Consider the following 55,499-nt stretch of genomic DNA (forward strand, 5'->3'; position numbering starts at 1 on the left):
ATCCCCCCCCTGCTCCCATCCTTGCATACCTCCGCTTCTCTGCTGGCGAGAGGATAACCGCACAATATTAATGAGATTAATTATCATTTACACAGTCATCAGTGATCACTACAATGCCTGCCGACCGCCGGGATCACTATTCGATTGAACCTGCCTGGTCCGGGTTTCACGCGGGATGCGGCGAGACCCCCCATCGATTCACCCAAAGGATGAATGCATCTTCTTACTAAAAAAGAGTTCAGGCCAACATGATAACAATGCACCGCAACAAGCTGACCATGCTCATTCTCGCCGTCCTCGCCGCCAACGCCCATGCCGCCGAACAGGAGGTCATGGTGGTGACCGCCTCCGGCTTCCAGCAGAAGATCGAGAACACCGCCGCCTCCATCTCGGTGGTGACGCGCGAGCAACTGGAGAAACGCGCCTACCGTGACGTGACCGACGCCCTGAAGGACGTGCCGGGGGTAGTGATCACCGGCGGCGGCAGCAGCAGTGACATCAGCATTCGCGGCATGAGCTCCAAGTACACACTGATGCTGGTCGACGGCAAGCGGGTCGACAGCCGCGGCACCCGTCCCAACAGCGACGGCCCCGGCATCGAGCAGGGCTGGCTGCCGCCGCTGCAGGCCATCGAGCGGATCGAGGTGGTGCGCGGCCCCATGTCCTCCCGTTACGGCTCCGACGCCATGGGCGGCGTCATCAACATCATCACCCGCAAGACCGCCAGCATGACGGCCTGGCAGGGCTCGGTGCAAGCCGACTCCACCTTCCAGGAGAACAAGGACTCCGGCAACATCTTCCAGAGCAACGCCTACACCGCTGGCGCCCTGGTGGATGGCCTGCTGGGGGTGCGAGTGAACGGTCTGCTCTCCCACCGCGGCGAGGATCAGTTCCAGAACGGGTTCGCCGAGCAGGAGATGCGCAGCGGCACTGTGGTGTTCAGTCTGACGCCGGACGAGCACAACCGCTTTGACTTCGAGGCCAGTCGCGGCCTGCAGGATCGCAACCGGACCCCGGGCGACTCTCTAGCAGCCAAGGCCAAGCCCAGCCTGAACACCTACGGGCGCACCAACTACGCCATCACCCACGACGGTCGTTATGACTTTGGCTCTTCCACCAGCTACCTGCAGCGGGAAGAGAACACCAACCCCGGCCGTCAGATGAAGCTCATCAACACCATCGCCGACACCCATACCCAGTTCGAACTGGGGGCTCACTACCTGAGCGTGGGCGGTCAATACCGTCACGAGGATCTGCAGGATGAGGGCAACCAGCTCAACGTGGCCAACCGTGCCAATCAGCTGACCCGCTGGAGCTGGGCCCTGTTCGTGGAAGACGAGTGGTCGCTGACCGACAGCTTCGCCCTCACCGGCGGCGTGCGGATGGACCGTGACCAGAACTACGGCACCCACTGGAGCCCGCGTCTGTACGGGGTCTGGCACCCGGCCGAATTCTGGACCCTGAAGGGTGGCGTCTCCACCGGTTACCGCTCACCGGATCTGCGCATGTCGGCCGCCAACTGGGGCCAGGCCACCGGCGGCGGCACCCAGGACGGCATGCTGGTTGGCAACCCGCAGCTCAAACCGGAAACCAGCGTGAGCCAGGAGATCGCCCTGCTGTGGGATGGTCAGGAGGGGCTGAGCACAGGGCTGACCCTGTTCAATACCGACTTCGAGGACAAGATCTCCGAGATCCGCCGCTGCACCAGCAAGGATGACCCCTCCTGCACCCTGAACGGTCACACCTATGACTTCATCAGCGACCGCATCAACGTCGACAAGGCGAACATGCGCGGGGTGGAAGGCACGGCCAACTGGGCCATCAACGAAAAGTGGTCGCTGGCCTCCAGCTACACCTTCACCCAGTCCGAGCAGAAGAGCGGTCCGAACGAGGGCAAGGCGCTTAACCAGATGCCGCGCCACATGTTCAACACCACGGTCGACTGGAAGAGTACCGATGACGTCAGCCTCTGGTCACGGGTCAATTTCCGCAGCAAGACCTCGGACTACCTGAGCCGGGTCAGAATGGCCGACGGCACCCCTTCCTACACCTTCTTCGACACGGGTCTGGTCTACAAGGCCAACGAACATCTGAACGTCACCGCAGGCGTCTACAACCTGTTCGACAAGACGGTGGACTACAGCAGCTTCGGCACCGTGCTGGATGGTCGCCGCTACACCCTGGGCATGACCTACAACTTCTGATGACCCGCCGCCGCCCACCCTGGGCGGCGGTTTTCTATTGCCCCGCCTCGTCTGCCATCTCTTTCACATAGCTTGCCGCCTGCCAGGTGTTGCGCCCCAGCGACTTGGCGCCATACATCAGCTGATCCGCCTGCAGCAGCACTCGTCGGCCCTCCGCCCTCACCTCTGCCGGCACCCACACCGCCCCCGTGCTGATGGAGATGCCAAGCTCCCCGGCGCTGGTCGACAGCTTGCGGCCATTGACCTCCCGCCCGATCCGCTCGGCCCACTGCTGCAGCGTCGCCATGTCGGCCACCAGCAGACTGATGCAGAACTCCTCGCCGCCGATGCGGGCGAACAGGGCGCTGGCGGGCAACACCCGCTGCACGCGCTCCACCATGGCCGACAGCACCTCGTCGCCGACCCCGTGCCCGAAGTGATCGTTGATCCCCTTGAAGCGATCGAGATCGAACAGCAGCAGGGCACACGCCTCGCCGCTGGTCAGTCGTTGTTCCAGCAGCGGCAAGAAGGCGCGCCGGTTGAGGATGCCGGTCATGGAGTCGGTGCTGGCGAGACGCTCCAGCCTGGCGTTGGCCTGGATAAGCTCGGCGGTACGGCTCGCCACCGCCCGCCGCAGCTGGATGATGTAGGCCATCAGCACCAGGCCGCCGACGGCCAGCAGCCAGGGCCAGAGATGTGCCGGGTAGACGGTCTCGATATGCATCCACTTGCGGATGATCCGCTCCCGATCCGCCTCGCCGATGCGGGTGAAACCCTGCTCCAGCTCCTGCAGCAGCGCCTGATTGCCCTTGGCGACGGCAAAGCGGACGTCATCGCTGTAGAGGTGGCGCACCGGGATGAAGCGGGTGGGATCCGCCGCGGTGTAGATGTAGAAGTTGGCCACCTGCAGGTCGGCGATGAAGGCTTCCAGTTCGCCGTTCAAGGCAGCGCGCAGCATGGCGTCGTTGTCATCGAAGGTGCGCAGCCGGGTGCGCGGGAAGTTCTTGCGGGCGTAGTACTCCTCGAACCCTCCCGCCACCACCCCCACGCTCTCGTGCAGCAGGTAGTAGTTCACGTCCGAACCGCGCAGAGAGTTGGCGAAGAAGAGCTGGGCGTCGAGGTGGGAGAGGGCCTGGCCATAGTCGTAGACCATATTGCGCTCCGGCGACCAGAGCAGGCCGCCATGGACATCGGCCTGGCCGTTGCGAACCAGATCCAGCGAGCTCTGCCAGTCCACCAGCTTGAACTGGATGGGGCGACCGGTGACGCGACCATACTCGCGCCACAGATCGATCAACAGGCCATCGGGCTGACCCGCTTCATTGAGATAGGAGAAGGGCTGCCAGGCCTTGGAGTTGGCTACGATGAGCGGTTTGGGCGCTGTGTTCGCCCATGCCGGCAATACCAGCGCACAGAGCAGCAGCCACCACCCGTATCCGACTCGCCACCTGACTCCCGACTCACCTGCCATCCCTGTACCGACCCTGCTGTTTGGCCGTCTGCGCGGCCATCGATTATCACCATCTTCAGCATAGGAGAACAAGCATGAGCGAGTATGAAACGAGCGTGATGCCGGCCGGACCAGTGCAAGACCAAAAACGAAAAGGGCACCCGCAGGCGCCCTTTCCATCGACTCGTTCGCCCCTCACAGCGGCAGGCTGATGCGCGCTTCCAGCCCGCCCTGCTCCCGGTTGTGCAGGGTCAGCTCGCCGCCGTGCTGGTGCACCAGGGTGCGGGCGATGGAGAGCCCCAGCCCCACGCTGCCGGATTCGGTGTTGCGGGCCTCGTCGAGACGCACGAACGGCTTGAATACATCCTCCAGCCGGGCCGGATCGATGCCGGGCCCCTGATCGCAGACCCGGATCACCAGCTCGCTGTCGGTGCGTTCCAGCGACACCTCGGCACTGCCGGCGTACTTGATGGCGTTGCCGATGAGGTTTTGCAGCACCCGGCGCAGGGTGTTGGCGCGGCAGGCGTAGACCTGCTTGCCCTCTGCCAGACAGGTAACCGGCTGACCTGTGTCGGCATAGTCGTCGCACAGGCTCTCCAGCAGGCTGACCAGGTCCAGCTCCCGGGTCGCCTCCTGCTGCCCCTCCTCCCTGGCAAAGCTGAGGGTGGCCGCCAGCATCTGCTCCATCTGTTGCAGGGTCTGCTGGATCCGCTCCTTGTCCTCCCCCTCGTCCAGAAATTCGGTGCGCAGCCGCAGGCTGGTGATGGGGGTACGCAGATCGTGGGAGATGGCCGCCAGCATGCGGGTTCTGTCCTGCACGAAGCGATCGAGCCGGGTGTGCATGCGGTTGAAGGCCTGGATGGACTCGCGCACCTCGGTCGGCCCCTCCTCCCGCAGCGGCTCTATGTCCTCGCCGCGGCCGAGCCTGTCCGCGTTGGCGGCCAGCTGCTTGAGCGGCCGGGTGGCGCGGCGGAACAGCCAGATCATCATGCCGATCACCAGACTCGCCACCAGCATCAGGTTGAAGGTGGTCTGCCAGGACCAGCTGGCCGACTCCTTGTCCACCAGCGAGCTGAACTGCAGCCAGCCGCCGCGCGGCAGCTGGATGGAGCCGTACAGCCGCATGTCCTGCGGCGGCGGCCCCCCCTTGCGGTCCTTCATCATCCGGTTGTGGTGCTGCCAGGCCCGGCTGCGCTGGGCATCCTGCTTGAGCTCGGCGCTGATCTCCACCATCAGGGTCGAGGGGTAACCCAGCCGGGAGCGCACCAGCTGCTCGAAGCGGGGACTGCGGTTGTCCGGCTGCAGCGGCTCGTCGGCGATGCGCAGCAGCAGGGTCTCGCTGCGGCTCGCCTTGAGGATCTCGTCATAGAGGGAGGGGGGCGAGAGGGCCAGCAGCCGCACCACCGAGACGATGCGCTGCATGGCGTTGCGGCTGTTGACGTAGCCGAGCGCCTCCTCCCGATCGGTGCGATAGATCTGGATGCTGAGCAGCTGGATCAGCACCAGCCCGGCCAGCGCCACCAGGATGATCTGGCCCGTCAGCCCCTTGGGCCACAGCTTCGACCAGCCGCGTCTTAACATCCCCACCGCCTTATACCTGAGTCACATCGGCGGCGAACAGGTAACCGCCGCCCCAGATGGTCTTGATAAGCTCCGGATTCTTGGGATCCCGCTCCAGCTTGCGCCGCAGCCGGCTCACCAGGGTGTCGATGGCACGGTCGAACGCCACCGCCTCGCGGCCGCGGGCCAGATCCAGCAGCTGATCCCGGCTCAGCACCCGCTGCGGCCGCTCCAGAAAGACCCGCAGCAGGTCGAATTCGGCGGTAGAGAGGCTCAGCCCCACCCCTTCCTCATCAACCAGCTCGCGCCGGTTGATGTCGAGCAGCCAGCGATCGAAGCGCAGATCCCGGGTCAAGGCCTCGGCCACCGGCTGCGGCTCGACCTGGGTGCGGCGCATCACCGCCTTGATGCGGGCCAGCAGCTCGCGCGGATTGAACGGCTTGGCGAGGTAGTCGTCGGCCCCCATCTCCAGCCCTATGATGCGGTCGGTCTCCTCCCCCATGGCGGTAAGCATGATGATGGGCAGGCTGGACTTGGCCCGCAGCTCGCGGCAGAGGGTCAGGCCGTCTTCTCCCGGCATCATTAGATCCAGCACCAGCAGATCGAACTCCCGCTCCTCCAGCAGCCGCTTCATCTCCTTGCCATCGCGGGCACAGCTGACCCGCAGGCCGTGCTGTTCCAGAAAACGCTTCAGCAGATCGCGGATCTCGCTGTGATCGTCGACCACCAGAATGTGGGTGCTGTTTTGATTCATGGGGACCTCCTGTTAGAGCTGGCACGAGTATACGAAAATCCGCCGGGCGGTTTGTGTCAAAGTGTGCCAGATCAGCAAGATGCCACACTCTGCTACAAAAAAGCGGCCGCTCGGCAAAGTTGAGACACAGACCGGCTGTTTACTGTGACCACCCCATCGGTTGCAGGAGCAGACAGGCCATGCTGGCCCTCACCACCCCCTTGCTGCTGGCCTTTGCCGCCAGCGAAGCCCTTGCCAGACAGGCAAGGCGCACATCCGGCCAGACCGACCCGGTGCAAGCCGGCGCCGTCGACGCGGCAGCAGACGATACCGGCGTGCCCGCCGACCAGGCGACCGAGCCCCCTTCGTCATGATGCGCCCCCTCCGGTGCGCACCCTGACCTTCCCGCCGCCCCTGCGGCATCTCATCAAGGAGAATCGACTCATGATCAACAAGACCATGGCCCTGTTCATGCTGGCCGGACTGGCCCACACCGGGCTGGCCCAGGCAGCCCTGCCGGCCGACGTCAGCGTTGCCCCCGGCCTGCTGTTCGTCAACTGGCACGACACCGCCAGCAGCGGCGATGCCCATCCGACCCTGGAGGTCCACAATGCCGCCGGCGATCTGATCAAGCGGGTCCCTGCCCGGCTGAACGGCATGCAGCAGGTGCGCCTGCCAATGCGGGCCCAGGGTGACCTGATCCTCAGCCTGGATGGTGAGAGCAGCAGCTATCGGATGCCCTACAGCGTCGGTAGCGGTCGCCAGCGCTAAGCCCGCACATCCGGAAAAATACCCCGCCAGCGACCAACGCTGACGGGGTATTTTTATTTCCCGCCCAGCATGGGCCCGGTCAATGTCCGGTACAGGGTCATGGTGTCACACTCTGCTACAAAATAGGCTTCAACTGGCAAAGTTCAGACACCTGTCTGGTGTGTAATCAGGGTCAAGGCGAGCAAGCCGACCCCGAACTCAATCCGCAAGGAGATAGACCATGAAAAAACTGACCAAGACTCTGCTGACCGCCACCCTGATCCTTGGCCTGCCGCTTGGCGCCTATGCCGCCAGCGAAGCCGTCAGCACGGCCCAGCCCGGCATGATGACCGACTGCCCGATGGACGGCAGCGGCATGATGGGCGGCAAGCACCATGGCGGCCGCCACGACAAGATGGCCCGCATGCAGAACATGACCCCGGAGCAAATCCAGACTCACCTGCAGCAGCGTTACGACAAGATCGAAGATCCGGCCAAGAAGGCCGAGTTCGTGAAAAACCTGAATCTGCGTGCCGACGGCATGACCAAGCACGCCGAAGCGATGAAGCAGTTCGCCGAAGCGCACCAGTAATTCGAAAGCAGCAAAAAGGGGCCCGCAGGCCCCTTTTTTCATGCACGTCGTTCAGACTCAGGCCTTGGTCTTGTCGGCCAGGTTCAGGGTCTTGACGGTTTCGCCTTCGAACTTGATGAGCACGGTTTTCTGGGCCACTTCGGACTCCTTGAACAGGCTCTTGGAGGTCTCTGCCAGCATGGGGGAGACCTTGTTCAGAGCGCCCAGATCATAGCTCCACACTTCCAGACCGGCTTCGGTCTTGGTGCTGGCCGGTGCGCCCAGCTTCTCTTTGATGGCCTGCTTGTTGGAGCCGCCTTCCTTGATGTCCAGCGCCTTCTTGACTGCTTCGTTGGAGGCGCTGTCCATGGCGGTGCCGGCCATCTCTTTGGCAGTGCTGGTCACGCTGCTGGTCACTGTGTCGGTCAGGGAGTCCATCAGGCCGGCGTTGGCCATCAGGGGCAGTGCAGTCAGGGCAACCAGGATGCTCTTTTTCATCGTTTCATGTCTCACGGGGTTTAAAGAGCGCGCATCAGACCAGCGTACCCGTACGGAGTCAAGATGAGGCTGAGGTCAAGACGCATTCGGGGGGAAGGATTAGCACCATTCGGCAGCCAGCGGCCTGGCGGGGCGGCCGGCTACTGGCAGATCTGGTTCTTGCCCGTCTGCTTGGCCTGATAGAGGGCCCGATCCATTCTGACCATCAGCTGACCCATGCTCTCGTCCGGCCGGTACTCGGCCAGCCCGAAGCTCATGGTGATGGGAAAGTGCTCGCACACCGGCGTCTCCATCAGCAACTGCCGCAGCTTGTCGGCCACCCGCCAGCCATCGGCCAGGCCGGTATTGGGCAGCACCACCATGAACTCGTCCCCGCCCCAGCGGGCAATCAGGTCTATTTCGCGAATGTGGCTGCGCACCAGCGCCACTATGTTGATCAGGGTCTGATCCCCCGCTTGGTGACCGTGGCTGTCGTTGATCTGCTTGAAGTCGTCCACATCCATGGCGATGACGGAGAAGGGTTGCTGAAAACGCTTGGCCCGCTCGCACTCCTGCCGAATGGTGCGCTCCAGCCGGTAGCGACTGGCGGCACCGGTCAGGGCGTCGGTTTCCGCCAGCTGGCGATTCTCCTCCGCCTTCTGCTGCAGCGCCTCGTTGAGCCGCACCAGCTCGGCGGTGCGCAAGGCGATCTGCTGCTCCAGGGTGTGGTTGCGCCGCTCCAGCTGCTCCAGCAGCAGCTTCTGGGCGTGGATGTTGCGGTGAGCGCCGATCATCCGGGCCACAGAACCGTCCGGGTTGCGGGCTATGATGCGGCCGCAATCCTCGATCCAGATGTAGTCGCCGCCGCGGCTGCGGCAGCGATACTCGACCCGGTAGTCGGGGGCGGCGCCGCTCAGGTAGGCGTCGAAGCAGGCCATCACCTGCTCCATGTCGTCGGGATGGATCACGCTCTCCCAGGTGAAGACAGTGTTGCCGAGGGTGTGGGGCTCGTAGCCCAGCATCCGGTACCAGCCGGGATTGCGATAGACGAACCCGGTGTTGGCGTTCCAGTCCCAGATACCGTCGCTCACCACCGCCAGGATGCCGTGCACCACGGCTTCGCTGACGTCCGAGATCCTGATCGTGTCACTGTCTTGCAGCATAGAGACCATCCTTGCCCTCTCACCCCCAACTGCGGGAAATGCAATCTGATTGAAGAAAAACGATTATGGGGAGACGACTCCCATGAAGCCCAACTCTGTCGCGGCCAGCCGGCTCATGGCCCGTCTCCGGTTATCGGCCGCAATCAGGTTCGTCTGAACAACAGTAGCAACCAGTGTGACTCAATACACTAGCCTTTTCCGGTTTTAAAGGCGGGATGATGCCGGTGGCGATAGTGGCTGGGCGCCAGCCCGTGCAGCCGTTTGAAGGCGGTGGAGAAGTGGTACTCGTTGCGAAAGCCGCACTGCTCGGCCAGCAGCTTGACCGAATCGGCCCGACTGGCCAGCAACAGCGCAGCCCGCTGCAAGCGCAGCCGTTGCAGCAGCGCCATGGGCGCCAGCGCGAAGTGCTGCTGGCAGAGCCGGTAGAGCTGGCGCTCGGAGAGATGCAGGGCGCCGGCCATGCGCGCTATGTCCCAGGGCTCGGCCAGCGCCTCCTTGAGCAGCAGCTCGAGGCGCAGCGCCAGCCGCTCGCCGCGCCGCTGTCCCTCCCCCTTCTGCAACAGACGGCGCAGATAGAAGCCGAGCTGCTCTACCAGCAGGGCGCTGAGCAGCGGGTCCTGACGGCGCTCCTGCTCCGCATAGAGGTTCTCGATGGTGCGCAGCAGAGTGGCCTGCTGGGAGGTGCAACCGAGCCGGGATTGGCTGGCGAAGGCATCCCAGGGGGAGTCCTTGTGCAGCAGCAGCCACACCAGCTCCCACTCGCTCGACAGCTGGCTCAACGGCTCGCTCGGTGGCTCTCTCAACTGCTCACTAATCGGCTCACTCAGCTGCTCACTAAGCTGCTCTCTCAACTGATAACAGAGCGGCTCCCCGGCCGGGATCAGCGCCCACTCACCCACCTGCAGCCGCGCCATGCGATCGCCCACCTGCACCTCCCCCTCGCCCCCCAGGGTCAGCAAAAAGCAGTGCATATCGGCAAAGCGGCGCGCAATGCGGTAGCGGGTCTTGAGGCGGGAATAGCCCGCCAGCCACACCTGCTCCTGCGCGAGGGCCGGCAGCAGGCTGTCACAGCAGATCTGCTCGCGGCAGTCGGGGGAGACATCGATAAGCTCGGTGTTGGCAGTTTCAGACATCATCAGGACGGACTCAGCCATGTCGAAGGGGCAGGCCCCAGCATAGCATTAAGGGCATCAAGTCACAGGAGACCAGCCATGCATATCCATCACGTCGCCATCTGGGCGCAGGATCTCGAGGCGCTCACAACATTCTACTGCACCCTGTTTGGCGGGCAGGCCAATGAGCGCTACCACAATCCAAGCAAACAGTTCAGCTCCTACTTCGTGCGCTTCGAGGGGGGCGCCAGCCTGGAGCTGATGCACACCCCCATACTATTTCCGGCGGATCTGCGCCTACCGCACCCGCTGCAGGGGCTGGCCCATATAGCCTTCTCCCTCGGCAGTGTGGAGGCGGTGGACAAGATGACCGCCCGCCTCAAGCTGCTCAAGGGCGCCGAGGTCAAACACCTGGACGGCCCCCGCTGGACTGGCGACGGCTATTACGAGAGCACCTTTCTCGACCCGGAAGGCAACCGGCTGGAGCTGACCATCTAATACCTGAATGCTCCCCTCACCCTGCCCTCTCCCAACGGGAGAGGGGATAAAGCAGCATCGAAGATATGATCGCCAGCCATGTTGATTCGGTTGATGGCAAAAATAGCCAACCAAGTAGGTTCGATTAGCGAAGCGTAATCGGACAGCGTATTTGCTCCCTTCTCCCCTTGCGGGAGAAGGGTCGGGGATGAGGGGAAGGCAAAAGAGATTTAACAGCAAACGTTGGACTTCGTTCAACCACCACCTTCGCACCAGATTGATTGATGCGGGTCTCAAGCAGAAATATATACGGGACTACCAATCGCCAGATCATATCACCTGAGGCGCAATACCATATCTCAGACAGGGTGACACCAGCGCCACTCAATATCATATTCAGAAAAATAAATATTAACTTGGCAGGCGGTACCAAAAACAGCGTCTCAATATTTAATCCTGTCTCTGGCATGATGCTGCTTTTGATTGTCATCATCGTGCAACCCCATATCGTGTCGCAACCAGTCTGGCATATTCTCCTGCTTGAATGTGCGGGTCTTGTCGGCCCTTCTGGTCAATATTTTCATGATCGATTCGATCAGATTGCTTCCTGCCGTTTCCATGATAACCTCGCCTTGATTTCGCCGTTTGATTGGACGTCGAGTGTTATTAATCCGGGCCAGGAAGGCCAACGATGAAAGCTAACCAGACACATAAGCGCAAGTTATACATCGCCCAGATCGGCGCCCTGCACACCTTTGAGGCGGCGGCCCGCCACGGCAGCTATTCCCGCGCCGCCGAGGAGCTGTTCATCACCCAGGCGGCGGTCAGCCAGCAGATCCGGGGGCTGGAGCAGAGTCTGGGGGTCAAGCTGTTTGTTCGCGAGGGGCGCAACATGCGCCTGACCGAGCGGGGTGCACGCCTGCTCCCCTGGGTCAGCCAGGGCATGGCGGCGTTCGAGCAGGGCATGGCCGCCCTCGAGTGTGAACCGCTGGCAGGGGTGCTGAACGTCACCGTCATTCCCTCCTTCGCCAGCCGCTGGCTGATGCCGAGGCTCTGGCGCTTCGTCGAACGCCACCCCGAGGTCGAAGTGCGCCTCAACGCCAACCCCCAGGTGCAGCCCATAGGCCGGGGTGGCATGGATCTGGCAATCCGCTACTGCAACCGGGTCGACCCCGAGCTGAGCTCCTGCCTGCTGATCCGGGAGTGCGTCTTTCCGGTCTGCTCGCCGGCCCTGGCCGAGCGGCTGCAGCGTATCGAGGATCTCTACGACACCGTCATCGTCTCCGGGCCCGACTACGCCGGAGTCTCGTGGGAGAAGTGGCTGCAGGAGTCGGGCTATCGGCTCGACCTGAGCCGGATCAAGCGCTTCGAGGTCAACAACAACAGCCTGGCGATCGACATGGTGCTCTCCGGCAAGGGGGTGGCCCTGAGCCGCAACGTGCTGGCGGGGGATCTGATCGCCAGCGGCCTGCTGACCCGCCTCTTCACCAAGAGCTACAACCCCGACAACGACTACCACCTGGTCTGGGATCCCGACTCTCCCAGACTGGCCCGGATCCGCTGCTTTATCGACTGGCTCAAGGAGGAGGTCGCCCAGGGCCCCGGCTGCCAACCGGATATGCAGGCCGAACCATAAGCCAGAGGCGGTTGGGGGGGTGGATATTCGACACTCGAATCTCTGGTCTGTCGAAATCCCGGCCAAGGGAGCCTCCAATTAGGTGATCATCGGGTTACGTGACCGTCGGGTTACACGATTGTCCGATTACGCGACCGTCCGATTACGCTTCGCTAATCGAACCTACAAATGCCGGATAATCCCGTGGTGCGAAAGATATAAAAAGATGCCCAACCTCCCTTCTCCTGTTTATTAAAAAAGGAGGAGAAGGGTTGGGGATGAGGGGAAATGAAATACGTGGAAAACATTGTGCGCCCCACCCCAACCATAATTATTTCAACTAATAACTCAAATAACATGAAGGCATAATGAAAAAATCGTTTTTTTCACTCAGTAACCGATATCAAATGGTGTAGGCTTGTTCGATACTCTGATAAATTCACCATGCGCGTATACATTGTGACCAAATCCACACTCATTTTTATTCTGGTTTGTATCAACCCTCAGAAGACCATGATCTTCTTCTATAAATTTTATCGAAATTTCACAATTACCTTCTTCACCGGTAAGTTTTATCAGCCCCTCATTATCCTTCATAGTCACAACTTGAGAGATATCCCCAATGTTGGGACCATAAACCAGTCCCATTAACCCAAAATAGAGCAGATTCAAGGATATCAAGTAGTCATTGCCTTGCTTTTCTACAGAGGCTACATTCCAACTTCCGAAACCAGCATACTGCCAATAGGTTCCAACCATATCAGGCACAACGGAGGCAGGCATACTTTTAAGTAGACCGTAGTTGAATTTAGATTTCTTATCATTCGGGGCTAATGACAACCATGCCAGAGCCTTAAGCTTCTCCCCTTGCTTTATATAAGAAAGTGCAACATTGTTATATGCCGTAATAGTCGCCGCTTGATCTGGCTTACCATAAATATATCCACACCCCTCACTTAGTGAGGCCTGCTCCGTAAAATAATCACTTGCTTTGGCATATTCCCCTGCCTTGTATGATTCATTACCTTTTTTGATAACCACTGGCAGTTTTGCACACATCTCTTTGGCTATATCATCACCAGACTCTACTGTATTAGCAAAGAGATTGGCGCTAAGATATAGCGTCAACACCATCAAAACAAACTTCACTCTTATAAAATTCATATCATTGGAACCTTAAACTTTAACTATAATTTTTCTGTATAACAATCACACCTACCACAATAGATAAAACAAAATTCACAAATAGGTTACCATATACTTTTGTATATACCCAGTAGGTTAGTGGCAATGTTTCACTGACAACATATAATATCGCTGCGTATAGAATATAAGATGTCCCCATGACCTTTCGATAAGAACACCAGACTATATCACCTAGGTCTAAGCGATTACCCCAGAGAGAAAACAATAGACCTTTGCGATGATTAAAAGGCACGAATAACAAAGCACCTACAACCATATAAAAAATCGAAGGCTTCAATACTATCCATGATTCAGAAACAAAAAATACATCTCGAAAAACGATAAGGGTAACGCTGCAAAGAGAAATAATAAGCATGTCAGCCAATACAACCCCCATACATTTTTAATCACCTGATCATCCTATTATTTTCTGAAGTGAAATACGTTCAAACATCTATGCACTACAGACGGCGGTAAACTTCGTTTACCGCCGTCCAATTGCTGGTTTACCCCAAGTAGTCCATCGGTTTACCGAGCGGTACATAGCCGTAGACCCGAAATGCATTCCCGATCCGCTCTCCGGGCACCCGCACCTGTAACAACACGTCCTGCACGGCTGCAGTCTGCTCAGGCGACGTGGTATCTACTTCCAGCCACTCGATATGCTCGTAACCACCCGCTTTAAAGTGATAGAACCACTCCCCATCCCAATCAGATAGATACCGGCTGTACAGGTCCCGCACACGCCACCTAGGAGAGAGATCTCCCAACGCATACATACCGAGTCGGATTTCTTCCCACCTAGTGGCATTCATCAATCGCACCAGTTCCACCATGCCCTCACCCAATCCAGATTCACTGACGCAGTGGCCACAGACATCCCTCAATCCTATGGCTGACTGGCGTATGTATATGCCCTTCAATGAAAAGCGCGCAATCATTAGCAAGGTATTATCGTGCAGTAAATCCCTTCACCGCCGTCCAACCCATCACTCCCCCAATCTCTCCGCCAACCCTGAATACCGCTCGGTCTTTTTCCGCACCGCCTGGGCCAGCAGGGCGCGATCGCCGTAGAGATCGAGGCGCGCCTTGGCGCGGGTGATGCCGGTGTAGACCAGCTCGCGGGTCAACAGCGGGCTGGGGCTGTCGGGCAGCACCAACACGGTATGGGCAAACTCCGAGCCCTGGGATTTGTGAATGGTCATGGCGTAGACGGTCTCATGGGGCGGCAGCCGGCTTGGCAGGAGCGCCCGCAGGGTGCCGTCCGGCTGCTCAAACCATACCTTTAGCCGCCCGCTTTCATCGGGCAGGCAGAGCCCCATATCGCCGTTGTAGAGGCCGACCCCGTGGTCGTTGCGCACCACCATCACGGGGCGGCCCGCATACCAGTCGCCATCGCGGGCGATCAGAGCGGCCCGTGACAGGGCCAGTTCGAGGCGCTCGTTGAGCCCCTCGACGCCAAACGGGCCATCGCGCAGGGCGCAGAGGATCTGGAAGCCGTTGAACGCCTTGAACACGGCAGCGAGATCTTCCCCCGCGCGGGCGGCCTTCAGATAGCTGCCGTAACCAGCCACCCCCTGGGCAATCAACTCGTCGTAGGCCTCCCCGGCCCAGGGGTGCAGGCTGATATCGGCAAAGCCCATGCCCCAGACTGATTCCACCGCCGCCGCATCGCCGCTGTTGCAGGCGCGCGCCAGCTGGCCGATGCCGGAGTGCTGATCGAAGCGCCAGCTCTTGGAGAGCAAACAGAGGCTGTCACGCACCGGTGCCCCGGCAGGCGAGCCCTGCAGCCGGTAGCCAGTCTGGCGGGAGAGCCAATCCGCCTGCGCCGGGCTGATGCCCTGTTCGATAAAGCTGCAGATGTCGCCGAGCACGGCCCCCGCCTCCACCGAGGCGAGCTGATCCTTGTCGCCGAGCAGGATCAGGCGAGCGTGGCTTGGCAGCGCATCGAGCAGGCGCGCCATCATCGGCAGGTCGACCATGGAGGCCTCGTCCACCACCAGCAGGTCGAGGTGCAGCGGGTTGCCTTTGTGGTGGCGGAACTGGCTGCGCCCCGGAATGACCCCGAGCAGCCGGTGCAGAGTGCCCGCCTCGGTGGGGATGGCCTCCACCCACTCGGGGGGCAAGTCCAGCGCCTGCAGGGCAGCGCCGATACTCTCGGTCAGACGCGCCGCCGCCTTGCCGGTGGGGGCCACCAGCCGGATCGCCGGGGCCTTGCCTGCTTGCAGGCCGGTCTCCACCAGAATGGCCAAGAGCTTGGCGACCGTGGTGGTCTTGCCGGTGCCGGGACCGCCGGAGATCACCGCAAAGGGGCGTGCCGCCGCCGTGGCCGCCGCCAGCTTCTGGCCGTTGCAGCAGAGCGACTCGGGCACCAGCGCATCCAGCTTGTTCAGGTCGTTTGCGGCCTGAGCACTGGCCAGCAGCGCCTCGATGGCAGGCCACTCCACTTCGTTCGGGAACACCAGATCCAGATACTTCTCGATAAAGTGGCGGGCCGAGAAGTCGGGGGCGAGGCGGGCCTTGAGCAGGGCTGCGAACACCAGGCCGTAGTCGCGGGCAAAGAGGCGCGACAGGGCCGGGGCAATCTCGGGCCATTCGGCTCTCTCGCTTAACGCTCGCAGATGGCGGGCCACTCCCTGCTCGTGATCGTGGTAGCGGGTGAGGTAGAGGCGGCCGTGCCAGAGCCGCAGCGGCCAGCGGGGGGCTTGCCCCTCATCCTGTTCGCTGCCAACCAGCGGGCTTGCCGCAAACAGGGCGGGCCAGCTCGCAGGATCCGCCAGATCGGCCAGCAGATCCCGGCCCTGATCCGGATCCAGCCCGAACGGGCGCAAGGATCCGGCAGAGAGCATCTCCAGCGGCAGGCAAACATGGCCGCGCCCCAGTTCGAAGCAGGCGAGCGCCGCCCCCAGCACCAGCTCGGGAGTGCCGCCCAGATCGGCCACCAGCTTGGCAAATTGCAGATCCAGCTGGCGGATGCGGCCAGCCAGCGCCAAGGCCTTGAGCCGTTCGATCATGATTGCGCTCTTCATGCTTCTACCCCGTTATCCCATTCTTGTGCAGAGGCGGTCGTTGCCCCCTCGCTAAACAGCCGATCCAGCCCCAGCACCAGCTCACGGCTGGGGCGAGTATGGAAGATCCCCCCCTGCGGCATGCCACGCAGGAACAGATAGAAGACCCCGCCAAAGTGCTGGTCGAAGTCGTAGCCCGGCAGACGCAGGGCGAGCAGCCGGTGCAGCGCCAGCGAATAGAGCTGGTATTGCAGATCGTAGCGATGTTCCACCATGGCCTGCTCCAGCGCCGGCCGGCTGTAGTCGGCCGGGCTCATGCCGAGGTGGTTCGACTTGTAGTCGAGCAGATACCAGCGCCCCTGCCACTCGAACACCAGGTCGATAAAGCCCTTGAGCATCCCCTGCACGGTGGCGAAGCTGAGCGGCTTGTTGCCCCGCGACAGCGGGTCGTGCTGCTGGCAGAGCGCGGTCAGCGCCGGTGCCGTCACCCGCCCCATGGGCAGGAAAAACTCCAGCTCCACCTGCTTGCGCTCGGGGGCCAGATCCCGCAGCCGCACCGGCTCGCCACTCTCTGCAAGTAACGCGGTCTCAAGCGGCGTATCCAGCACCGCCTCCACCTGCTGTTGCAGCACTTGGGCCCAGCTTTCGTCGAAGCCATCCTGCGCCAGCAGGGTGGCGATATGCTGTGCCAGCGGCTCGCCTGCGGCACTTTGAAAGTCGATGGTCTCGAACAGGCTGTGCAGCAATGTGCCGGGGCGCGCCCCTTTCGGGAAGGTGAAGATGGAGGGCTGGGGCGCCTGCACTGGCTCTTCGGCAGCCAGCGCCGCCGCCTCGGTGACCACCTCGTCATCGAAGCCGGGGTTGGCCAGCACCCCCTTGCTGTGGCCGTGGCCCTGGGCCGCGAGACCGGAGTAGGAGCTGATCCACCAGTCCCGCTCAAGGGTGCCGCCAAAGCGGCGCACCTTGGGCTCGCCCAGTTGCTCCTCTTCGGCCGGCAGCGGGGCCGGGCGGGTGAGCGAGGGCTCACCGACGGCCACCCCGGGCAGATCCTCAGCAAGCGCACTGAGGGCGGTGGCCAGGGTCGCGGCGTCCCCCTCCTCCCCCTTTTGCAGCAGGTAGCCGATGGCGGTCTGGTGCAGGTCAGTCTTCTCCGACTTGCCGTTGCCGGAGCGCACCGGCGCCAGCCCCAGCCAGGTGGCGTAAACGCCCCGGGTCAGCGCCACGTAGAGCAGGCGCAAGTCTTCGGCGAGGCGCTCTTTGTCGGCCTCTGCCAAGGAATCCTCGGCGCCGGTGAGATCGAGGATGGTGCGATTGCCCGCCTCATCGGCCTCATGATAGAGGGGGGTGTCGGCGCTGCGGTGGCTGCAGATAAAGGGGAGGAACACCAGCGGGTACTCCAGCCCCTTGGATTTGTGGATGGTGACGATCTGCACCAGCTTGCGCTCGGACTCCAGGCGAAGTATCTGCTCAGCATCCTGGCCGCTCTGGCGGTTTACCGCCTCCCCCAGCCAGCGCAGCAGGGCGTATTCACCGTCCAGCTCGCTGCTCACCTGCTGGAGCAGCTCCCCCAGATGGAGGAAATTGGTCAGCCGCCGCTCGCCGTAGGGGCTCGCCAAGAGGGATGCGGCGAGATTGCGCCGGTGCAGCAGGGCCCGCAGCATGGCCAGTACACCACGCTTGTGCCAGACCTTGCGGTACTCCATAAACTCCTGCACCGCGCTCTCCCACGCCCGCTCATCCGAGGCAAGCTCGTCGAGGGCCTTGGCGTCGAGATCGAACAGGCCAGTGGCGAGCGCCGCCCGCAAACTTCTCTCCTCGCTCGGGTTCTGGCAGGCGTGCAGAATGAGCAGGATCTCCCGCGCCTCCACCTGTTCCAGCACGCTCTCGCGATTCGACAGATAAACCGAGGCGATGGCGAGCCGTGCCAGCTCCTGCTGCACCAGCTTGCCCTCGGCGCCGGTGCGCACCAGCACGGCGATATCCCCGGCTTTCACCGGCTCGCTGCCAATCAGCGCCTTGCCCTCCCGGGCCAGGGTCAGCAGGCGGTGGATCTCCGCCGCCGTGGCGCGGGCCATCTTGCTCTGGTAGTCCCCCCGGTTGAAGGTGGGCTGGCCGGTGAGCTGCCAGCAGTGCAGCACGGGGGCGGTTTCGCCCTCCAGCAGTAGCGCCTTGCTCTTGCCCTGCGCCTCCACCGGCAGGAAGGGGATATCCGCCTCGTAGATAAAGGGATCTTTCGCCCGCTCGAACAGGCCGTTGACCGCCGCCACCAGCGCGCTGCTGGAGCGCCAGTTGCGCCCGAGGGTGTAGTGGGCGCTCACATTTCGCCGCGCCTGAATATAGGTAAAGATGTCGGCGCCGCGAAAGCCGTAGATGGCCTGCTTGGGGTCACCGATCATCAGCAGTGCAGTATCCTGATGGCCGCCGTAGAGGCGGTGGAAGATGCGGTACTGCTGGGGGTCGGTATCCTGAAATTCATCGATCATCGCCACCCGGTAGGTGGCGCGAATGCGCTCGCAGAGCCGCTCGCCAAGGCCGGAGCCGAGCGCCCCATCGAGGTCTTTGAGCAAGTCATCGAACGAGAGCTGATGGGCTTGGCGCTTGCTGGCCTGCATCCGGCTGCGCACCACCTTGGCCGCCCGTTGCAGGATCAGATCCCGAATGCCAGGGCGGCTCGCCAGCAGCGCATCAATCTCGCTGAACAGCGGCAGGGTGGGCACGTCGCCCCCCTTCTTGAGGTTCGCCTCCAGCACCCTCTGGCCGAAGCGCTCCAGCTCCTTGGGAATGGCGTAGCCGCTGCTCTCGTCTTGCGCCCAGTCGGCTATTTTGGCGAGCCACCCCTCGTAGTTCTTGCCGGTGTAGCGGCTGATGTGGCCATCGGTCTGGCGGCGGATCTCGTCCGCCTGCGCCAGCCATTCGCTCTTCACCGCAGCGATGCGACTCATGGCCACCTGATGGCGGGCAGCCAGGGTCTCGTCCCCCGCCGGCGGGCGCATCTCCAGCTCACTGTTGTCGAGCCAGCCGTTCATCTCCCGCAGCAGGGCCGCCGGGCTTGGCCAGAGCGCGCGCACCGCGCTGGCTAGGGTTTTATCCACCGGATAGAACTCGGCGCGCCAGTAGTCGCTCACCGCCTGCAGCCTGAGCTGGCTGTCATCGGTGAGAAATTCGGTTTCGAAGAGGGCGCCCGATTCGAAGGCGTTCTGTTTCAGCATCCGCTGGCAGAAGCCGTGGATGGTGAAGACGGCCGCCTCGTCCATCTGCCGCTCGGCGGCCAGCAGACGGCGGGCCGCCAGCTCGTGATCCTCCACCTCGGCTAGCAGCTGGGCCAGCAGGGCATCGCCGCTTTGCCCGCGCATAAAGGCAAGGCGCGCCTCGTGGATGCGGCCGCGGATCCGCCCGCGCAGCTCGGCAGTGGCCGCCTCGGTAAAGGTCACCACCAGGATCTCGGTCACCGAGAGCGGCCGTTCGTGGGCGCTGGGCTGACCGGCGTCTTCCCCCTCTTCGATGAGCGGGCCATGGCCCAGCAGCAGACGCAGGTAGAGGCCGGCGATGGTGTAGGTCTTGCCGGTGCCGGCGGAGGCCTCGATCAGCCGCTCGCCATGGAGGGGAAAACGCAGGGTATTGAGCGGATTGGCCATTATTGCAACTCCTCCAGCGCCTTGATCAGCGGGGTCAGGTGTTCGCGGGCCAGCGCCTGCAGCTGGGCCAGCACCTCGTCATCGAGTTCCGGGAAGCAGCGGGCAACGTAGACGTCCTGCCCCTCCCCCGTCACCATGTAGCCGCCGTTGAAGCGGGCGAGGGCCGCTTTGTCGGCGGCCTCCGGTTTCTCCGGATCCTTCTCGATCCCCTTGATCCACTCCCAGGCGGTGCTGGGGAAAAACGGCAGCGGCCGCTTCATCCCCTGCATCCAGAGCGCCACCAGGGCCGCCAGTTTTGGCCGCGCCTCGTCAGCCGCAAGCCTGGGCAGGCGCAGGCTCTGCTTGGCGTCGAACAGCAGGGTGTCGCCGGGGGCATCACTCAGGGAGAGGCAAAGGTGCTGGATCCAGCCCAGCAGCAAATCCTTGCCGTTGAAGCTGCCGGGTTTGACCACCAGCAAGCGCCCCTTCTGGGTGTCGATCCACCCCTGCAGCTGGCCCTGGGTCAGGGAGATATCGATCTCCACCGCCTGTTTGTCCGCCTCATTGGCCGCCACCCAGGGACGTAGCCTCTCCGCCAGCTTGCCCATCTCGGCATCCAGATCGTCCAGCAGCAGGCTGCCGAACCAGCCCTGGGGCAGCAGGCCGGAGAGCTGCAGGCGCTGGCGACGCTCCTCACTCTCCCCCTCCTCGAGGTGGGCATCGAGCAGCAGCGCCTTGAGCTGGTAGTGCTGCAGGCCGTCCAGCTCGAACGGCTCACTGTCCTCTATCTCGGCCTCGTCCAGCTCGAACCACACCTTGAGACGGCGGTTGAGGAAATACTTGGCGGGCTGGCGATAGAAGCGCAGCAGCTCCGCCAGCTCCAACCCCTGCTCTTTCCCCCATTCGGGGGGCAGCGGCAGCTCGCCGCTCTGGAAGTTGGCGGCCCCGCGCTCTGGGCTCAGGGCCGGCAGCCAGTCGGCGGCATAGGTAAAGAGGCCGGAATGCGCCGCTGGATAGAAGTAGCTGCGGCTGTAGGGGGTGAGCGGGTGCTCGACGATCAGGTGCTCCAGCAGCCGCTTGCCGGACGTCTCGTCATCGAGGTTCTCATCCCCCGCCAGCACGAAGCCCTGCCGCACATAGTCGATGAGCTCCGCCAGCAGCACGGAGGGCACCTTCTCGCTGTTGTCCTGGGCACTGAAACCCTGATAGCTGATGTAGAGCCCCTGCTGGGCGCTCAGCAGCGCCTCGAGGAAGAGGTAGCGGTCGTCGTCGCGGCGGGAGCGATCCCCGCGCCGGCCCGCCACTGCCATCAGGTCAAACCCCATGGGGGGCAGGGTGCGCGGGTAGACGCCGTCGTTCATGCCGAGCAGGCAGACCTGCCGGAAGGGGATGGAGCGCATCGGCATCAGGGTGCAGAAGTTGACCTGACCGGCGAGGAAGCGCTGGCTGGAGCGGGACTCCCCCAGCACGCTGCCGAGGTAATCCTGCAGCAGATCCGCGCTCATGGGCTGCTCGAAGCGGGCCTCGCCAAGCTGGGCGAGCCAGTCAGCCAGCTGGCTGCGAATAAGCTGCAGCTGGCGCTCTTCATCCTCGTCGGCCAGATAGAAGCGCTCCAGCAGCTCGTTGAGGCAGGCGATCCACTCTGGCAGCGGCTGCGCCTGTTGCAGGCGGGGCAAAAATTCCGCCAGGGAGTCGACAAACCAGGCAAGCTTGCCGAGCGCCAGCCCCTGCTGCCCCTCGATATCGGCGTAGGGCAAAATGCCCGCCACCGGCTCGCCGTCCCCCATGGCAAAACCGAGCAGCATGCGGCGCAGGCCGAACAGCCAGCTGTTGCCAGAGAGGCGCGGCAGATCGAAGCGCTCCGGGTAGCCGTCATCCAGCCCCCAGCGGATGCCGGTCTCCTGCACCCAGCGCCGCAGCTGGTTGAACTCGTCGTCATCGAGCTCGAAGCGGCGCAGCACGGCGGGCACCTCGAGGATGGCGAGCAGCTCGCCGGCTCCCAGCCGGGCGTTGGGGAGTCTCAGTAGGGCGAGGAAGCTCTGCAGCAGCGGGCTCTCCTGACTCGCCGCCCGATCGGACACTGCGAAGGGGATCTGGCCTCTCGCCCCGAACACCGCCTGGATATAGGGGCCATAGCTGTTCACATCCGGCATCATCACCACCACGTCTTTCGGGGTGAGGGTGGGGTCTTGCTCGAACAGCGCCAGCAGGCGGTCGTGCAGCACCTCGAGCTCCCGCATCGGGCCGTGACAGGCGTGGATCTGCAGGGATCCATCGCTCGCGTCGATCGGGCTCTTGTGCTGGCTGCTATCCAGTTCGAACTCGCCAGCCCCCCGCTCGGCCAGCTCCAGCACATCCTGCTGGATGGCGCGCAGCAAGCTGGTGTCATCGATATCGACGAAGGCCTCGATTTGCGGCACCTCCAGCTCCATCAGCTGGTGCAGGTAGTCGCGCCCCAGCTTGCCCATGGAGGCGAGCAGCGGGTTGGCGGGGCCCTGCAGGGTCTCGATGTCGGTACCGGGTTTGAGCTTGTTTTCGAGGCGTGCCAGGGTCTTGCGATCGAGCAAGTCCCCCCAGTAGTAGCGGCAGGGGTTGGTGACGAAGAGGTGCACCTCCACCTCAGCCCGGCTGCCGAGGGCCAGCAGCGCCTCCACATAGCGCGGCGGCAGCGCCGAGATGCCGAACACGAACACCCGTTGGGGCAGTTTGCCCGGCAGCTCGGCGGTGCGTTCCAGCTCGTGGATAAACTCCTCGTAGAGGTTGGCGCGGTGGTAGCCGCTGGGGGCCAGCGCCAGGGTGCGAGCCACCAGCTCGCGCCACAGCTCCGGCTGCCAATCCTGGCCGCTCACCCCGGCCAGCTCCTGACTCAATCCCTCCCCCTGTTCCCAGCGGGCGATCCAGTCCGGCCGATAGACCAGATACTGGTCGAACAGATCCGCTACCTTCTGGCAGAGCTGCCACAGCCGTACCTGCTCGGGATCCTGCAATGACTCCGCGTCATCCCCGCCCAGATAGGCGGCCAGCGGCGCAAAGGCGGGGCGGTCGAGCAGGGCGGGCAAGATGGTCATCAGCTGCCAGCTCATGGAGCCCTTGTTGTAGGGGCTCTGGCGCGGCACGTCCGCCAGCACCCGGGTGAACATCTCCCAGATAAAGCTGGCGGGCAGCGGGAAGTCGATATTGGCGGCGATGCCGAAGGCCTTGGCCAGCTCCAGCTTGAGCCACTGGGCCATGCCGGGGCTCTGCACCAGGATCTGCTCGCGCTCGAAGGGGTGAGCGAGGGGGGTCTGCCGGATGCGGCTCACCAGCAACTCTTTGAGCAGATCCAGCTGATTGGAGTGGTAGAGGGTAAACATGAGCAATTCCCGCCAGTGCAAAAGAGGTGTGATCGCGGGAAAACTTCAAAGATCCCCGCCACTTCAACAAGAATTGGGATTGTCGGGGATCGGGGGGGAAGATGCAAAAGGCGCTTGTTGTCGCCGATCACATCGCCCATCTGCCGCAGGCAAATGTGACGGGCATAAAAAAGCCGGTGCAACTGCACCGGCCAAAAGGCATTGGAAAACTCGAACCTGCGGGGTTTACCAGTTCTTGCCGAGGCGGGCATCCAGGCTGAAGGCCCCTGCACCGGCCGCCGCCAGGGCCAGGAAACCACCGGCCACGGAGACGTTCTTCATGAACATCAGCATCTGCATCTGATCGGCAGGCTGATAGTGGAAAATAAAGGCTGCCATCAGGGTGAAACCGGCCATCAGCACGGAGAGGCTGCGGGTAAACAGGCCCAGCATGATGGCGAGGCCACCGCCCAGCTCCAGCAGGATCACCAGCGGCAGGATGAAACCGGGCACGCCCATGGCTTCCATATACCCCTGGGTACCGGCGTAACCGCCGATCTTGCCCCAGCCCGCCATCACAAACATCAGAGCCAGCAGTACGCGACCCACCAGCAGTGCCAAATCTTTCATCTTGTCCATTTCAATATCCTCGTTTTGCGTCACATCACCGCTGACTGCTTCAGGGTAGGTCAAATAACAGGGCTTGGCTGGCACTCATGGCCACCAGATCCCATTTGGGCTCATCACGACTGAGAACCCCGTCGCCGGGTCGGGCAGCCAGACCGTTGGCGGCAAGCTCCCCTGAAATCATCTGCAGGTAACCGTGTCGGCCGGCCAGCTCCCAGGTGAGGCTCTCACCCGGTTCAAGCTGCAACCGCCAGACGCGGGCCTGCTGGCGGATCCTGAAGGATCCTGCTTCGCCGTCCGGTGACGCCACCAGCGTCATGCCCGGATTGGCTTCAATCTTCTTCTGCTGATAGCCGGGTGTCGTGCCGTGTTCGTTCGGCTCGATCCAGATTTGCAGCAGGGAGAGCGGCTCGGTCTGCGAGGGGTTGTACTCGCTGTGCCGGATGCCGGACCCTGCGCTCATCAGCTGGAAATCCCCCGCCGGGATCTGCTCGGCATGGCCGAGGCTGTCCTTGTGCTCTATGGTGCCTTGCAGCACGCAGGTCAGGATTTCCATGTTGGCGTGAGGGTGGGTCGCGAAACCGCCACCCGGCGCCACCAGATCCTGATTGATGACCCGCAGCACTGAATGCCCCATCCAGTCCGGGTCGTAGTAGTGCCCGAAGGAAAAGCTGTGGCGCGCATCCAGCCAGCCGAAGTTGGCCTTGCCGCGCGCTTCTGCGGCTCTCAATTTCATCATGGTGTGCTCCTCACGTACCGATACGGTTGATTAACGCTGTTTGCCGCTACCGATGCCGAACGGAATGCGGTAGTCGCTGCTCTGCTCACCCAGGCTCACGGTCAGGTTGCCCTGGGTGCGGCTCGGGATCTGCACCTGCTGGCTGCCCATCAGGTTGGCGTGCACGGAGGCAACCAGGTCGCCAGACTCGTCACGCACTTCCAGCATGGGGTTGCCCTTGCCTTCCACCGCGGCGGTGGCGTGCCAGTTTACAAACAGCACGCCCGGGGCGGCGTTGAGGTCAGCCGGGACGGAAGCCTGAGCAAAACCTGCGATCATCAGGCCTGCAACGGCCAGCATCTTGATTACGTTTTTCATGTTCATTCACTCTCTTGGTTTTATGTCATTGCCAAGGCCGCTGTGGCCAGAATCAATGCATCCATGCAAGAGGTCATTCAAATAGTGTGTTGTTCTTTCACCGAAGTCAGACGCCCTGATTGAGGGGGGCACAGTCTGGAACTACCCGTTTATTTGGCTGCTTGGCGCTCCTGCCTAAGCGTTGATTGAATATTAAAGACACTTGGCCTAACTTGTTAGCGAGATAAACTGGCAAACATGTTCAAAAAAATTGAAGGCAATTTATGGCCAAGGAACTGAACAAGGAACGGGCGCTGACCCTGGAAGCCATCCGGGTGCTGGATGCCATCGACCGCCGCGGCAGCTTCGCGGCGGCAGCCGACGAACTGGGCAAGGTGCCCTCGGCGCTGAGCTACACGGTACAGAAGCTGGAAGACGAGCTGGACGCCATGCTGTTCGACCGCAGCGGCCACAGAACCAAGTTCACCCCGGCCGGCCGCATGCTGCTGGAGCGCGGCCGGATTCTGCTGGAGGCGGCCGAGCATCTGGTGGGCGAGACCCGGGCGCTGGCCCGCGGCTGGGAGACCGACATCACCATCGCCGTCGATGCGCTGGTGCCGCTGCAGGCGCTCTACCCGCTGGTGGAGCGGCTGGCCGAGCTGACCGATACCCGACTGCGGCTGCGGGCCGAAGTGCTGGCGGGCAGTTGGGAGTGTCTGGAGGATGGCCGGGCCGACCTGCTCATCTCCTCCCTCAATCCCGACATCATGATGACCGGCATCAAGCACCAGCCGCTGCAGGAGGAGGTGATGCTCTACGTCGCCCACCCGGATCACCCCCTGCACCAGGAGCCCGAGCCCCTGGCAGACGATACCCTGCGCCGCTACCGGGCCATCGCGGTGGCCGACACGGCGCTGCGCAAGCCGGTACTCACCTATCGTCTGCTCGACAAGCAGCCGCGGCTGACCGTCAGCACCATGGGCGAGAAGCGCGACGCCCTGCTGGCGGGGATCGGGGTTGGCACCATGCCGCTGAGCTGGATTGAAGAGGACATCCGGGCCGGACGGCTCAAGGTGATCGGCCCCGAGTATCGCCACCAGATCCAGGTGGTGCTGGCCTGGCGGCGCGACACCATGGGCAAGGCCAAGAGCTGGCTGATCCGGGAGATACCCAAGCTGTTTCCCTGCAAGGGGGAATAAATGTCTGCCGCGCGAGGGCGGCGGCGCAGGAAGTGCCGAAACTGAGCCCCTGTCTTGACGGCGGGCTCAGATTCTAGGAAAAGAAAAAAGCGGCCCTCTTGCGAGTTCCGCTCAATGCCAGGAAAGAATAAAAAACCTTGCGGTTTAAAAAACCCTTAAATTGGAAGCAAACAATCGATTTCTCAACCAGGAAGGTCTTGAATCCGATTCGTTTTGAATTATGCGCGATGTTTTATGCGCCACCAGCAAAATGTTGAACGGTTGAAGGATATGCACCGCAGAGTATCACTATCTGCAACCTTCGAGCGCGACTGGTCTGGCCATTTCAATCGATTAGGTCGGGTTTGTTTCCTCTGGTTTTTTAAAGTGTCAGTATCTGAGCCCACAACGACAAAAGAACTCAATTTCTGACACAACATAAAAATGCAGATAAAGGAATAGTTGCATGACCTACAGCCAGACCCTGGCCAACAATATTCTCGACACCCTGAAGAAGACCCTGACCGACAAGGGGATCCGCTATCAGACCCTGGCAGAAGCCATGGGGGTCTCCATCGCCACCGTCAAGCGGATGATGAACAAGCCCTCCCTGCCGTTCGACACCCTGCTGGAGGTGTGCCACCTGGTGGGGCTGTCGTTCGAGGAGCTGCTGGACCGCACCCAGGACGCCCAGAGCCGGCGCGCCGTCTTCACCCAGGAGCAGGACGAGGCGTTCCACAGGGAGCCCGGCCTCTACGCTTTTCTCGCCAACATCTTCTGGCGCGACAAGACCCTGATCGATCTCAAGCGGGAGTACGGCCTGACCGATGCCTCCTGCTACCTCTACCTGCGCAAGCTGGAGAAGCTCGGCATCCTGCAGCTCGGCATCGACAACAGTTACCACTTCCTCATCAGCGAGCGGATCAGCTTCGAGCAGCACAGCCGCTTCGCCCGTCAGCAGGCGCGCCAGGCGATGTCGGTGCTGGGGGACTATCTGGTGGAGAACATGCACAGGCCCAACAACTACATGGCGCTGTGTCAGCTCCATCTGGACGAGAGCGAGGCGATGGCGCTGATCGAGCGGATGAAGGAGTACTGGCACCAGGAGCTCAAGCTCAACCGCCCCGCCATCGGCCAGCGGGAGGGCAGCAAGACCTACACCATGTCGCTGCAACTGGCCGACTGCGGCTATCAGAGCTTCGACGATCTGATCCCCAATATCGACAACTGATCCCGGCGGATCCCGCGGGATCCGCTCCCCCTCCTTTCCTCACAGGCATGACCCGCCAGGACACGCTGGATCCACGAGCCGGGTTTGCTGCTGCTTGCCTGCGAGCGGCTGCAATGCTCGCGTATCGAAACAGATGCGGATCGCATCCGGTCGCCAGTGTTCAATATCGCAATCCACCAGCGCTCCCCGCTCGTCGTAGTTGACCCGCACCAGCCGCAGCACGGCGCTCCCCTCCGCCAGATTGAGGGCGCGAGCAATGGCGCCGCGCGCCGCCGAGGGGGTGATCTCGAGACTCGCCCCGCCCTGGCCTATGCCATAGCGCTCCCGATAGAGCTCGGTGAGGGAGCTGGCCAGCGGCGCGCTGGCGATGTCGGGAAACCGGCTGGCCAGTAGGTGGTGGCTGACGTGCAATACAGGACGACCGTCGATGAGGCGCAGGCGGCGGATTTCATAGAGCGGCGTAAAAGGCTCCAGCCCCATCCAGCGGCAGAGCTCGCTGCTGGCCAGCTCGCCGCCGTGGGCCAGCACCCGGGTCTCGGCGGTGCGCTGCTGCTCGCCGATCCACTGGTGAAAGTGGGTGTGGATGGCGGGGTCGTAGGTGAGGCGGGGCGGTGCCACGAACCAGCCGCGCCGCTCAGCCCGGTAGATGAGGCCATCCGCCTCGAGACTGGAGAGCGCCTCCTTGATGGTGATGCGGGTGGTGGCGAAGCGCTCGCTCAGGGCCCGCTCGGCGGGCAGCTGCTGCCCCGCACCCAGCTGGCCGCTGCCGATATAGCGGCGCAGGGTCTGGCAAATCTGTTCACACTTGGAGGCACGGCCGTCGGCCACTGCCCGCTCGCTCAATCTCGGTTCGATCACGCTCATCTTCCTGTCGATCATCCTGGCTGCCGTGGCTGGTTCACCCCTCGCTGGAGTAGTCCAGCCTCACTCGGATTGAGAGTTGTAACCGTGCAGGATGACAGCGCCATGACAGGGCGATTGTCATCAAACTGCCATCAAAGCGCCCCGCCACCGTCATATTTCCCCTCTAGCATCCCTCTCGAACCTTAACTGACCTAGTCCAGAGGGATGGAATGATGAAAAGCGTGATCGCAAGTGCACTGGCCCTGGTGGCCATCAGTCAGCCACTGTTTGCCGCCGAGAACATCGCGGATCTCGAAAAGGCCGCCCGCGGTGAAGGCCAGCTCAGCAGCGTCGGCATGCCGGACAGCTGGGCCAACTGGAAGGATACCTGGCAGCAACTCGGCAGCATCTACGGCATCAAGCATCAGGACACCGACATGAGCTCGGCCCAGGAGATCGCCAAGTTCGCCGCCGAGAAGGGCAACGCCACCGCCGACATCGGCGACGTGGGCGGCGCCTTCGGCCCGGTGGCGGTCAAGCAGGGAGTCACCCAGCCCTACAAGCCCTCCACCTGGGCCGACATTCCGAACTGGGCCAAGGATGCGGATGGTCACTGGATGCTGGCCTATACCGGCACCATCGCCTTCCTGATCAACAAGGATCTGGTCAAGGCGGCCCCCACCAGCTGGCAATCCCTGCTGGGCGGCGACTACAAGGTGACCCTGGGTGACGTGGGTGTCGCCTCCCAGGCCAACAACGGCGTGCTGGCGGCAGCCTATGCCACCGGCGGCAGCGAGAAGAACCTCAAGCCTGCGCTGGAGCTGTTCGGCAAGCTGGCCCAGCAGGGCCGTCTGTCGCTGAACGACCCCACCATCGCCAACATCGAGAAGGGCGAGGTGGAAGTGGGGGTGCTGTGGGACTTCAACGCGCTCAACTACCGCGACCAGATCGACCCCAAGAAGTTTGATGTGGTGATCCCGAGCGACGGTTCCGTCATCGCCGGCTACACCACCATCATCAACAAGTGGGCCAAGAACCCCAATGCCGCCAAGCTGGCGCGGGAATACATCCTCTCCGACGCTGGCCAGATCAACCTGGCGCGCGGCTACGCCCGCCCCATCCGCAGCAACGTGACTCTGCCGGATGACGTCAAGGCCAAGCTGCTGCCGGCCGAGCAGTACGCCAATGCCAAGCCGGTCCAGGATCACGCCGCCTGGGAGCAGAGCTCCAAGGCCCTGCCGCGCCAGTGGCAGGAAACCGTCATGATCAACATGCAGTAAGGAGCGGCCAGTGCAACACAAGGTGATAGTGGTACTTGTGGATGGCCTCTCTGCCGAGGTAGCCCATTGCATGGGCTACCTCGCGGGCATGGTGGAGGCGGGACAGGGGTTGCAGGCCACCCTGAGCTGCGCCCTGCCCTCCCTCTCCCGGCCCCTCTACGAGTGCATCCTGACCGGAACAACGCCGGTGGAGAGCGGCATCACCCACAACGGGGTGAGCCGTCTCAGTCGGCAGGAGTCCATCTTCCATCTGGCCCGGGCGGGCGGCAAACGCACCGCGGCGGCGGCCTACCACTGGATAAGCGAGCTCTACAACCAGAGCCCCTGGCAAGCGGCGCGGGATCGCTTCACCCATGACGAGCGACTGCCCATCCAGCACGGCTGTTTCTACTGGGATGACGGCTACCCCGACAGCCACCTGTTGATGGATGGCGAGTGGCTGCGCAGCCAGTACGACCCCGATTTTCTCTTGATCCACCCGATGGGGGTGGATGACGCGGGCCACCAGTTCGGCCTCGACTCCCGTCAGTACCGCAATCAGGCGCGCCGGATGGACAGCCTCTTGGCCGACCTGCTGCCCCAGTGGCTGGCGGAGGGGTATCAGGTGGTGATCACCTCGGATCACGGCATGAACAACGATCTCAGCCACGGCGGCACCCTGACCGAAGAGCGCCGGGTACCGCTCTGGCTGTTTGGCGATGCGTTCGTGGCCCAGTGGCCGGCCGGTCCCGCCATGCAGCAGACCCAGCTCTGCGCCCTGATGGCCGACCTGCTGGGAGTTTCCCACGACAAGCCGGGCTGCCCGCCGCTGCTCAAGGCCGGCAACCTGCCGGAGGTACACTGATGATGCCCGCCACCACCGAGATCCTCGCGGATCAACCGACCGTCACCCGACGCCGGCTGCGTCGCCACTGGCTGCCCGCCCTGGTGCTGCTTCCCTTTATCCTCTTGATGATCCTGTTCCAGCTCGCCCCCATGGTGTGGGTGCTGGTGGGCAGTTTTCAGACCCCGGATGGCTGGGGCCTCGACTACTACCGGGAGATTTTGAGCTCCCCCTTCTACCTGCAATCGTTCGCCAACTCCTTGCGCATCGCCGGCATCGCCAGCCTGGCGGGGCTTGCCATCGGCACGCTCGGGGCGGCGGCGCTGCGCCACAGCGGTGAGCGGGTAAAACGGCTGCTGCTGGCCTTCGTCACCATGACCGGCAACTTCAGCGGGGTGCCGCTGGCCTTCGCCTTCATCATCATTCTCGGCATCAATGGCGCCGTGACCCTGTTGCTGAAATCCTGGGGCCTCATCGACGGCTTCAACCTCTACTCAGGCAGCGGCCTCATCCTCATCTACACCTACTTCCAGATCCCGCTCGCTTTGCTGCTGCTCTACCCGGCCTTCGATGCGTTGCAGGATGAGTGGCCCCAGGCCGCCGCCCTGCTGGGAGCGAGCAAGAGCCAATATGTCTGGCACGTGGCGCTGCCGGTGCTCACCCCCGCCCTGCTCGGCACCCTGATCATCTTGTTTGCCAACGCGGTGGGGGCCTATGCCTCCGCCTACGCCCTCACCACCGGCAACTTCAATCTGGTGACTATCCGGGTGGCGAGCCTGGTCTCCGGCGACATCTTCCTCGAGCCCAATATGGCGGCGGCGCTGGCGGTGATCCTGATGGTGCTGCTGGGGGTGGTGACGGCCGCCAACCAGTGGCTGCTGAAAAAGAGCTACGTGAACAAGGGGCAATCCCATGCATGATTTGAAACCTGGCTGGCCGCGCTGGGTGCTGGGGGCCCTGGTGGCCACCCTGCTGCTGCCGCTGCTGGCCACCTTTCTCTACTCCATCTCCACTCGTTGGGGGGCCACCCTGCTGCCAGACGGCTTCACCCTCGACTGGTATCTCAAGCTCTGGGGCGACCCGCGCTTTCTGGCGGCGTTTGGCCGAAGCCTGCTGGTCTGCTTCGCCACCCTGCTGCTGGGAACCCTGGTACTGGTGCCCACCGTGCTGGTGGTGGCCTACTACTTCCCAAAGCTGGATCCCTGGATGAACCTGTTGATCCTGCTCCCCTTCGCGGTGCCGCCCGTGGTCTCCTCGGTAGGGCTGTTGCAGATCTACGCCGACGGTGCCCTGCCCATTATCGGCACGCCATGGATCCTGATCGGCACCTGGTTCACCGTGGTGCTCCCCTTCATGTACCGGGCGCTGGCCAACAGCCTGCAGGGGGTGCCGCTGAAAGATCTGATGGATGCCGCCCACCTGCTGGGGGCGAGCAGCCGGCGCGCCTTCCTGCTGGTGGTGATCCCCTGCCTGCGCAAGGGGCTGCTGGCGGCGCTGTTTCTGTCGCTCTCCTTCCTGCTCGGCGAGTTCGTGTTTGCCAACATGCTGGTGGGCACCCGCTACGAGACCCTGCAGGTCTATCTCTACAACATGCGTTCGACCTCGGGCCACTTCACCAGCGCACTGGTGATGAGCTACTTCCTGCTGACCCTGCTGCTCACCTGGGCGGCGAACAGATTTCATAGGTGAATCAAGATGTTCCATCTAGAAGTGAATCAACTGCACAAATCCTATGGCGACACCAGAGTGTTCGAGGGGATCGAATTCGGCATCCGCAAGGGGGAGCTGGTGACCCTGCTCGGTCCCTCCGGCTGCGGCAAGTCCACCCTGCTGCGGGCGCTGGCCGGGCTCACCCCGGTGGATGGCGGTCAGGTGCGGGTGGCCGGTGAGGACATTACCTGGCAGGAGCCCCAGAAGCGGGGCATCGGCATGGTGTTCCAGAGCTATGCCCTGTTCCCCAACATGACGGTGCGGGACAACGTCGCCTTCGGCCTCAAGATGAAGCCCCAGCCGGGGCGGGATCTGGCCGCCAGCGTGCAGGAGGCGCTGGCGCTGGTGGAGCTGACCGGCTTCGAGCGCCGCTATCCGGCCGAGCTCTCCGGTGGCCAGCGCCAGCGGGTGGCCTTGGCCCGGGCCCTGGTGGTGCAACCGCGGATCCTGCTGCTGGACGAGCCGCTCTCGGCCCTGGATGCCCGCATCCGCCGCAGCCTGCGCCAGCAGATCCGCGAGATCCAGCAGCGCCTCGAGCTCACCACCATCTTCGTCACCCACGATCAGGAGGAGGCGCTCACCATGTCGGACCGGATCTTCCTGATGAACAAGGGGTCCATCGTCCAGAGCGGCACGCCGGAGGAGATCTACACCCGCCCCGCCGACGCCTTCGTGGCGGGCTTTATCGGCAACTACAACCTGCTCGATGGCGAGCAGGCCAAGGCCCTGTTCGGCCAGCACTGCCGTGGCAAGCTGGCGCTGCGACCTGAATCCCTCTCCCTGCTGCCGGCCGGCGTCCGCAGCGACGAGCCGCACCTGCCGGGGGTTATCAGCGGGCAGCAGCTGCTCGGCAACGTGATCCGCTATCAGGTGAGCTGCGCGGCGGGCCTGCTGACGGTGGACTGCCTCAACCGCTCGGCCCGGGATCTGCTGCCGGTGGGCGGCGCCGTGACCCTGGCGGTGGCCCGGGATCAACTCTGTGAGGTAGCATGACGCCCCATTACATTTCCATTTTCACTGCGAGGAGCACCCATGGCACTGGCACTGTTTGATCTGGACGAGACCCTGATTGCCGGGGATTCCGCCAGCCTCTGGCTGGAGTACATGGTGACCGAGGAGCTGGCCCCGGCCGGCATGATCGCCGAGGAGCAGGCCATGATGTCCCTCTACCATCAGGGCAAGATGGACATGCACCAGTACATGGCCTTCACCCTGCAACCGCTGGCAGGCAAGTCGCGCCAGTGGCTCGACCCGCTCTGTGCCCGCTTTGCCGAGCAGGTGCTGCGCGAGCGCATCTACCCTGAGGGGGTGGAGCGCATCGAGTGGCACCGCAAGCGGGGCGACGAGCTGGTGCTCATCTCCGCCTCCGGCGAGCACCTGGTGGCCCCCATGGCGCAGATGCTGGGGATGGATCACTGCGTGGCCATCCTGCTGGATGAAGAGGCCGGCATGCTGACCGGCCAGACCCGCGGCACCCTCAGTTTTCGCGAGGGCAAGGTAGCCCGCATCAACCAGCTGTTTGCCGCAAGCGCCGACCCCTGGCGGGAGAGCCACGGCTACAGCGACTCCCACAACGACCTGCCGCTGCTGCAGGCGGTGACCCACCCCCACGCGGTCAATCCCGCCCCGGGGCTGCGCCAGATCGCCGCCGAGCAGGCCTGGCCCACTCTCGACTGGCAGCTGGCCTCCTGAATGAAGAAGAGGCCCTCAGGCCTCTTCGTTGCTCAGCAGTGCATCGTCGGCAGGGGGCGTCTCCTCCTGCCCCTTCGCCTCTGCTCGGCCCAGATGGATGCAGTTCTTGCCATCGCGTTTGGCGCGATACACCTCGGCATCGACCGCCGCCAGCAGCGCCTTGCCATCCATCCCCGCCCGGCTGGCCACCAGCCCGCCACTCAAGGTGATCCTGAGCCCCGGCTCGCGCCAGTCCAGTGACTCCACCCCCTTGCGGAACTGCTCCAGCAGCATCTGGCAGAAGTGGATGTCCGGGTTGACCAGCAGCACCACCAGCTCCTCGCCACCGTAACGGCAGACCCAGCCGTGATCCCCCAGCAGGGCCCGGCCGAGCTGGCTCACCCGCTTGAGCACCACATCCCCGGTCTGATGGCCGAAGGTGTCGTTGACCCGCTTGAAGTCGTCCAGATCCACCATGGCCAGGCAGAACGGCTGCTGATCCTGCAGCAGTCGGTTGAAACGTTCATCGAAGAAGCGGCGATTGTAGAGACCGGTCAGCTTGTCGAGGTTGGCCTGCTGGCGCGCCTCGTGATAATCCTTGCTCACCTCGGCCAGCTCGGCATAGACGTGTCTGAGCTCGCGCATGCCCCCCTGGGGTACCCCGTCAGGTTCCATCCGGCTGGCCCGGATCATGCTCGAGATCTCGTCGAGCATGCGGCGAAAATAGCGGGACCAGATCAGCGCCAACATCAAGTAGAGCACACAGGCCAGCGCCACCATCAGCAGCACGTTGAGGGAGACCCTGTCCACCACCGCCATCACGCTGGCCGCCGGCTGCACGCTGATCAGTACCCAGTTGCGCTCCTGCAGCCTGCTGTAGGCCACGAACTGGCGGGAGTCCTTGTCCAGAAAGATGCCGTCCTCCTGGGTGAAGCGAGCGAGCCATTCTGGGTGGGTCATGGGCTTGAGCAGCTGGGCCGCGTCAGGATGGGCCAGCACCTTGCCGGACTGGTTGACGATCATCTGGTAGCCCTCCCCCAGCTGACGATTCAGCTGGGCGGAGAAGGGGGCCAGGATGGCATCGACCGCAAGGACCCCGCGCACCTTGCCCTCCCTGTCGGTCAGGGCCCGCGCCAGGGCGATCACCAGGTTGCCGTTGGTGTAGTCGTAATAGGGCTCGGTCCAGACCATCTTGCCCACGTGCTGGCTGGCCAGCTGATACCAGGGACGCACCCTGGGATCGAAGTTGGCATCCGCCTGCCAATCGGGGTAGATCAGCATCTGGCGCTCGGCGGTGCCGACATAGATGTAGACCAGATCGGCCATGATCCCCTTGTAGAGCTGCCACTCCTTCAGATAGGTCTCGGTGTTGAGCAGGCGGGGACCGCTGATGTCCTCAACCTTGACCCTGTCGTAGATGAGGGTGAACTGGCGCTCCATCTCGTGCAGGTAGGGCTCGATGAAGACGTGACGAAGCTGGTGGTTGGTGGCGAGCAGGCGTTGCTGCAGCTCGCTTTGCAGACTCCGCTCCATGTGCAGGTAGTAGATACCACCCAGCATCAGCACCGGAATGAACAGCAAAAGCAGGCCCAGACGCATCCTGGTTACCAGGGACCAGGTTTTTTTGGCGACCGCTCGTTTAACCAATCCTGACTCCTGCTATTGCCAGACCACGCGTAGTGTCAGAATATCAGCAGCGCGAGATGGCGTCCAAAAGGAAGCTGTTTATCTGCTCAATTAGAGGTAATCGACACGGATGCTGAACCCGGACCTGTTGATGGCGCTGCACTACTGCGCCGTGATCACCCTGACCGGGGCGATCACCTCCGAATATTTCCTGTTCCGCCGCGGCATGTCCATCGAGCAGGTGCGCAAGCTGCTGCTGGCCGACGGTCTGGCGGCACTGGCCCTGTTGCTCATCTTCATCACCGGGGTGCTGCAGGTACTTGCCCACCCCGACGAACCGGCCGTGCTGCTCGCCAATCCGGGCTATCGCACCAAGCTGCTGCTGTTCTTCGTGATGGCCATAAGCTTTGGCTACCCCAGCCGCCTCTTCTATCGCTGGCGCCGCTCCCTGCGCCAGGGACGCGCCCCCATGGTCTCCATTCAGCAGCAGTTCTGGGTGATCTGGATCCTGCGCGGCAACCTCTTGCTGCTCGCCCTCATTCCCCTGCTGGCCAGAATCGCCAACGGTTGAGCCACCTGGCCTGCGGCTGTGCAGCAGGATAACCGCTCACGCCGCCAACCTCACCGACAGCGCAAGACAAATCCCCCCGCTCACGGTTATCTTGGAGGCTGGAGCTTTGCGGCACGGCCCTGCCCGTCCGTCTTTCAGGGATGAATCTATGCGTTCGAACATGATGTTATTGATGGCCGCCGCCATCTGGGGGCTGGGCTTCGTCGCCCAGCGGCTCGGGATGGACCACATGGGCCCTTACACCTTCAACGGCCTGCGTTTTCTGCTGGGGGCCCTCTCCCTGCTGCCGCTCTTGTGGTGGCTCAAATCCCGCCAGCCGGGCGGGCAGGCCGGAGATTGTCGCCTGCTGCTGACCGGCGGCCTCATCGCCGGTACCGTGCTGTTCAGCGCCGCATCGCTACAACAGGTGGGGCTGCTCTACACCACGGCCGCCAAGGCGGGCTTCATCACCGGCCTCTACATCATACTGGTGCCCGTCATCGGCCTGGCTCTGCGCCACAAGACGGGGGCCAACACCTGGGTCGGCGCCCTCATCGCCATGGCGGGACTCTACTACCTCAGTGTCACCGAGGACTTCACCATCGGCTACGGCGACCTGCTGCAGGTGGTGGGGGCCCTGTTCTGGGCGGTGCACCTGCTGGTGCTGGATCACTACTCGAGCCGGGTCGCCCCCATTCGCCTCGCCGGGGTGCAGTTCGTGGTCTGTGGCCTGCTCAGCCTGGCCACCGCCTTCTTCATCGAGACCCCCTCGGTGGCCGGTGCCGTCGCCGGCTGGCAGGCGCTGCTCTACGCCGGCCTGGTGTCGGTGGGGGTGGGTTACACCTTGCAGGTGGTCGGCCAACGCGGCGCCCACCCGGCCCATGCCGCCATCATCCTCAGCCTGGAGACGGTGTTCGCCGCCATCGGCGGCGTCCTGCTGCTGGGGGAAACCCTGGATGAGCGCGCCTTCGTCGGCTGCGCCCTGATGCTGGCGGGTATGCTGATCTCCCAGATCCGCCTGCGCTGGTGGTGGAAATCCCGGCGGGACAAGGTGCCCAGCCAGCCCTGATGAGGTAACGGTCAGCCTTCATCCCAAATAAAACGAGGCGCCACAGGCGCCTCGTTTTATTGCCGCACGTCTAGCGCACGCTGGAGCAGAAGCTCACGTCGTCGCGCAGGGGATCGTTGCTCACGCTGTGGTAGAGCTCGAAGCAGGGACCGCTGCCGAACTCCAGCCCGGCCGCCACTATGTCGCCCACATGCTCCTGCCAGCGCGGCCCGTACTGGCTGCGATCGGTGATGAGGTAGCGGGACTGGGCATAGCGCCCGGCCGGAATGAGCTGGGTCTCCACCTCCCCCTCGCCCCGGGTCTGGGGTGGCACAGTGATGCCGATATCGGTGCGGCACTGGGCCGGCGGCGTCACCTCCGGGTTGTCGTGGTAGATGAAGATCCACTCCCCGCCCTCCAGCCCGCGGGCGGCGGCCCACTGGTGCAGGCGGCCGCAGACGGCGTCATAGCCTTCGCCATAGGGACCGGTGACCCGCACATAGGCCAGGGTACGGGCATCCATCTCGACGGTTTTCATGGTGTTGCTCCTTGCTGATGAGTGGCCTTCAGCATAAGGGGACAGAGCATCCCATGCGTGTCCATCCTTGCTCTCCAGGTGTCCGTTCTTGCCCTTGTCGCGGCGAAACTCCCCCGGGGTACAGCCATAGTAGCGACGAAACGCCTTGGCGAACGCCTGGGAGCTGCCGAGCCCAGCCCCCAGCGCGATGGCGGTGACGCTGGCATCTGTGTAGCAGAGCTGCCAGGCGGCACGCTGCATGCGCAGGCGCCGGCACATCTCGCCCGGGGCTTCCCCCACCACGGCGGTGAACACCCGGTGAAAATGGTAGAGGGAGAGACAGGCCCGCTCCGCCAGCGCCTCGATGGAGAGATCCGGATCCTGCTCCAGCGCCCGCAGCACCGGGATGAGCCGGCGGCGGTAGTCGATCATGGCCGGATCCTCGCCATATAGAGTGCGTCCACATACTCACCCTGGCGAAAGGCGAAACCACGGGCCAGCCCCTCCTCGATGAAGCCGAACTTGCGATAGAGCGCCAGCGCCGCTGCATTGTCGGCATAGACGGTCAGCTCGATGCGGCGCAGGTTGAGCCAGTTGTCGGCCATCTCCAGCGCGGCCCCCAACAGGGCAGAGCCCACCCCCTTGCCCGCCCAGTCATCCCGCACCCCCATGCCGATACAGGCCACGTGTTTGCGCCTCGGGTTGGGCTCGATATGGAGTGAAATATTCCCCACCAGCAGACCATCGACCTCAGCCACCAGCGCCACCACACTGCCGCTCTCCAGTCGCTTCTGCCAGACCCCCAGGGTTGGATAGGGCAGTTGCAGAGTGCCCGCCTGGGCATTGGGCATGGCATAGAGATCCCGCAAGGCGGGGGCATCGGCCGGTTCGGCGTGACGAATGGTGATCTGCATCTGAGGCTCCTTCTCGAAAACTTCATCATGCAGTATCAGAAGGGTCCGGTCATCCCCCTGCCACGGTTATTTGCGCGGGCAATTCGGCAACTATCGTCATGGGTCAGCGCCGCGGACCGGACCAGGTGAACGGATCCGTCCACTGGCTGCACCGGGCGGCGGACACACAAAACGGGGGCCCAAGGGCCCCCGCATCATCACGGCGCATGATGAATAAAAAACGGAGCCAGAGGCTCCGTGTTTCACTGCAGTATCAATCTCGAACGGAACGCGCTTCGCGCTCTGCACGTTCCCGTACCAACAGGCGTTTGTACCACCAGCTGTTGCGACGACGTTGAGTGTTGGAAGAGCGACGAGCCATTTCTGAAGTCCCAGTCAAGAGAGGAAAAGAGCCGCATTATGCGATAGAGGTCACGTCCATGTCTTTAGCTGGATCAAGAAAAGCCTCACTGACCCACTGTGATGGTGCCGCTCTGCGTCGCCTTGCCAGCCGCATCCGATGCCCTTTGTGGCTCGCGCCAGACCAGAGGCCCGTTGCTCTCCTGTTCGTTTTGCGCAGCGCACTCCAGCCAGTCATCACCCTGCCGGATCCGGGCCCCTGCCGAATACTTCTGATCCTGATACCAGCAGACCCGCTCCGGCAGCGATCCCAGCGGCAACACCAGCTCGCTGCCCACTTCCGTCCGCTTCGGTTCTGCCGCCACGCCGATACCGGTCGCACCGCCCAGCAGCGCCAGCAGCAGCCAGCCGCCTGCCCTCTTGCCTGAATTCATGATGTCACTCCTCGCTTGATGAAGAATGGAAGCGACCGGCAGCCGCACAAACTTGATTAATAAGCGGTGCCCTCTCTGGCATTCCCAAGCCAATATGGTAGCCTGCCAGCGCCTGCCCGCCCGTCTCAGAACCGGGCCAGGAAAACCCGTTGAATTTGTCGGCCCCAGACAAATATAACCTTATTAATCAAATCGTTATTTGGATATTATCCCAATGCGTATCATGCCGTTGCTCCAGGCGGCCTGCCTGAGCCTGATGTTGTCCGCCTGCGTTGCCCCCCTGCTGATGATGAGCCCCACCAGCCAGCTGATGTGGGCCCTGCTCAAACCCCTGGTCGGCTTCGATCCCAACCAGGCCAACCTGTTTGAACAGCCCCTGATCAAGGACCGGATGACCGCCATCCTCGGCCCCAACTACGACAGCACCATGCAGCTGCTCAAGACCGCCAACGAGCTGCAGCAGGAGGGGCCGCTGTTCTACGTGGTCTCCCGCTATGCCCCCATGCCCGAGGTGGCCAAGCAGGCAGGCATGGTCTGGAACTCGCAGACCAACCAGATGTCCGTGATGCTGCTCAAGGGCGACGGCACGCCCCAGGTCTTTGGCGAGAACCTGGCGGCCAGCGCTCCGAGCTGGCCCAGCGAGATGCAGAACTGGCAGGCGCAGGGCAATCCGGCAGCCAGTGCGCTCTCCGGTGCCACCAACAGCCTGAGCGGCACGGCCACCGGCAGCTCGCTCTTCGGCAGCGTGCTGGGTTCCCTGCAGCAGGGCGCCAGCAAGACCATGGCTGACACCACCCAGCAGGTCGTGAACGGCGCCGCTACCTCGGCCCAGCAACAAGCCGGCAAGGCAGCCAGCAGTGCCACTGCTACCGTACAACAGCAGGCCACCAAGGCCGTAACCGAGCCCGCTAAGCAGGCGGTCAGCAACGCCACTGCCACCGCGCAGCAGCAGGCCGCCAAGACGGTGACCGAGCCCGCCAAGCAGGCGGTCAGCAGCGCCGCTGCCACCGTGCAGCAACAGGCCGCCAAGACAGTGGCAGAGCCTGCCAAGACAGTGACCGAGCCGGCCAAACAGGCGGTCAGCAACGCCACTGCCACCGTGCAGCAGCAAGCCACCAAGGCCGTGACCGAACCAGTCAAGCAAGCGGCCAGCAGCGCCACGACCACCGTGCAGCAACAGGCCACCAAGGCCGTGACCGAGCCTGCCAAGCAGGCAGTCAGCAGCGCGGATGCCACCGCGCAGCAGCAGGCCACCAAGGCCGTGACCGAGCCCGCCAAGCAGGCAGTCAGCAGCGCCGCTGCCACCGTGCAGCAACAGGCCGCCAAGGCCGAAGCCGCGCGCGCTGCCGCCGAAGCCGAGATGGAAGCCCTGCTCAAGTAACCCCTTCCCAGGCCATCGCAAGATGGCCTGGTTGTTTCCCCTCCCGCCCGCTCCCTCAGCGGAAATCATGAACTTCTCGGCATAACTCCCTAAACTGGATGAAGACGACTTTTCGCAAGGAGTGCTGCCATGTCGCGTCTGCTCGGTCTGTTTGTCTGCTGCTGTCTGGGGGCCGCCCTGCCTGCCGCGGCATTCACCTATTACTCCGAGCAGAACATGCCGCTCAACGGCCTGGATGCAGCGGGCAACAGCACCGGCCTGGCGGTGGAGCTGCTGAGACTGATGTGGCAGGAGATGGGGGAACCGGAGCAACCCATCCACTTCATGCCTTGGGCCAAGGCCTGGTACCTGCTGACCCAGCAGCCGGATGCCGTGCTGTTCACCACGGCCCACACCCGGGCACGGGATCCCCACTTCCTCTGGGTCTGCCCCATCAGCCACTCGCGGGTATCGCTGGTCGGCCGCAAGCGGGATGCCCCCAAGGTGACCGGCAAGGACGATTTGACCAAACTGCAGATCGGGGTGATGCAGGCGGACGTGGGGGAGCAGCTGCTGCTCAACCGGGGCATCAGCCCTGCCAACCTGATGTCGGTGGAACGCATGGATCAGGTGGTGCGCCAGCTCATCATGGCCCGCACCGATCTGGTGGCCGGCAACGAGGCCATGCTGTTCCATCAGGCCAGGCAGCTGGGCTTTGCCCCCGAAACCTTCGTCACCGTCGCCACCCTGGCGGATCAGGACAACTGCTTCGCCTTCAACCCGGCGGCGGACAAACAGCAGGTCGCCCGCCTGCAACAGGCGCTCGACAAGGTCAGACAGGGGGAGGCCTTCAAGCAGCTCATCGCCCGCTACCAGGATGTGGTGCAGCCACCACCGGCCGATCACCTGCCGCGAATAGAGTAAGTACCAGATGCAAACAGGCCACCCGAAGGTGGCCTGTTTCATGGTGCGAGCCGCTCACTGGAAGTGATGGTCTTGCTCGGACTTCTTGGTCTGGGCGCCCTCGCTATGCTCGATGGCGGTGCGGATGAGGTCCACCCCGGCCCGGATGATCAGAACCCCCATGTTGACCAGCTTGACGCAGACCCACATGAAGGTGATGAGCAGGATCAGCTTGAGCACTGTCTGGAATGCCTCCAGGAAGTTCTGCTCCAGCTGGCCGGTCAGGCCGCTGGCACTGGTCATCAGCCAGGTGTACACCTCGCGCACGAAGGGGATGCGGCTCGGCATCTCCAGCACGTCCAGCGCGGCAGGCAGGGCCTGGAAGATGACGATGCTGCCGAACAGGATCAGGATGACACCGATGGCGATGCCCAGAAAAAAACCAAACTGTTTCATGGAAGGTCCCAAGGTTTGCTGCATGGAAATAACATAGCTGCCAATACTAGGGACTGCCTTACCCCACGGCAATCCTTGCGCGCCGGGTCGCCCGCTTGCCACGCCGGCCCAGCCCCGGCGCCCGGCCACAAACCATTGCCCAACTATCTGATTTCTGTGACGCTTGTGCCCATCACCCCCTATCGGTCAGGCCTTCATGTTGCGCCACTGTTTTTTGCTGCTCTGCCTCCTGCTGTCGTCACCGCCCCTCCTTGCCACCCCGACGGCGGCCGTCTGCGTGGTCAAGCACCAGCAGCAGCTGTTGCTGGTGCAAGACAGGGTCTCCTCCCGCTACAGCCTGACCGGTGGCTACATAGATGCAGGGGAGACGCCGCAGCAGGCGGCGCTGAGGGAGCTGTATGAAGAGACCGGTCTGCGGGGCCGGGTCGTCGCCGAGCTGGGGCCATGGCAGCGCGCCCTGTTGTTTGCCTGTGAGACTCTGGAGCCCATCCGCGCACAGACCGGCTCTGGCTTTGTCTCCCTTCTGCAGGCCCCCAATCTGGGCGGCGAGATCCTCAATGCCAGGCTGATCGCGCCGGCCCGGTTGCCGGATGATCAACGCCGTTTCCCGGCCCAGCTCGACTGGCTGGCCCCCCAACTGGCCGCCATGCCCGACAGCCCTGTGTTGTGGCTGCCCGATTTTCGTGGCGAAGGCAATGCACTGCACCGCATGGAAGTCCCGCTGATCCACCAACTGCAGACCTGGCTCGGTGCCCAGGTGCGCTGGCTCGAGGTCAGCAACCTGTTCGGTTCAGCCGCCTTTCAGCTTGCCCTGCTACCCTTGCTGCTGCCCTGGCTGGGCTGGCCCCGGGTGCGCCAGCTGCTGCTGGCCATGCTGACCCTCACCCTGCTGGTGCAGCTGGCCAAGGAGGGGATTGGCTGGCCCAGACCCTTCCACCTCGACCCCGCCCTGGCACAGGGCAGCGCCCAGGGCTTCGGCATGCCGAGCGGCCACGCCGCCTCTGCGTTGCTGTTCTGGGGCGTGTTGCTGAGAGCCTGCTGGCCCGCCAGCCCCTGGCGCAGTGCCACCCTGGCCCTGCTGCTGGCCGCCCTGACCGGACTGGCCCGGGTCTGGCTCGGGGTGCACTTCCTGTCGGATGTGGCGGCCGGTTTGCTACTTGGCGCCTTACTGCTGGCCCTGTATCCCCGCCTCGCCGGCCTGGCAGCCAGTCGCCGGGGCTGCGCCGGGCTCACCCTCGCCTGCGCGCTGGCCGCCGGGTGGAGCCAATCCTCGGCGCTGGCAGGCCTGGCCACCTTCAGCCTGGGGCTGACCCTCGGCATGATGTTGCCGCTGCCGCGCACGGCGCCGGCCGGCTGGCGCCTCCCCTTGCTGGCCCTGCTCGGTGGCCTGCCGCTGGGGGCATTGTGGTGGGCGCTGCCGCTCTGGCTGACCAGCTCCTGGCTCATTCTGCTCGGCCAGTGGCTGCTTTATTGTTGCCTGGGGCTCTGGTTGAGCGCCGGTCTCTGGTGGATACTCTCTCTCGTGAATAATGACCCGCTACCCAAGGGCCCAGGCCCTGACAAGGGATTGCTATGAATATGAAAAAAGTGGATTTAGCCAAGATAACCCTGGGAGTGCTGTTTATCAGCCTCCTCATCGTCTCCTGTTTCATGGTGCTGCGCCCCTTCCTGCCCGCGCTGGTGTGGGCCACCATGATCACCATCGCCACCTGGCCACTGATGTTGATGGTGCAGCGCCTGCTGTGGGGCAAGCGCGCCCTGGCGGCCCTCTTCATGACCCTGGTGCTGCTGCTGATGTTCGTCATCCCGCTCTTCATGGCGCTGGCCAACGTGGCGGAGAAGGCGCCCATGCTGATCGAGCTGGGCACCACCATCAGCCACTCCCCGCCCCCCGAGCTGCTCTGGCTGCAGCAGGTGCCGCTGGTGGGCGGCAAGCTTTACGACTTCTGGCAGCAGATCCTGGCGAGCGGTGGTCAGGTGCTGTTTGCCAAGCTGGCCCCCTACTTCGGCCAGACCGCCCGCTGGCTCGCCTCCCAAGCGGGCAACCTGGGGCTGCTGTTCGTCCACTTCCTGCTGACCGTCGGCATCTGCGGCCTGCTCTACCACTCCGGTGAAGTGGTGGCGACCGGCATTCGCCGCTTCGCCCACCGGCTGGCCGGCGAGCGCGGCGACAACGCCACCGTGCTCGCTTCACAGGCGATCCGCGCCGTGGCCATGGGGGTCGTGGTGACCGCCCTGGTGCAATCCTCGGTGGCCGGTATCGGTCTGCTGATTGCCGGCATCCCCTACACCATGATCCTGGTGGTGGTGATGTTCCTGCTGATCGTCGCCCAGATTGGCCCCTTCCCGGTGCTGCTGGCCTGTGTCGGCTACCTCTACTGGAGCGGCGACACCACCTGGGGCACCTTCCTGCTGGTCTGGTCGCTGCTGGCGGGCACCATGGACAACTTCCTGCGTCCCTTCCTGATCAAGCGCGGCGCCGACCTGCCGCTGATCCTCATACTGGTGGGGGTTATCGGCGGCTTGCTGGCGATGGGGATCATCGGCCTCTTTATCGGCCCGGTGGTGCTGGCAGTGGGCTACACCCTGCTGGATGCCTGGATCAAGGAGGGTGACCACCCTACCGGTGACAAGGTAGACGCCCCACCTCATGACAAGGCACTGTCATAAGGTCAAACGCCGCCCGAGAGGGCGGCGTTGTTGTTTTAAAGACAAGAGCCAAAGAGCACGGCCTTGTGCCGGCACAGAACCAAAGTTCGAACGCTTTCCGCCAAATCCGAACCAAGGTTCGAGCCAACCCCTTTCTCCCCCTGTTCCCTCTCGCTGCCGCCCACCACAATGGCGCCACCATTCAGGAGGAACAACAGATGAACGAACTGAGAGCAACCCGCGCCCTGATCAGCGGCGGCGCAAGCGGCATTGGGCTGGCCATCGCCGAGGCGCTGGCTCGGGAAGGGGTGGAGCTGGTGCTGGCCTCCCGTCGCCACTCCCTGCTGGAGCAAGAGGCTGCCCGCCTCTCGACGCAATACGGGGTAAGAGTCCTGCCTCTGGTGCTGGATGTCTGCGATGCTCCCCAGGTTCGAGCCCAGCATGCCCGGGCCAGCGCACTGCTCGGCCCCATCGATCTGCTGATCAACAACAGCGGGGTCGGCAGCGATTATCTGGTGCAGGATCTGCCGGAATCGGAATGGGACAGAGTGATGGACACCTGCGCCAAGGGCAGCTTCCTGCTGACCCAGGCTTGCCTGCCGGACATGCTGTCTCGGCGCCACGGCACCATCATCAACATCGCCTCCCAGGCCGCCAAAAACGGCTATGCGAGGGCCAGCGTCTACTGCGCCGCCAAATTTGCCGTCTTGGGGTTTGCCAAGGCGCTGCGAGAAGAAGTCCAGCATCAGGGCATTCGGGTTCACACCCTCTGTCCCGGCCTGGTCCAGGTTCCACCACCGGCCTGTGCTGATGAGCGCAAACCCGGTTGGTTGCAGGTCGGGGATCTGGCCGAGGCCGTGCTCTACACCCTGCGTCAACCCGCCCATGTGCAGTTGGACGAGATCGGCATGACAGGGATCTGAGGACTGCTGAGAGGCAAACAGGGGCGCCGAAGCGCCCCGTCAGCTCATGGCAAGGGAGTATCAGTTTGGCTGGTGCAGGGTGATGCAGTGAATGCCGCCGCCACCGGCGGCCACCGGATCGATATTGATCTGCACGATGTCGCGGCCGGGGTAGAGGCGGGCCAACAACTCGTGGCAGTAGCGGTCGGCCGCCTTGTCGCCAAACTCGGGGGCGATCACCGCACCATTGATCGACAGATAGTTGATATAACCGGCGGCAAAGTCGCGGCTGCGACTGAAGCGGTTGTCCCGCCCATCGAGCGGTGGCGGCAGCACATGCAGTTCCAGCTTGTTGCCGTCCGCATCGGTGGCCTGTTTGAGGATGGCCAGGTGCCGGCGGGTCACCTCGTAGTCGTGGGACTGGGGGTCGTTGTCCAGATTGACCACCACCACCCCGGGGCGTACAAAGCGGGCGTAGAAATCGATGTGGGCATCTGTGATGTCACGGCCCTTGATGCCGGGCAGCCAGATGATTTTGCGCAGCCCCAGATTGGCTTTCAGCTCCGCCTCCAGCTGTGCCTTGCTTACCCCCGGATTGCGGTTGCTGTTGAACCAGCAGCTCTCGGTCAGGATGGCGGTCCCCTTGCCATCCACCTCGATGCCACCCCCCTCACCGGTCAGCTTGCTCTGCAGATATCGGGCATCCGCCTGCTTGCTGACCAGCTCGGCTACCCCCGCATCCTGTTCGTGCTCCTGCTTGTCGCCCCAGCCGTTGAAGTTGAAATCCACCAGCCCCAGCGCCCCTTCGCCGTTCTGGACGAAGACGCCACCGGTATCCCGCAGCCAGATGTCGTCCAGCTCGGAGACGACAAAGCGGGTGTTCTGCTCGCCGCAGAGCTGGCGGGCCAGCGCCTGTTCGGCTGCGCGGCAGAGCACGTTCACCTGGGTATAAGGCACCATGGCCTGCACCAGCCGGCCTATGGTCGCCTGCACCTCTTGGTAATCGCGGCCCCAGATGGCCGCGCTGGCGGCAAAGGCGACCCAGACCCGGGTCTGAGAGGCGGCCTCATCGGGCATATGGAACGGCTCGCCGCTGGTGGCGGTATCTTCACCTACGTTGTTGCTGGCTGCACTGACCTTGCCCGGCAGGTTGCCGAGCCCGGCCAGCGCGCCGATGGCGGCCAGCTGTTTCAAGACGTTGCGTCGGGATGACATGAAAAACTCCTTGGATGATCGCGCTATTGTCCGTCGATGAGTGGCCGAAAATGACAAGCGCTGTTAATCAATCTGCGTTGAGTAATAGACTATCTGCTGTATGGGTGGCTAACAAACGATCGATTTTCGGTAAAAGTGATAAGTGGAGCTAATCAATGGTGTTCAAGCAGTGGCCCCCGCTCAACGTGCTGCGGGGCTTTGAGGCGGCGGCCAGACTCGGCAGTTTTCATCAGGCAGCGCAGGAGCTGCACCTGACCCAGTCCGCCATCAGCCAGCAGATCCGCTCGCTGGAAGAGCTGCTGGGCCAGCCGCTGTTTCACCGGCAGGGGCGCTCGGTCACCCTCACCGATGCGGGGCAGGATCTGCTGGAGACCACCCAGAGCGTGCTGTTGCAGCTGGCGATGGGGATCCAGCGGCTGGAGCAGTACCGCAAACCCAACCAGCTGGTGCTCAACACCAGCACAACCCTCGCCCGCCACTGGTTGCTGCCGCGGCTGGGGGCGTTTCATCGCGCCCATCCCGAGGTCGATCTCTGGCTGTTCACCAGCGACGAAGAGCCCGACATGGCCGAGCAGACCATCGATCTCGCCCTGCGCTGGGAGCTGGCTCCCCAGGCCGAGTGTCGCCACCAGCTGCTGCTGGCAGACCGCCTGTTGCCGGTGGCCGCCCCTTCCGTGCTGGCGTTGCCTGCGGCAGAGCGCACCACATTGCACGGGGAGCGGGAGCTGGACTGGCACCACTGGACCCTCAAGGGAGGGGAAGATCTGCATCTGCAGACCCGGGGGCTCAACTTCTCCGATCCCGGCCTCTTGCTGGACGCCGCCTGTCAGGGGCTCGGCATCGCCCTGGTGAGCGAGCGGCTCTCCCGTCCCGCTCGTCAGCAGGGGCAGCTGTTGCCGCTCTCCACCCACAGGGTCAAGGGACCGCAGTGGCATCTGCTGGTACATCAGGAGAGCGAGACCATGCCGGAGTGCCGCACCTTCTGTCGCTGGCTTGAGTTGCAGTTTGCCGACCCCGCACCCGCCGAGGATGGTTTGCCATCCCTCTGAGGCAGGTCACTGAATCGGGCCGGCAAGGGTGGTTAAATGGGCGTTCGTCTCTTTTTGCCGGATCTTGTCGTGACCATCCTGTCCGCCTCCATGCAGCCAGCCCGGGACTGGCCTGACTATCTGCAGGCCTCCTGGCTGCGCTGCGCTCACCAGACCAGCGCCACCCTCTGGCATCCGCCCCACAGCGCCAAGGGGCAGACCCTGCAAAGCCTGCGCCAGCGCAAGCGCGACCTGCTCACCACCGGCGAGATGGCCCTCGAAGATCTCTACGAATTCATGGAGGGGCGCCCCTGCGCCCTGCTGCTCACCGACGAGAGTGGCTGCCTGCTGACCCAGACCGGTCACCCCGACACCCTGCGCGAGCTGGCGGCGCTGGGGTTTGGCCCCGGCGCCTTTTTCAGCGAGGGGCGCATCGGCACCAATGCCATCAATCTGGCGGCGCTGGAGGGAGTGCCGCTCTGCGTCAGCGGCCCCCAGCACTTCAACCAGACCCTGCACCCCTGGCACTGCTGCGCCAGCCCGGTCTACAACAGCAACGGCCGTCAGGTCGCCATCATGGCGCTGACCTGCAAGGTGGAGGAGGCGAGCGCCGGCGATCTGGCGCTCACCGTCAGCGCCGGGCGCGAGCTGGCCCACCTGCTGCAGATGGAGACCCTGATGCAGGAGTCCCAACATCACCTGAGCGAGCTCTACGCCCTGCTGGACGGCATGGATGACGGTGTACTGGCCTGGGATCCGCAGGGCCGGCTGCGCTACCTCAACGCGCTGGCGGCCAATCGGCTGCGGCTCGATCCGGCGCTCTGCCTCGGCCAGCCGCTGGAGCAGCACCTGCTGCTGCCCCAGCGGCTGCAGCTCGCCATCAAGGGGCAGACTCCACTCAGCCATGTGGAGGTGACCCTGGAGAAGCTCGGCGCGCAGGAGGGGGAGTTCATCAATGCGCTGGTGAGCCTCAAGCCACTGCCCGGGCCGGACGGGGTCAGTTTTATCGCCCTGCTGCACCCGGTCGATCGGCTGCGGGCCATCAGTCAGCTGCGCCAGACGGTGCCCGAACTCTCGGCGCTGGTGGGCGAGTCGAGCGCCATGCGCAAGCTGCTGCGTTACGCCCGGCAGGCAGCCCAAAGCCAGGGCCCGATCCTGCTGCGCGGCGAGGAGGAGGTGGGCAAGGCCCAGCTGGCGGAGGCGATCCACTTCGGCAGCGAACGGGCTGCCGGGCCGCTCATCACCCTCAACTGTCAGGCCCTGCCGAGCGAGCGAATGGCGCTGGAGCTGATGGGCTCTGACGAGGCGGGACAGGAGCGGGCCGGCAAGTTCGAACTGGCCCACGGCGGCACGCTGGTGCTGGAGCAGGTGGAGTGCCTCTCTGCCCCCATGCAGGCGGCGCTGCTGCAACTGCTCAAGACCGGTCGCCTTCAGCGCTTCGACTCGGCCCGTATCCTGCCGCTCAAGGTGCGGATCATCGCTACCAGCAGCGCCGCGCTGGAGCAGAAGGTGCAGGAGGGACACTTCGGGCGACAGTTGCTCTATGCGCTGCAGGCGTGTGAGTTATGGCTGCCGAGCCTGCGCGAGCGCAGCGCCGATCTGCCCGGCCTCATCAGCCAGCAGCTGGGGGCGCAAGGACGCGAGCCGGTGCGCCAGTTCAACCCGGCGGCCCTCGATTGCCTGCTCGCCTACCCCTGGCCCGGCAATCTGGGGGAGCTGCGCAGCGCCATCGAGCATGCCCTGCTTCATGCCGGTCAGGGGCCGATCCCGCCGGAAGCGCTGCCCGCCGCCATTCGGCACGGTTATCAGCGGGTGGCGGATGAGGTGGTGGGGCAGCCGCGGCTCACTCTGGCCGAGCTGGAGCACCAGGCCATCTTGCGCTGCGCCCATGCCTGCAAGGGGCAGGTGAGCCAGATGGCCCAGCAACTGGGGATCGGCCGCACCACCCTCTGGCGGCGGCTCAAACTGCTCGAGATCGATCCTGCCGACTACCACGGCTGACGCCGGCCTGAACCATTGCATACCGGTTCGCAGAACATAGAAAAGGCCCCGCAGATGCGGGGCCTTTTCTATGGCAAGCTGGCTGGTCGTTACAGCCCCAGCTGGTGGGCGGTGACGATGGCCGCCAGCACGTCCTCGGCGGTGACCTTGAACGGCATGTTGTGGATGGTCTCCCCTTCCGCAGTGGACGCCTTGGCCACCTCCATCAGGCGCGCCATGTCCAGCTCCTTGACCCCCATCATATGCAGATTGGTCGGCAGGCCGATGGAGCGGCAGAAACCCAGCACCGTCTCGATCTCCGCCATGGGGGCGTTCTCCAGCACCAGCTGCACCAGGGTACCGAACGCCACCTTCTCACCATGATAGAGGTGGTGACACTCGGCCAGCTGGGTCAGGCCGTTGTGAACGGCGTGGGCGGCGGCCAGCCCGCTGCTCTCGAAGCCGATACCGCTCAGATAGGTGTTGGCCTCGATGATGTTCTCCACCGCCTTGGTGCAGAGCCCCTGCTCCACCGCCAGCTTGGCCTTGTAGCCATCGGCCAGCAGGGTCTTGTAGCAGAGCTCGGCGATGGCCTGGGCCGCCAGGGTGGAGGCACCACCGGCCATGGTCTGGCAACCGGACACCTTGTTGGCGCGCGCCTCGAAGTAGGTGGAGAGCGCATCCCCCATGCCGGAGACCAAGAGCCGCACCGGGGCGCGGGCCACCACGCCGGTATCCATGATGACCATGTTGGGGTTGGTCGGGATCATCAGGTATTCGCTGAACTGCCCTTCCGGGGTGTAGATGACCGCCAGCGCGCTGGTGGGGGCATCGGTGGAAGCGATAGTCGGCACTATGACCACCGGCACCTGCTGGTAGAAGGCGACCGACTTGGCGGTATCCAGCGTTTTGCCGCCGCCGATGCCGATGATGACGTCAAACGGCGTCTGCTTGCAGCGGGCCAGCAGACGGTCTATTTCGGGGCGGGAGCACTCGCCGTTGAAGCAGTCGAACTCGGGCTGGATGCCTGCCCCGTGGAAGCTGGTGGCCACGGTATCGCCCACCAGCTTGGTGACGAAGGCGTCGGCCAGGATCAGCGGCTTGGCGCCGAGTGCCTTGACGTAGTTGCCTATGTTGGCGAGGGCCCCGTTGCCTTGCACGTATTTGCTGGGGCTGATGATGATGCGGTCCATATTTTATCCCTCTCTCTTTATTTCGTAAGACTTCTTTTGAAACTAAAGGAGGCGAAGGGGCGGCAGTGCCGGGGACTCCTTCGTCTTTCACTTGCATGACAGTGGCGCTGTGCAGGCTCGGCGAGCGAGCACAGCGCCTTGAAGCCGGCAGGTCAGTCGCCGAAGCGATCCGCTGCCAGTTGCTGGAAGCAGGCCAAGGCGGCCTCGGCATCCTCCCCGCGGGCCAGCAGGGTGAGCCGGTCCCCCTGGCGCACGTCGAGCATGGTGAGCCGGGTCAGACTGCGGGGGTTGGCCTCTTTGTCCCCCTTTTGCAGCTTGAGCTCAGCGGCAAAGGGCTTGAGGGCGGCCACCAGTCGGGCGGCGGGGCGCACATGCAGGCCGTGAGGGTTATCCACCACCACCTCGCAGCGCAGCCAGCCGTCGTCGGCAACGGGGGCCGTCTCGGTGGCGGCCTGCGCCGCGCTGGCTGGCAGCATCGCCTGTTTCGGGCCCAGCGCGCCGAGCGCCTCGGCGGCCACCTCATCCAGCGTCAGGCCAGAACCGGCCGCCACCACGGCGGCCAGGGTGCCCTCGACCAGCGGGGCCGGGCAGAGCCGCACCCGGGCACTCAGCTCTGGGGGCAGCAACTCGAGGGCGGTCTCGGCACTCAGCAGGGCGCTGCCGAGATCCATCAGCACCAGCACGCCGCTGCCGTCGTCCGCTTCTTCAATCGCACTCATCACGGCGATGGCGTCGGTGCCGATGGGATGGTCGGGGTCATCGACCCCGGCCGCCAGCAACAGTTTCGCCGAGCTGCCGAGCTGATCGGCCAGCGCTTTCAAGCCGGCCGCCAGCATGGCGCTGTGAGAGACCACTACGATTCCGATCATGTCTACAACCTCGCTCTGTCACGCAGGGCGGTCAGCAGCAGCAGGGTCGAGGTGGCCCCGGCATCCTGATGGCCGATGCTGCGCTCGCCAAGATAGCTGGCGCGCCCCTTGCGAGCCTGCATCTGGATGGTGGCCTCGGCGCCAGCCGCGGCGGCCGCCACCGCCTTGTCCAGCGCCTCGGGCAGCGGCAAGCCTTGTTGTTCCGCCTGCTGCAGGGCGGCCAGGGCAGGCCACCAGGCGTCGCACATGGTCTTGTCACCCGGCTCGGCGCGACCGCGCGAGACGATCCCCTCCACCCCGTCGCTCAGCATCTTGCCAAGCTGGCCGAGGGTCAGACTCTGGCAGGCGTCGCTGCTGGCCGCGGCCCGGATAAAGAAGGTGCCGTAGAGCGGGCCGCTGGCGCCGCCGACCGAGGAGAGCAGGGTCATGCCGGTGGTTTTCAGCACCTGGCCGATGTCTTTGTCTGCTACCGCCGGCAGCTTCTCGGCCACCTTGGCGAAACCGCGCTGCATGTTGAGGCCGTGGTCGCCGTCGCCGATGTCGGTATCCAGCGCAGTGAGGTAGTCACGCTGCTCGGTGAAGATGTGCTCGCAGTCGAGCAACCAGTTGACGATTTGATGCTTGCTTAACATGAATATTCCTCAGCAGCCGCGGCGTAGGGCGGGGGTGTGAACGGGGGCATCCCACAGGGTCATCAGTTCGTCATCCACCTTGAGCAAGGTGATGGAGATGCCGGTCATGTCGAGGGAGGTGCAGTAGGGGCCGATAAGGTTGCGCACCAGATGGATGCCTGCCTCTTCGCACAGGGCGGTAAGACGGCCATAGACGCCGTAGAGCTCGGAGATCGGGGTGCCGCCGAGGCTGTTGACCAGTGCGATGACCCGGTCGCCCTTGTTGAACGGCTCGATGAAGGTGTGTTCCTCCTGCCAGCTGCCGGAGGCTCTGTCCCAGTGACGCAGGGTGCGACCATAGGGGGTGTTGTCGACCAGCTCCTTGAACATGTCGTCCACCAGGGCGTTGAGGTCGTTGAAGGGGCGACGTTCGATGCCCGGCTCGCCGTGGATGCCGACGCCGAACTCCACCTCGTTGTCCGCCAGGGTGAAAGAGGGCTTGCCGGCAGCGGGAACTGTGCAGGCATGCATGGCTACCCCTATGGTGCGGCTCTGGTTGTTGACGCGACGGGCCAGCGCCTCGCAGCGCGCCAGATCATAGCCCGCCTCGGCGGCGGCACCGACCAGTTTCTCGCACAGCACGGTCGTGGCAACGCCACGGCGACCGGCGGTATAGAGGCTGTCTTTCACCGCCACATCGTCATCGATGAGGGAGAACCCCACCTTGATGCCATCGCCGTGCAGCAGCTCGACCGCAGTCTCGAAGTTGAGCACGTCGCCGGTGTAGTTCTTCACCAGAAACAGCACGCCAACACCGCCGTCAACCGCCTGACCGCACTCATACATCTGATCCGGAGTCGGCGAGGTGAAAATCTCGCCGGGGCAGGCACCATCCAGCATCCCCTTGCCCACCAGGCCACCGTGCATCGGCTCGTGGCCGCTGCCACCGCCGGAAACCAGCGCCACCTTGCCCATCACGGGAGCATCGGCACGGGTGATGAAGTGGGGCTCGATACGCACCTTGAGCTCGGGGTGGGCGGCGGCCATCCCCATCAGCTGTTCACGGACCACGGCATCGACGGCATTGATCAGTTTCTTCATGGCTCACTCCTTGGCTTGCCACCGCTCGGGTGGGCAAATGGTTGATGGAGCCAGTCTAACGGCAGAAAAGAGGATAAAAATGACGGGCTGTTTGGTTCGGATTTGAAACAGCAGAAGAGGGGTTGGCGTTTCAATCTGAAACAGTGCAGAGCAAATAAGAGGAAAACTGTTAGCCGTCTCACAGCCAATAAAAAGGGCCCCGCGGGGGCCCTTCGCTACAACAGCAATAAGCTGACGGGTTAGATGGCCCAACCACCGGCATAGAAAACGACCAGCGCCACGGCGATGATGACGGTGCCGATGTTGAGCTTCTTCCACTCGGCGGCAAACAGGCGGCCGATCACCAGGGCCACGAAGCCCAGCATGATGCCGGTGACTATGTTGCAGGTGAGCACGATGAAGACGGCGCACAGCATGCCGGAGAGCGCATCTACCGAGTCGTTGAAGTCCAGCTTGGTGACATTGCCCAGCATCAGCAGACCGACGTACATCAGCGCCGGTGCGGTGGCGTAGGCCGGTACCAGATAGCTCAGCGGGGAGAGGAAGATCATCAGCAGGAACAGCACGCCGACTAGGGTGGCGGTCAGACCCGTCTTGCCACCGGCGGCAGTGCCTGCGGCGGACTCGATGTAGACGGCAGCCGGTGCACCACCGACGGCGCCTGCCACCATGCTGCTGACGGAGTCGGCAGTCAATGCCTTGCCTCCACTGATGATATGGCCACGCTCGTTGATGAGGCCCGCCTGACCAGCCACGGCACGGATGGTGCCGGTGGCGTCAAACACCGCGGTCATCACCAGCGCCAACACAGTGGGGATAACCACCGGATTGAGGGCACCCAGCAGATCCATGCTACCTACCAGAGAGCCCTTCTCGCCAGTCAGGCTCGGCATGGCGAAGAAGCCCTGCCAGGTCACTTTCGGGTCGAAGATGAGGCCGAGGATGGAGATGGCGATGATCACCATCAGGATGCCGCCCGGCACCTTGCGACGCTCCAGACCAAAGATGGCGGCCAGACCCAGCACCGTCATGATGACCGGGAAGGCGGTGACTTCACCCAGTTGTACCGGCAGACCGGCTCCTTCGTTCTTGATCACCATGCCGACGCCGTTGGTGGCGATCAGCAGCAGGAACAGGCCGATACCGATGCCGGTGCCGTGGGCGATGCCGGAGGGGAGGTTGTCCAGGATCCACTGGCGCACACCGGTGACACTGATCAGGGTGAACAGCACCCCCATCAGGAAGATGGCGCCCAGCGCCACCGGGATACTCAGCCCCTGCCCCAGCACCAGGCTGAAGGCGGTAAAGGCGGTGAGGGAGATGGCGCAACCGATGGCCATCGGCAGCTTGGCCCACAGCCCCATCAGCAGGGAGCCGAAAGCGGCGATCAAACAGGTCGCCACAAACACCGGCCCCTGCTCAAAGCCGGCAGCACCCAGCATGTTCGGCACCACTATGATGCTGTAGACCATGGCCAGGAAGGTGGTCAGCCCCGCGACCAGCTCCTGGCGCACGCTGCTGCCGCGCGCAGAAATGGAAAAATAAGAGTCCAGAAAGCCGCCGTTCCCTGATTGGGCGGCCATATCTTGCTTTGCCATAACTAATCCTGAAAGTGTGAAGGAAATCGTTTGCGTGAATGGCGCGCAAAATAGCAAGAATTTATCCGGATTGCAGCGATTTCCCTGATTTTTTCATCAAAATCACAGGAAATGTTCTCGTTCGGGCACAGATATGACGGGTTCAGGCTGCCCCTCTTCCCCTGCGAGCGTGAACGACCCACCTATACTGCAGGTACCATTCACGCCGCCAGACGGGAGATACCCATGCACACCCGCAATTTGCTGAACGATATCCCCTCGCCACTCCCCACCGAACTCTTTCAGGATCTGGTCAGTACCAATCACCTGAGGATCGAGCGCATTCTCTCCCACGGCCATCAGACGGCCCCCGGCGAATGGTACGATCAGGACGAACATGAGTGGATCCTGGTGGTGCAGGGCGAAGCCAGCCTGCTGTTCATCGATCCGCAAACTCAGCAACAGCAGCTGGTCCAGCTGGGGCCGGGAGATCACATCAATATCCCTGCCCGCCAGAAGCACAGGGTCGAGTGGACCCATCCCGACACGACCACCGTCT

At 63.5% G+C, this 55,499-nt stretch carries 52 protein-coding genes (1 of these 52 running past the window's edge); 25 read left to right on the forward strand and 27 right to left on the reverse strand.

Translation table 11 applies throughout. From position 1 onward, the window contains the following. Positions 1–257 precede the first annotated feature (257 nt). Entirely contained in the window at positions 258–2,204 is a 1,947-nt protein-coding gene (locus BN1143_RS07365; RefSeq protein ID WP_042050146.1) for a ligand-gated channel protein, read from the forward strand. A 34-nt stretch (positions 2,205–2,238) separates the two neighbouring features. On the opposite strand, the gene BN1143_RS07370 is transcribed toward BN1143_RS07365, so the two are convergent. The 3 genes from BN1143_RS07370 to BN1143_RS07380 all read right to left on the reverse strand — a co-directional run bounded on the left by BN1143_RS07370 (position 2,239) and on the right by BN1143_RS07380 (position 5,947). After that, positions 2,239–3,726 (reverse strand): transporter substrate-binding domain-containing diguanylate cyclase, encoded by a 1,488-nt coding sequence (locus tag BN1143_RS07370; RefSeq protein WP_082038475.1) that lies wholly within the window; start codon positions 3,724–3,726, stop codon positions 2,239–2,241. Between the two features lie 102 nt (positions 3,727–3,828). Beyond that, on the reverse strand, positions 3,829–5,214 hold the full coding sequence (locus BN1143_RS07375; protein WP_042006068.1) for an ATP-binding protein: 1,386 nt from the start codon (positions 5,212–5,214) through the stop codon (positions 3,829–3,831). Positions 5,215–5,224: 10 nt separating this feature from the next. Next, entirely contained in the window at positions 5,225–5,947 is a 723-nt protein-coding gene (locus tag BN1143_RS07380; RefSeq protein ID WP_005306095.1) for a response regulator, read from the reverse strand. Positions 5,948–6,126: 179 nt separating this feature from the next. Between BN1143_RS07380 and BN1143_RS22610 the strand changes: the two genes are divergently transcribed. The 3 genes from BN1143_RS22610 to BN1143_RS07390 all read left to right on the forward strand — a co-directional run bounded on the left by BN1143_RS22610 (position 6,127) and on the right by BN1143_RS07390 (position 7,268). Then, entirely contained in the window at positions 6,127–6,300 is a 174-nt protein-coding gene (locus tag BN1143_RS22610) for a hypothetical protein (protein WP_005306098.1), read from the forward strand. Between the two features lie 70 nt (positions 6,301–6,370). Beyond that, a complete protein-coding gene (locus BN1143_RS07385; protein WP_042050178.1) occupies positions 6,371–6,697 on the forward strand; it encodes a hypothetical protein in 327 nt (108 codons plus the stop codon). Positions 6,698–6,917: 220 nt separating this feature from the next. After that, positions 6,918–7,268 (forward strand): hypothetical protein, encoded by a 351-nt coding sequence (locus BN1143_RS07390; protein ID WP_010635886.1) that lies wholly within the window; start codon positions 6,918–6,920, stop codon positions 7,266–7,268. A 57-nt stretch (positions 7,269–7,325) separates the two neighbouring features. Here the strand turns inward: BN1143_RS07390 and BN1143_RS07395 are convergent, their stop codons facing one another. From BN1143_RS07395 to BN1143_RS07405, 3 genes are all read right to left on the reverse strand, one after another. Beyond that, positions 7,326–7,745: a hypothetical protein gene (locus tag BN1143_RS07395; protein ID WP_042050149.1), complete on the reverse strand. Its 420-nt coding sequence runs from the start codon at positions 7,743–7,745 to the stop codon at positions 7,326–7,328. 140 nt (positions 7,746–7,885) lie between these two features. Beyond that, positions 7,886–8,887 (reverse strand): sensor domain-containing diguanylate cyclase, encoded by a 1,002-nt coding sequence (locus tag BN1143_RS07400; RefSeq protein ID WP_042050151.1) that lies wholly within the window; start codon positions 8,885–8,887, stop codon positions 7,886–7,888. A 188-nt stretch (positions 8,888–9,075) separates the two neighbouring features. Then, positions 9,076–10,023, reverse strand: a complete 948-nt coding sequence (locus BN1143_RS07405; protein WP_042050152.1) for an AraC family transcriptional regulator — start codon at positions 10,021–10,023, stop codon at positions 9,076–9,078. Positions 10,024–10,098: 75 nt separating this feature from the next. Here BN1143_RS07405 and BN1143_RS07410 point away from each other — a divergent pair, with 75 nt between their 5' ends. The 3 genes from BN1143_RS07410 to BN1143_RS07415 all read left to right on the forward strand — a co-directional run bounded on the left by BN1143_RS07410 (position 10,099) and on the right by BN1143_RS07415 (position 12,112). Then, complete coding sequence (locus BN1143_RS07410; protein WP_010635883.1) at positions 10,099–10,497, forward strand: VOC family protein; 399 nt, start codon at positions 10,099–10,101, stop codon at positions 10,495–10,497. Between the two features lie 395 nt (positions 10,498–10,892). Further along, positions 10,893–11,171 carry a hypothetical protein gene (locus BN1143_RS22345; RefSeq protein ID WP_156141289.1) on the forward strand — a complete coding sequence of 93 codons (279 nt, stop codon included), beginning with the start codon at positions 10,893–10,895 and terminating at the stop codon, positions 11,169–11,171. Continuing rightward, positions 11,168–12,112: a LysR substrate-binding domain-containing protein gene (locus tag BN1143_RS07415; RefSeq protein WP_052444027.1), complete on the forward strand. Its 945-nt coding sequence runs from the start codon at positions 11,168–11,170 to the stop codon at positions 12,110–12,112. The genes BN1143_RS22345 and BN1143_RS07415 overlap by 4 nt, the downstream gene beginning before the upstream one ends. Before the next feature lie 369 nt (positions 12,113–12,481). Here BN1143_RS07415 and BN1143_RS22350 read toward each other — a convergent pair whose 3' ends face one another. The 9 genes from BN1143_RS22350 to BN1143_RS07455 form a co-directional block, all read right to left on the reverse strand. After that, entirely contained in the window at positions 12,482–13,255 is a 774-nt protein-coding gene (locus BN1143_RS22350; protein WP_156141290.1) for a tetratricopeptide repeat protein, read from the reverse strand. Between the two features lie 19 nt (positions 13,256–13,274). Further along, positions 13,275–13,673, reverse strand: a complete 399-nt coding sequence (locus BN1143_RS22925; protein WP_080631444.1) for a septation protein IspZ — start codon at positions 13,671–13,673, stop codon at positions 13,275–13,277. Between the two features lie 109 nt (positions 13,674–13,782). Continuing rightward, complete coding sequence (locus BN1143_RS07425; RefSeq protein ID WP_231570563.1) at positions 13,783–14,112, reverse strand: DUF6678 family protein; 330 nt, start codon at positions 14,110–14,112, stop codon at positions 13,783–13,785. Positions 14,113–14,265: 153 nt separating this feature from the next. Further along, positions 14,266–16,305, reverse strand: coding sequence for an exodeoxyribonuclease V subunit alpha (gene recD, locus BN1143_RS07430; protein WP_042050154.1), 2,040 nt, complete (start codon positions 16,303–16,305; stop codon positions 14,266–14,268). Beyond that, on the reverse strand, positions 16,302–19,919 hold the full coding sequence (gene recB / locus BN1143_RS07435; protein WP_042050155.1) for an exodeoxyribonuclease V subunit beta: 3,618 nt from the start codon (positions 19,917–19,919) through the stop codon (positions 16,302–16,304). The genes recD and recB overlap by 4 nt, the downstream gene beginning before the upstream one ends. Beyond that, positions 19,919–23,251: an exodeoxyribonuclease V subunit gamma gene (gene recC / locus BN1143_RS07440; protein ID WP_042050156.1), complete on the reverse strand. Its 3,333-nt coding sequence runs from the start codon at positions 23,249–23,251 to the stop codon at positions 19,919–19,921. Before recC ends, recB begins: the two co-directional genes overlap by 1 nt. 225 nt (positions 23,252–23,476) lie before the next feature. Beyond that, the gene (locus tag BN1143_RS07445; RefSeq protein WP_026141481.1) at positions 23,477–23,869 is read right to left on the reverse strand and encodes a DoxX family protein; all 393 of its coding nucleotides are present in this window, start codon (positions 23,867–23,869) and stop codon (positions 23,477–23,479) included. Between the two features lie 40 nt (positions 23,870–23,909). Further along, complete coding sequence (locus BN1143_RS07450; protein ID WP_005306141.1) at positions 23,910–24,596, reverse strand: pirin family protein; 687 nt, start codon at positions 24,594–24,596, stop codon at positions 23,910–23,912. Between the two features lie 30 nt (positions 24,597–24,626). Beyond that, the gene (locus BN1143_RS07455) at positions 24,627–24,959 is read right to left on the reverse strand and encodes a hypothetical protein (protein ID WP_042050157.1); all 333 of its coding nucleotides are present in this window, start codon (positions 24,957–24,959) and stop codon (positions 24,627–24,629) included. 257 nt (positions 24,960–25,216) lie between these two features. On the opposite strand from BN1143_RS07455, the gene BN1143_RS07460 reads away from it, so the two are divergent. Together BN1143_RS07460 and BN1143_RS07465 are read left to right on the forward strand one after the other, a co-directional pair. Continuing rightward, positions 25,217–26,131: a LysR family transcriptional regulator gene (locus BN1143_RS07460; protein WP_010635876.1), complete on the forward strand. Its 915-nt coding sequence runs from the start codon at positions 25,217–25,219 to the stop codon at positions 26,129–26,131. A 445-nt stretch (positions 26,132–26,576) separates the two neighbouring features. Continuing rightward, a complete protein-coding gene (locus tag BN1143_RS07465) occupies positions 26,577–27,341 on the forward strand; it encodes a helix-turn-helix domain-containing protein (protein WP_005306152.1) in 765 nt (254 codons plus the stop codon). A 39-nt stretch (positions 27,342–27,380) separates the two neighbouring features. Here the strand turns inward: BN1143_RS07465 and BN1143_RS07470 are convergent, their stop codons facing one another. Then, entirely contained in the window at positions 27,381–28,220 is an 840-nt protein-coding gene (locus tag BN1143_RS07470; RefSeq protein WP_042050158.1) for a UTRA domain-containing protein, read from the reverse strand. A gap of 197 nt (positions 28,221–28,417) precedes the next feature. Between BN1143_RS07470 and BN1143_RS07475 the strand changes: the two genes are divergently transcribed. Genes BN1143_RS07475 through BN1143_RS07500 form a run of 6 tightly spaced genes read left to right on the forward strand, consistent with a single transcriptional unit; the run spans position 28,418 to position 33,689 of the window. Next, on the forward strand, positions 28,418–29,464 hold the full coding sequence (locus BN1143_RS07475) for an ABC transporter substrate-binding protein (protein ID WP_005306158.1): 1,047 nt from the start codon (positions 28,418–28,420) through the stop codon (positions 29,462–29,464). A gap of 10 nt (positions 29,465–29,474) precedes the next feature. Then, positions 29,475–30,308 (forward strand): alkaline phosphatase family protein, encoded by an 834-nt coding sequence (locus BN1143_RS07480; protein ID WP_017787902.1) that lies wholly within the window; start codon positions 29,475–29,477, stop codon positions 30,306–30,308. Next, complete coding sequence (locus BN1143_RS07485; protein WP_042050159.1) at positions 30,308–31,207, forward strand: ABC transporter permease; 900 nt, start codon at positions 30,308–30,310, stop codon at positions 31,205–31,207. Before BN1143_RS07480 ends, BN1143_RS07485 begins: the two co-directional genes overlap by 1 nt. Beyond that, a complete protein-coding gene (locus tag BN1143_RS07490; protein WP_042050160.1) occupies positions 31,200–31,976 on the forward strand; it encodes an ABC transporter permease in 777 nt (258 codons plus the stop codon). Before BN1143_RS07485 ends, BN1143_RS07490 begins: the two co-directional genes overlap by 8 nt. A gap of 6 nt (positions 31,977–31,982) precedes the next feature. Beyond that, on the forward strand, positions 31,983–32,990 hold the full coding sequence (locus tag BN1143_RS07495; protein WP_042050161.1) for an ABC transporter ATP-binding protein: 1,008 nt from the start codon (positions 31,983–31,985) through the stop codon (positions 32,988–32,990). Positions 32,991–33,029: 39 nt separating this feature from the next. After that, positions 33,030–33,689 carry an HAD family hydrolase gene (locus tag BN1143_RS07500; RefSeq protein WP_042050162.1) on the forward strand — a complete coding sequence of 220 codons (660 nt, stop codon included), beginning with the start codon at positions 33,030–33,032 and terminating at the stop codon, positions 33,687–33,689. Between the two features lie 15 nt (positions 33,690–33,704). Here BN1143_RS07500 and BN1143_RS07505 read toward each other — a convergent pair whose 3' ends face one another. Next, positions 33,705–35,315, reverse strand: a complete 1,611-nt coding sequence (locus BN1143_RS07505) for a sensor domain-containing diguanylate cyclase (RefSeq protein ID WP_042006087.1) — start codon at positions 35,313–35,315, stop codon at positions 33,705–33,707. Between the two features lie 109 nt (positions 35,316–35,424). On the opposite strand from BN1143_RS07505, the gene BN1143_RS07510 reads away from it, so the two are divergent. Further along, positions 35,425–35,865, forward strand: coding sequence for a DUF2214 family protein (locus BN1143_RS07510; protein WP_005306181.1), 441 nt, complete (start codon positions 35,425–35,427; stop codon positions 35,863–35,865). Positions 35,866–36,013: 148 nt separating this feature from the next. Further along, the gene (locus BN1143_RS07515; protein ID WP_042050163.1) at positions 36,014–36,913 is read left to right on the forward strand and encodes a DMT family transporter; all 900 of its coding nucleotides are present in this window, start codon (positions 36,014–36,016) and stop codon (positions 36,911–36,913) included. Between the two features lie 70 nt (positions 36,914–36,983). Here BN1143_RS07515 and BN1143_RS07520 read toward each other — a convergent pair whose 3' ends face one another. The 3 genes from BN1143_RS07520 to BN1143_RS07530 form a co-directional block, all read right to left on the reverse strand. Then, complete coding sequence (locus tag BN1143_RS07520; protein ID WP_042050164.1) at positions 36,984–37,841, reverse strand: AraC family transcriptional regulator; 858 nt, start codon at positions 37,839–37,841, stop codon at positions 36,984–36,986. After that, positions 37,838–38,323: a GNAT family N-acetyltransferase gene (locus BN1143_RS07525; RefSeq protein ID WP_005306188.1), complete on the reverse strand. Its 486-nt coding sequence runs from the start codon at positions 38,321–38,323 to the stop codon at positions 37,838–37,840. Before BN1143_RS07525 ends, BN1143_RS07520 begins: the two co-directional genes overlap by 4 nt. Before the next feature lie 446 nt (positions 38,324–38,769). Further along, a complete protein-coding gene (locus BN1143_RS07530; protein ID WP_010635865.1) occupies positions 38,770–39,096 on the reverse strand; it encodes a YnjH family protein in 327 nt (108 codons plus the stop codon). A gap of 214 nt (positions 39,097–39,310) precedes the next feature. Here BN1143_RS07530 and BN1143_RS07535 point away from each other — a divergent pair, with 214 nt between their 5' ends. Continuing rightward, positions 39,311–40,477 carry a hypothetical protein gene (locus BN1143_RS07535; RefSeq protein WP_042050165.1) on the forward strand — a complete coding sequence of 389 codons (1,167 nt, stop codon included), beginning with the start codon at positions 39,311–39,313 and terminating at the stop codon, positions 40,475–40,477. A gap of 129 nt (positions 40,478–40,606) precedes the next feature. Then, entirely contained in the window at positions 40,607–41,380 is a 774-nt protein-coding gene (locus BN1143_RS07540; RefSeq protein WP_042050166.1) for a substrate-binding periplasmic protein, read from the forward strand. Between the two features lie 54 nt (positions 41,381–41,434). Here the strand turns inward: BN1143_RS07540 and BN1143_RS07545 are convergent, their stop codons facing one another. After that, the gene (locus BN1143_RS07545) at positions 41,435–41,815 is read right to left on the reverse strand and encodes a hypothetical protein (protein ID WP_042050167.1); all 381 of its coding nucleotides are present in this window, start codon (positions 41,813–41,815) and stop codon (positions 41,435–41,437) included. Between the two features lie 196 nt (positions 41,816–42,011). Here BN1143_RS07545 and BN1143_RS07550 point away from each other — a divergent pair, with 196 nt between their 5' ends. The 3 genes from BN1143_RS07550 to BN1143_RS07560 all read left to right on the forward strand — a co-directional run bounded on the left by BN1143_RS07550 (position 42,012) and on the right by BN1143_RS07560 (position 45,387). Continuing rightward, entirely contained in the window at positions 42,012–43,391 is a 1,380-nt protein-coding gene (locus BN1143_RS07550; RefSeq protein ID WP_042050168.1) for a bifunctional NUDIX hydrolase/phosphatase PAP2 family protein, read from the forward strand. Then, positions 43,388–44,485: an AI-2E family transporter YdiK gene (ydiK, locus tag BN1143_RS07555; RefSeq protein WP_042050169.1), complete on the forward strand. Its 1,098-nt coding sequence runs from the start codon at positions 43,388–43,390 to the stop codon at positions 44,483–44,485. Before BN1143_RS07550 ends, ydiK begins: the two co-directional genes overlap by 4 nt. A 197-nt stretch (positions 44,486–44,682) precedes the next feature. After that, entirely contained in the window at positions 44,683–45,387 is a 705-nt protein-coding gene (locus BN1143_RS07560; protein ID WP_042050170.1) for an SDR family oxidoreductase, read from the forward strand. Between the two features lie 60 nt (positions 45,388–45,447). Here BN1143_RS07560 and BN1143_RS07565 read toward each other — a convergent pair whose 3' ends face one another. After that, positions 45,448–46,581 carry an agmatine deiminase family protein gene (locus BN1143_RS07565; RefSeq protein WP_042050171.1) on the reverse strand — a complete coding sequence of 378 codons (1,134 nt, stop codon included), beginning with the start codon at positions 46,579–46,581 and terminating at the stop codon, positions 45,448–45,450. A gap of 155 nt (positions 46,582–46,736) precedes the next feature. On the opposite strand from BN1143_RS07565, the gene BN1143_RS07570 reads away from it, so the two are divergent. Both BN1143_RS07570 and dhaR read left to right on the forward strand, forming a co-directional pair. After that, entirely contained in the window at positions 46,737–47,630 is an 894-nt protein-coding gene (locus tag BN1143_RS07570; protein ID WP_042050172.1) for a LysR family transcriptional regulator, read from the forward strand. A gap of 69 nt (positions 47,631–47,699) precedes the next feature. Then, positions 47,700–49,610 (forward strand): dihydroxyacetone kinase operon transcriptional regulator DhaR, encoded by a 1,911-nt coding sequence (dhaR, locus tag BN1143_RS07575; protein ID WP_197069852.1) that lies wholly within the window; start codon positions 47,700–47,702, stop codon positions 49,608–49,610. An 89-nt stretch (positions 49,611–49,699) separates the two neighbouring features. Here the strand turns inward: dhaR and BN1143_RS07580 are convergent, their stop codons facing one another. The 5 genes from BN1143_RS07580 to BN1143_RS07600 all read right to left on the reverse strand — a co-directional run bounded on the left by BN1143_RS07580 (position 49,700) and on the right by BN1143_RS07600 (position 54,961). Then, positions 49,700–50,782 (reverse strand): glycerol dehydrogenase, encoded by a 1,083-nt coding sequence (locus BN1143_RS07580; protein ID WP_042050174.1) that lies wholly within the window; start codon positions 50,780–50,782, stop codon positions 49,700–49,702. 152 nt (positions 50,783–50,934) lie between these two features. Continuing rightward, positions 50,935–51,651: a dihydroxyacetone kinase phosphoryl donor subunit DhaM gene (dhaM, locus tag BN1143_RS07585; protein WP_042050175.1), complete on the reverse strand. Its 717-nt coding sequence runs from the start codon at positions 51,649–51,651 to the stop codon at positions 50,935–50,937. A 2-nt stretch (positions 51,652–51,653) separates the two neighbouring features. Next, positions 51,654–52,283 carry a dihydroxyacetone kinase subunit DhaL gene (dhaL, locus tag BN1143_RS07590; RefSeq protein ID WP_042050176.1) on the reverse strand — a complete coding sequence of 210 codons (630 nt, stop codon included), beginning with the start codon at positions 52,281–52,283 and terminating at the stop codon, positions 51,654–51,656. 9 nt (positions 52,284–52,292) lie between these two features. Then, the gene (gene dhaK / locus BN1143_RS07595; protein ID WP_042050177.1) at positions 52,293–53,363 is read right to left on the reverse strand and encodes a dihydroxyacetone kinase subunit DhaK; all 1,071 of its coding nucleotides are present in this window, start codon (positions 53,361–53,363) and stop codon (positions 52,293–52,295) included. A gap of 239 nt (positions 53,364–53,602) precedes the next feature. After that, complete coding sequence (locus BN1143_RS07600; RefSeq protein ID WP_010635854.1) at positions 53,603–54,961, reverse strand: NCS2 family permease; 1,359 nt, start codon at positions 54,959–54,961, stop codon at positions 53,603–53,605. A gap of 225 nt (positions 54,962–55,186) precedes the next feature. Between BN1143_RS07600 and BN1143_RS07605 the strand changes: the two genes are divergently transcribed. Continuing rightward, positions 55,187–55,499: the 5' portion of a cupin domain-containing protein gene (locus BN1143_RS07605; RefSeq protein ID WP_017783793.1), read on the forward strand. 20 nt of this gene lie beyond the right edge of the window; the window shows 313 of its 333 coding nt (coding positions 1–313); it begins with the start codon at positions 55,187–55,189; the stop codon falls past the right edge of the window.

This window comes from Aeromonas dhakensis (assembly GCF_000820305.1).
Lineage (GTDB): Bacteria > Pseudomonadota > Gammaproteobacteria > Enterobacterales > Aeromonadaceae > Aeromonas > Aeromonas dhakensis.

What these genes read in the sequence shown, in the direction of transcription:
- BN1143_RS07365 (WP_042050146.1), top strand. Translation starts at nt 258, where the DNA reads ATGCACCGCAACAAGCTGACCATGCTCATTCTCGCCGTCCTCGCCGCC.
- BN1143_RS07375 (WP_042006068.1), bottom strand. Translation starts at nt 5,214, where the DNA reads ATGTTAAGACGCGGCTGGTCGAAGCTGTGGCCCAAGGGGCTGACGGGC.
- BN1143_RS07380 (WP_005306095.1), bottom strand. Translation starts at nt 5,947, where the DNA reads ATGAATCAAAACAGCACCCACATTCTGGTGGTCGACGATCACAGCGAG.
- BN1143_RS22610 (WP_005306098.1), top strand. Translation starts at nt 6,127, where the DNA reads ATGCTGGCCCTCACCACCCCCTTGCTGCTGGCCTTTGCCGCCAGCGAA.
- BN1143_RS07385 (WP_042050178.1), top strand. Translation starts at nt 6,371, where the DNA reads ATGATCAACAAGACCATGGCCCTGTTCATGCTGGCCGGACTGGCCCAC.
- BN1143_RS07390 (WP_010635886.1), top strand. Translation starts at nt 6,918, where the DNA reads ATGAAAAAACTGACCAAGACTCTGCTGACCGCCACCCTGATCCTTGGC.
- BN1143_RS07395 (WP_042050149.1), bottom strand. Translation starts at nt 7,745, where the DNA reads ATGAAAAAGAGCATCCTGGTTGCCCTGACTGCACTGCCCCTGATGGCC.
- BN1143_RS07400 (WP_042050151.1), bottom strand. Translation starts at nt 8,887, where the DNA reads ATGCTGCAAGACAGTGACACGATCAGGATCTCGGACGTCAGCGAAGCC.
- BN1143_RS07405 (WP_042050152.1), bottom strand. Translation starts at nt 10,023, where the DNA reads ATGATGTCTGAAACTGCCAACACCGAGCTTATCGATGTCTCCCCCGAC.
- BN1143_RS07410 (WP_010635883.1), top strand. Translation starts at nt 10,099, where the DNA reads ATGCATATCCATCACGTCGCCATCTGGGCGCAGGATCTCGAGGCGCTC.
- BN1143_RS07415 (WP_052444027.1), top strand. Translation starts at nt 11,168, where the DNA reads ATGAAAGCTAACCAGACACATAAGCGCAAGTTATACATCGCCCAGATC.
- BN1143_RS22350 (WP_156141290.1), bottom strand. Translation starts at nt 13,255, where the DNA reads ATGAATTTTATAAGAGTGAAGTTTGTTTTGATGGTGTTGACGCTATAT.
- BN1143_RS22925 (WP_080631444.1), bottom strand. Translation starts at nt 13,673, where the DNA reads ATGGGGGTTGTATTGGCTGACATGCTTATTATTTCTCTTTGCAGCGTT.
- BN1143_RS07425 (WP_231570563.1), bottom strand. Translation starts at nt 14,112, where the DNA reads ATGGTGGAACTGGTGCGATTGATGAATGCCACTAGGTGGGAAGAAATC.
- recD (WP_042050154.1), bottom strand. Translation starts at nt 16,305, where the DNA reads ATGAAGAGCGCAATCATGATCGAACGGCTCAAGGCCTTGGCGCTGGCT.
- recB (WP_042050155.1), bottom strand. Translation starts at nt 19,919, where the DNA reads ATGGCCAATCCGCTCAATACCCTGCGTTTTCCCCTCCATGGCGAGCGG.
- recC (WP_042050156.1), bottom strand. Translation starts at nt 23,251, where the DNA reads ATGTTTACCCTCTACCACTCCAATCAGCTGGATCTGCTCAAAGAGTTG.
- BN1143_RS07445 (WP_026141481.1), bottom strand. Translation starts at nt 23,869, where the DNA reads ATGGACAAGATGAAAGATTTGGCACTGCTGGTGGGTCGCGTACTGCTG.
- BN1143_RS07450 (WP_005306141.1), bottom strand. Translation starts at nt 24,596, where the DNA reads ATGATGAAATTGAGAGCCGCAGAAGCGCGCGGCAAGGCCAACTTCGGC.
- BN1143_RS07455 (WP_042050157.1), bottom strand. Translation starts at nt 24,959, where the DNA reads ATGAACATGAAAAACGTAATCAAGATGCTGGCCGTTGCAGGCCTGATG.
- BN1143_RS07460 (WP_010635876.1), top strand. Translation starts at nt 25,217, where the DNA reads ATGGCCAAGGAACTGAACAAGGAACGGGCGCTGACCCTGGAAGCCATC.
- BN1143_RS07465 (WP_005306152.1), top strand. Translation starts at nt 26,577, where the DNA reads ATGACCTACAGCCAGACCCTGGCCAACAATATTCTCGACACCCTGAAG.
- BN1143_RS07470 (WP_042050158.1), bottom strand. Translation starts at nt 28,220, where the DNA reads ATGATCGACAGGAAGATGAGCGTGATCGAACCGAGATTGAGCGAGCGG.
- BN1143_RS07475 (WP_005306158.1), top strand. Translation starts at nt 28,418, where the DNA reads ATGAAAAGCGTGATCGCAAGTGCACTGGCCCTGGTGGCCATCAGTCAG.
- BN1143_RS07485 (WP_042050159.1), top strand. Translation starts at nt 30,308, where the DNA reads ATGATGCCCGCCACCACCGAGATCCTCGCGGATCAACCGACCGTCACC.
- BN1143_RS07490 (WP_042050160.1), top strand. Translation starts at nt 31,200, where the DNA reads ATGCATGATTTGAAACCTGGCTGGCCGCGCTGGGTGCTGGGGGCCCTG.
- BN1143_RS07495 (WP_042050161.1), top strand. Translation starts at nt 31,983, where the DNA reads ATGTTCCATCTAGAAGTGAATCAACTGCACAAATCCTATGGCGACACC.
- BN1143_RS07500 (WP_042050162.1), top strand. Translation starts at nt 33,030, where the DNA reads ATGGCACTGGCACTGTTTGATCTGGACGAGACCCTGATTGCCGGGGAT.
- BN1143_RS07510 (WP_005306181.1), top strand. Translation starts at nt 35,425, where the DNA reads ATGCTGAACCCGGACCTGTTGATGGCGCTGCACTACTGCGCCGTGATC.
- BN1143_RS07515 (WP_042050163.1), top strand. Translation starts at nt 36,014, where the DNA reads ATGCGTTCGAACATGATGTTATTGATGGCCGCCGCCATCTGGGGGCTG.
- BN1143_RS07520 (WP_042050164.1), bottom strand. Translation starts at nt 37,841, where the DNA reads ATGATCGACTACCGCCGCCGGCTCATCCCGGTGCTGCGGGCGCTGGAG.
- BN1143_RS07525 (WP_005306188.1), bottom strand. Translation starts at nt 38,323, where the DNA reads ATGCAGATCACCATTCGTCACGCCGAACCGGCCGATGCCCCCGCCTTG.
- BN1143_RS07530 (WP_010635865.1), bottom strand. Translation starts at nt 39,096, where the DNA reads ATGAATTCAGGCAAGAGGGCAGGCGGCTGGCTGCTGCTGGCGCTGCTG.
- BN1143_RS07535 (WP_042050165.1), top strand. Translation starts at nt 39,311, where the DNA reads ATGCGTATCATGCCGTTGCTCCAGGCGGCCTGCCTGAGCCTGATGTTG.
- BN1143_RS07540 (WP_042050166.1), top strand. Translation starts at nt 40,607, where the DNA reads ATGTCGCGTCTGCTCGGTCTGTTTGTCTGCTGCTGTCTGGGGGCCGCC.
- BN1143_RS07545 (WP_042050167.1), bottom strand. Translation starts at nt 41,815, where the DNA reads ATGAAACAGTTTGGTTTTTTTCTGGGCATCGCCATCGGTGTCATCCTG.
- BN1143_RS07550 (WP_042050168.1), top strand. Translation starts at nt 42,012, where the DNA reads ATGTTGCGCCACTGTTTTTTGCTGCTCTGCCTCCTGCTGTCGTCACCG.
- ydiK (WP_042050169.1), top strand. Translation starts at nt 43,388, where the DNA reads ATGAATATGAAAAAAGTGGATTTAGCCAAGATAACCCTGGGAGTGCTG.
- BN1143_RS07560 (WP_042050170.1), top strand. Translation starts at nt 44,683, where the DNA reads ATGAACGAACTGAGAGCAACCCGCGCCCTGATCAGCGGCGGCGCAAGC.
- BN1143_RS07565 (WP_042050171.1), bottom strand. Translation starts at nt 46,581, where the DNA reads ATGTCATCCCGACGCAACGTCTTGAAACAGCTGGCCGCCATCGGCGCG.
- BN1143_RS07570 (WP_042050172.1), top strand. Translation starts at nt 46,737, where the DNA reads ATGGTGTTCAAGCAGTGGCCCCCGCTCAACGTGCTGCGGGGCTTTGAG.
- BN1143_RS07580 (WP_042050174.1), bottom strand. Translation starts at nt 50,782, where the DNA reads ATGGACCGCATCATCATCAGCCCCAGCAAATACGTGCAAGGCAACGGG.
- dhaM (WP_042050175.1), bottom strand. Translation starts at nt 51,651, where the DNA reads ATGATCGGAATCGTAGTGGTCTCTCACAGCGCCATGCTGGCGGCCGGC.
- dhaL (WP_042050176.1), bottom strand. Translation starts at nt 52,283, where the DNA reads ATGTTAAGCAAGCATCAAATCGTCAACTGGTTGCTCGACTGCGAGCAC.
- dhaK (WP_042050177.1), bottom strand. Translation starts at nt 53,363, where the DNA reads ATGAAGAAACTGATCAATGCCGTCGATGCCGTGGTCCGTGAACAGCTG.
- BN1143_RS07600 (WP_010635854.1), bottom strand. Translation starts at nt 54,961, where the DNA reads ATGGCAAAGCAAGATATGGCCGCCCAATCAGGGAACGGCGGCTTTCTG.